Annotated in this window: 54 protein-coding genes and 2 pseudogenes (1 of these 56 only partly in view); 29 read left to right on the forward strand and 27 right to left on the reverse strand. The window is 59.1% G+C overall.

Annotated elements, in window-relative coordinates:
- The first annotated feature begins 366 nt into the window (after positions 1-366).
- The 3 genes from IH615_RS11235 to IH615_RS11245 all read left to right on the forward strand — a co-directional run bounded on the left by IH615_RS11235 (position 367) and on the right by IH615_RS11245 (position 2484).
- Positions 367-1104 (forward strand): autoinducer binding domain-containing protein, encoded by a 738-nt coding sequence (locus tag IH615_RS11235; protein WP_291361962.1) that lies wholly within the window; start codon positions 367-369, stop codon positions 1102-1104.
- A gap of 73 nt (positions 1105-1177) precedes the next feature.
- The gene (locus IH615_RS11240; protein ID WP_291361963.1) at positions 1178-1819 is read left to right on the forward strand and encodes an acyl-homoserine-lactone synthase; all 642 of its coding nucleotides are present in this window, start codon (positions 1178-1180) and stop codon (positions 1817-1819) included.
- Positions 1820-2208: 389 nt separating this feature from the next.
- Entirely contained in the window at positions 2209-2484 is a 276-nt protein-coding gene (locus IH615_RS11245) for a hypothetical protein (RefSeq protein ID WP_291361964.1), read from the forward strand.
- A 91-nt stretch (positions 2485-2575) separates the two neighbouring features.
- On the opposite strand, the gene IH615_RS11250 is transcribed toward IH615_RS11245, so the two are convergent.
- From IH615_RS11250 to IH615_RS11265, 4 genes are read right to left on the reverse strand one after another with little or no spacing between them, the layout of a single operon-like run.
- On the reverse strand, positions 2576-3007 hold the full coding sequence (locus IH615_RS11250; protein WP_291361965.1) for a hypothetical protein: 432 nt from the start codon (positions 3005-3007) through the stop codon (positions 2576-2578).
- A gap of 9 nt (positions 3008-3016) precedes the next feature.
- Entirely contained in the window at positions 3017-3679 is a 663-nt protein-coding gene (locus IH615_RS11255) for a thermonuclease family protein (RefSeq protein ID WP_366485012.1), read from the reverse strand.
- Positions 3660-4217 (reverse strand): thermonuclease family protein, encoded by a 558-nt coding sequence (locus IH615_RS11260; protein WP_291361966.1) that lies wholly within the window; start codon positions 4215-4217, stop codon positions 3660-3662. Before IH615_RS11260 ends, IH615_RS11255 begins: the two co-directional genes overlap by 20 nt.
- On the reverse strand, positions 4214-4792 hold the full coding sequence (locus IH615_RS11265; RefSeq protein WP_291362024.1) for a hypothetical protein: 579 nt from the start codon (positions 4790-4792) through the stop codon (positions 4214-4216). Before IH615_RS11265 ends, IH615_RS11260 begins: the two co-directional genes overlap by 4 nt.
- Before the next feature lie 184 nt (positions 4793-4976).
- On the opposite strand from IH615_RS11265, the gene IH615_RS11270 reads away from it, so the two are divergent.
- From IH615_RS11270 to IH615_RS11325, 12 genes are all read left to right on the forward strand, one after another.
- Positions 4977-5858, forward strand: a complete 882-nt coding sequence (locus IH615_RS11270) for a lytic transglycosylase domain-containing protein (RefSeq protein ID WP_291361967.1) — start codon at positions 4977-4979, stop codon at positions 5856-5858.
- A 4-nt stretch (positions 5859-5862) separates the two neighbouring features.
- Positions 5863-6222, forward strand: coding sequence for a TrbC/VirB2 family protein (locus IH615_RS11275; RefSeq protein WP_291361968.1), 360 nt, complete (start codon positions 5863-5865; stop codon positions 6220-6222).
- Positions 6219-6518, forward strand: coding sequence for a VirB3 family type IV secretion system protein (locus IH615_RS11280; protein WP_291362025.1), 300 nt, complete (start codon positions 6219-6221; stop codon positions 6516-6518). Before IH615_RS11275 ends, IH615_RS11280 begins: the two co-directional genes overlap by 4 nt.
- A gap of 3 nt (positions 6519-6521) precedes the next feature.
- Entirely contained in the window at positions 6522-8924 is a 2403-nt protein-coding gene (locus IH615_RS11285) for a VirB4 family type IV secretion/conjugal transfer ATPase (RefSeq protein WP_291361969.1), read from the forward strand.
- Positions 8924-10018 (forward strand): lytic transglycosylase domain-containing protein, encoded by a 1095-nt coding sequence (locus IH615_RS11290; protein ID WP_291361970.1) that lies wholly within the window; start codon positions 8924-8926, stop codon positions 10016-10018. The genes IH615_RS11285 and IH615_RS11290 overlap by 1 nt, the downstream gene beginning before the upstream one ends.
- Positions 10019-10020: 2 nt before the next feature.
- A complete protein-coding gene (locus IH615_RS11295; protein WP_291361971.1) occupies positions 10021-10743 on the forward strand; it encodes a type IV secretion system protein in 723 nt (240 codons plus the stop codon).
- Between the two features lie 208 nt (positions 10744-10951).
- A complete protein-coding gene (locus tag IH615_RS11300; protein ID WP_291361972.1) occupies positions 10952-11974 on the forward strand; it encodes a type IV secretion system protein in 1023 nt (340 codons plus the stop codon).
- An 18-nt stretch (positions 11975-11992) separates the two neighbouring features.
- Positions 11993-12682 (forward strand): virB8 family protein, encoded by a 690-nt coding sequence (locus IH615_RS11305; protein ID WP_291361973.1) that lies wholly within the window; start codon positions 11993-11995, stop codon positions 12680-12682.
- A gap of 2 nt (positions 12683-12684) precedes the next feature.
- Positions 12685-13488, forward strand: coding sequence for a TrbG/VirB9 family P-type conjugative transfer protein (locus tag IH615_RS11310; RefSeq protein WP_291361974.1), 804 nt, complete (start codon positions 12685-12687; stop codon positions 13486-13488).
- Positions 13488-14747 (forward strand): type IV secretion system protein VirB10, encoded by a 1260-nt coding sequence (virB10, locus tag IH615_RS11315; protein WP_291361975.1) that lies wholly within the window; start codon positions 13488-13490, stop codon positions 14745-14747. The genes IH615_RS11310 and virB10 overlap by 1 nt, the downstream gene beginning before the upstream one ends.
- Entirely contained in the window at positions 14747-15772 is a 1026-nt protein-coding gene (gene virB11, locus IH615_RS11320) for a P-type DNA transfer ATPase VirB11 (RefSeq protein WP_291361976.1), read from the forward strand. Before virB10 ends, virB11 begins: the two co-directional genes overlap by 1 nt.
- Positions 15756-17891 carry a type IV secretory system conjugative DNA transfer family protein gene (locus IH615_RS11325; protein WP_291361977.1) on the forward strand — a complete coding sequence of 712 codons (2136 nt, stop codon included), beginning with the start codon at positions 15756-15758 and terminating at the stop codon, positions 17889-17891. Before virB11 ends, IH615_RS11325 begins: the two co-directional genes overlap by 17 nt.
- A gap of 30 nt (positions 17892-17921) precedes the next feature.
- Here IH615_RS11325 and IH615_RS11330 read toward each other — a convergent pair whose 3' ends face one another.
- The 3 genes from IH615_RS11330 to mobC form a co-directional block, all read right to left on the reverse strand.
- A complete protein-coding gene (locus IH615_RS11330) occupies positions 17922-18149 on the reverse strand; it encodes a hypothetical protein (protein ID WP_291361978.1) in 228 nt (75 codons plus the stop codon).
- A 14-nt stretch (positions 18150-18163) separates the two neighbouring features.
- Positions 18164-20335 carry a hypothetical protein gene (locus IH615_RS11335; protein WP_291361979.1) on the reverse strand — a complete coding sequence of 724 codons (2172 nt, stop codon included), beginning with the start codon at positions 20333-20335 and terminating at the stop codon, positions 18164-18166.
- Positions 20336-20628: 293 nt separating this feature from the next.
- Positions 20629-21072 (reverse strand): plasmid mobilization relaxosome protein MobC, encoded by a 444-nt coding sequence (gene mobC / locus IH615_RS11340; RefSeq protein WP_291361980.1) that lies wholly within the window; start codon positions 21070-21072, stop codon positions 20629-20631.
- Between the two features lie 426 nt (positions 21073-21498).
- Here mobC and IH615_RS11345 point away from each other — a divergent pair, with 426 nt between their 5' ends.
- The 4 genes from IH615_RS11345 (at position 21499) to IH615_RS11360 (ending at position 23831) form a co-directional block, all read left to right on the forward strand.
- Positions 21499-22209, forward strand: a complete 711-nt coding sequence (locus IH615_RS11345) for a ParA family protein (RefSeq protein WP_291361981.1) — start codon at positions 21499-21501, stop codon at positions 22207-22209.
- A 12-nt stretch (positions 22210-22221) separates the two neighbouring features.
- Positions 22222-22587 carry a hypothetical protein gene (locus IH615_RS11350; RefSeq protein ID WP_291361982.1) on the forward strand — a complete coding sequence of 122 codons (366 nt, stop codon included), beginning with the start codon at positions 22222-22224 and terminating at the stop codon, positions 22585-22587.
- Positions 22588-22640: 53 nt separating this feature from the next.
- Positions 22641-22994 carry a hypothetical protein gene (locus tag IH615_RS11355; RefSeq protein WP_291361983.1) on the forward strand — a complete coding sequence of 118 codons (354 nt, stop codon included), beginning with the start codon at positions 22641-22643 and terminating at the stop codon, positions 22992-22994.
- Between the two features lie 123 nt (positions 22995-23117).
- Positions 23118-23831 (forward strand): helix-turn-helix domain-containing protein, encoded by a 714-nt coding sequence (locus IH615_RS11360; protein WP_291361984.1) that lies wholly within the window; start codon positions 23118-23120, stop codon positions 23829-23831.
- Between the two features lie 68 nt (positions 23832-23899).
- On the opposite strand, the gene IH615_RS11365 is transcribed toward IH615_RS11360, so the two are convergent.
- Both IH615_RS11365 and repC (IH615_RS11370) read right to left on the reverse strand, forming a co-directional pair.
- Positions 23900-24232, reverse strand: a complete 333-nt coding sequence (locus tag IH615_RS11365) for a DUF736 family protein (protein WP_291361985.1) — start codon at positions 24230-24232, stop codon at positions 23900-23902.
- A gap of 357 nt (positions 24233-24589) precedes the next feature.
- Positions 24590-25876, reverse strand: a complete 1287-nt coding sequence (gene repC / locus IH615_RS11370; protein WP_291361986.1) for a plasmid replication protein RepC — start codon at positions 25874-25876, stop codon at positions 24590-24592.
- Positions 25877-26323: 447 nt separating this feature from the next.
- Here repC (IH615_RS11370) and IH615_RS11375 point away from each other — a divergent pair, with 447 nt between their 5' ends.
- On the forward strand, positions 26324-26746 hold the full coding sequence (locus tag IH615_RS11375) for a thermonuclease family protein (RefSeq protein ID WP_291361987.1): 423 nt from the start codon (positions 26324-26326) through the stop codon (positions 26744-26746).
- A gap of 140 nt (positions 26747-26886) precedes the next feature.
- Here IH615_RS11375 and IH615_RS11380 read toward each other — a convergent pair whose 3' ends face one another.
- From IH615_RS11380 to IH615_RS11405, 6 genes are all read right to left on the reverse strand, one after another.
- Entirely contained in the window at positions 26887-27540 is a 654-nt protein-coding gene (locus IH615_RS11380; protein WP_291361988.1) for a hypothetical protein, read from the reverse strand.
- A complete protein-coding gene (locus tag IH615_RS11385; RefSeq protein ID WP_291361989.1) occupies positions 27540-30638 on the reverse strand; it encodes an N-6 DNA methylase in 3099 nt (1032 codons plus the stop codon). The genes IH615_RS11380 and IH615_RS11385 overlap by 1 nt, the downstream gene beginning before the upstream one ends.
- Positions 30635-31111: a hypothetical protein gene (locus IH615_RS11390; protein WP_291361990.1), complete on the reverse strand. Its 477-nt coding sequence runs from the start codon at positions 31109-31111 to the stop codon at positions 30635-30637. Before IH615_RS11390 ends, IH615_RS11385 begins: the two co-directional genes overlap by 4 nt.
- Positions 31112-31555: 444 nt before the next feature.
- A complete protein-coding gene (locus tag IH615_RS11395; protein ID WP_291361991.1) occupies positions 31556-31993 on the reverse strand; it encodes a hypothetical protein in 438 nt (145 codons plus the stop codon).
- A 109-nt stretch (positions 31994-32102) separates the two neighbouring features.
- Entirely contained in the window at positions 32103-32792 is a 690-nt protein-coding gene (locus IH615_RS11400; RefSeq protein ID WP_291361992.1) for an SMC-Scp complex subunit ScpB, read from the reverse strand.
- Between the two features lie 11 nt (positions 32793-32803).
- The gene (locus IH615_RS11405; RefSeq protein WP_291361993.1) at positions 32804-33760 is read right to left on the reverse strand and encodes a DUF1403 family protein; all 957 of its coding nucleotides are present in this window, start codon (positions 33758-33760) and stop codon (positions 32804-32806) included.
- A 124-nt stretch (positions 33761-33884) separates the two neighbouring features.
- Between IH615_RS11405 and IH615_RS11410 the strand changes: the two genes are divergently transcribed.
- Genes IH615_RS11410 through IH615_RS11420 form a run of 3 tightly spaced genes read left to right on the forward strand, consistent with a single transcriptional unit; the run spans position 33885 to position 37037 of the window.
- Positions 33885-35054: a tyrosine-type recombinase/integrase gene (locus tag IH615_RS11410; RefSeq protein WP_291362026.1), complete on the forward strand. Its 1170-nt coding sequence runs from the start codon at positions 33885-33887 to the stop codon at positions 35052-35054.
- Positions 35055-35058: 4 nt separating this feature from the next.
- Positions 35059-36534: a HEPN domain-containing protein gene (locus tag IH615_RS11415; RefSeq protein ID WP_291361994.1), complete on the forward strand. Its 1476-nt coding sequence runs from the start codon at positions 35059-35061 to the stop codon at positions 36532-36534.
- Positions 36535-36560: 26 nt separating this feature from the next.
- Complete coding sequence (locus IH615_RS11420) at positions 36561-37037, forward strand: hypothetical protein (RefSeq protein WP_291361995.1); 477 nt, start codon at positions 36561-36563, stop codon at positions 37035-37037.
- Between the two features lie 45 nt (positions 37038-37082).
- On the opposite strand, the gene IH615_RS11425 is transcribed toward IH615_RS11420, so the two are convergent.
- The 8 genes from IH615_RS11425 to IH615_RS11460 all read right to left on the reverse strand — a co-directional run bounded on the left by IH615_RS11425 (position 37083) and on the right by IH615_RS11460 (position 47571).
- Positions 37083-37790 carry a hypothetical protein gene (locus tag IH615_RS11425; RefSeq protein WP_291361996.1) on the reverse strand — a complete coding sequence of 236 codons (708 nt, stop codon included), beginning with the start codon at positions 37788-37790 and terminating at the stop codon, positions 37083-37085.
- Positions 37791-37798: 8 nt separating this feature from the next.
- Entirely contained in the window at positions 37799-39136 is a 1338-nt protein-coding gene (gene repC, locus IH615_RS11430) for a plasmid replication protein RepC (RefSeq protein WP_291361997.1), read from the reverse strand.
- A gap of 215 nt (positions 39137-39351) precedes the next feature.
- Positions 39352-40365, reverse strand: coding sequence for a plasmid partitioning protein RepB (gene repB / locus IH615_RS11435; RefSeq protein ID WP_291361998.1), 1014 nt, complete (start codon positions 40363-40365; stop codon positions 39352-39354).
- Complete coding sequence (repA, locus tag IH615_RS11440) at positions 40362-41579, reverse strand: plasmid partitioning protein RepA (RefSeq protein ID WP_291361999.1); 1218 nt, start codon at positions 41577-41579, stop codon at positions 40362-40364. The genes repB and repA overlap by 4 nt, the downstream gene beginning before the upstream one ends.
- Positions 41580-41955: 376 nt before the next feature.
- Positions 41956-43839 (reverse strand): ParB/RepB/Spo0J family partition protein, encoded by a 1884-nt coding sequence (locus IH615_RS11445; protein ID WP_291362000.1) that lies wholly within the window; start codon positions 43837-43839, stop codon positions 41956-41958.
- Between the two features lie 417 nt (positions 43840-44256).
- Positions 44257-45126: a hypothetical protein gene (locus tag IH615_RS11450; RefSeq protein WP_291362001.1), complete on the reverse strand. Its 870-nt coding sequence runs from the start codon at positions 45124-45126 to the stop codon at positions 44257-44259.
- Positions 45123-46847, reverse strand: a complete 1725-nt coding sequence (locus IH615_RS11455) for an ATP-binding protein (protein ID WP_291362002.1) — start codon at positions 46845-46847, stop codon at positions 45123-45125. The genes IH615_RS11450 and IH615_RS11455 overlap by 4 nt, the downstream gene beginning before the upstream one ends.
- A gap of 67 nt (positions 46848-46914) precedes the next feature.
- Complete coding sequence (locus IH615_RS11460; protein ID WP_291362003.1) at positions 46915-47571, reverse strand: hypothetical protein; 657 nt, start codon at positions 47569-47571, stop codon at positions 46915-46917.
- Positions 47572-47841: 270 nt separating this feature from the next.
- Between IH615_RS11460 and IH615_RS11465 the strand changes: the two genes are divergently transcribed.
- The 4 genes from IH615_RS11465 (at position 47842) to IH615_RS11480 (ending at position 49557) form a co-directional block, all read left to right on the forward strand.
- Positions 47842-48186 carry a hypothetical protein gene (locus tag IH615_RS11465; protein WP_291362004.1) on the forward strand — a complete coding sequence of 115 codons (345 nt, stop codon included), beginning with the start codon at positions 47842-47844 and terminating at the stop codon, positions 48184-48186.
- 239 nt (positions 48187-48425) lie between these two features.
- On the forward strand, positions 48426-48590 hold the full coding sequence (locus tag IH615_RS11470; protein WP_291362005.1) for a DUF3606 domain-containing protein: 165 nt from the start codon (positions 48426-48428) through the stop codon (positions 48588-48590).
- A gap of 44 nt (positions 48591-48634) precedes the next feature.
- A complete protein-coding gene (locus tag IH615_RS11475) occupies positions 48635-48865 on the forward strand; it encodes a hypothetical protein (RefSeq protein ID WP_291362006.1) in 231 nt (76 codons plus the stop codon).
- Positions 48865-49557 carry an SOS response-associated peptidase gene (locus tag IH615_RS11480; protein ID WP_291362007.1) on the forward strand — a complete coding sequence of 231 codons (693 nt, stop codon included), beginning with the start codon at positions 48865-48867 and terminating at the stop codon, positions 49555-49557. Before IH615_RS11475 ends, IH615_RS11480 begins: the two co-directional genes overlap by 1 nt.
- 7 nt (positions 49558-49564) lie before the next feature.
- Here the strand turns inward: IH615_RS11480 and IH615_RS11485 are convergent, their stop codons facing one another.
- The 4 genes and pseudogenes from IH615_RS11485 to IH615_RS11495 all read right to left on the reverse strand — a co-directional run.
- Positions 49565-49837 (reverse strand): DUF4113 domain-containing protein, encoded by a 273-nt coding sequence (locus IH615_RS11485; protein ID WP_291362008.1) that lies wholly within the window; start codon positions 49835-49837, stop codon positions 49565-49567.
- Positions 49838-49875: 38 nt separating this feature from the next.
- Positions 49876-50061, reverse strand: a pseudogene (locus IH615_RS22240) (hypothetical protein); the annotation flags it as partial.
- 188 nt (positions 50062-50249) lie between these two features.
- Positions 50250-50885 (reverse strand): hypothetical protein, encoded by a 636-nt coding sequence (locus IH615_RS11490; RefSeq protein ID WP_291362009.1) that lies wholly within the window; start codon positions 50883-50885, stop codon positions 50250-50252.
- A gap of 346 nt (positions 50886-51231) precedes the next feature.
- Positions 51232-51654 (reverse strand): annotated as a pseudogene (locus tag IH615_RS11495) (zincin-like metallopeptidase domain-containing protein); the annotation flags it as partial.
- A gap of 50 nt (positions 51655-51704) precedes the next feature.
- Between IH615_RS11495 and IH615_RS11500 the strand changes: the two are divergent.
- Both IH615_RS11500 and IH615_RS11505 read left to right on the forward strand, forming a co-directional pair.
- The gene (locus tag IH615_RS11500; protein WP_291362010.1) at positions 51705-52313 is read left to right on the forward strand and encodes a DUF2026 family protein; all 609 of its coding nucleotides are present in this window, start codon (positions 51705-51707) and stop codon (positions 52311-52313) included.
- 266 nt (positions 52314-52579) lie between these two features.
- On the forward strand, positions 52580-56775 hold the 5' portion of the coding sequence (locus tag IH615_RS11505; protein ID WP_291362011.1) for a hypothetical protein. Its footprint extends 208 nt past the window's final position; the window shows 4196 of its 4404 coding nt (coding positions 1-4196); its start codon is at positions 52580-52582; its stop codon lies off the right edge, out of view.

Below are 56775 nucleotides of genomic sequence, written 5' to 3' on the forward strand. Positions count from 1 at the left end.
CCGGGCTGCTATCGAAACTATACTTGGCGGCTATTGGGAATGAGTCCGGCAACCAGCGATACTTCGAAGCAGCAGAACGTGGGTGCCGCAAACATTCGTAGATGGCGACTATGTTGGGAGTTCGCCCGAGTTGCGCAACCTGGACTATGCCGGGGACTAGCCCCGTTGCTAAGCGGCATGAACCCGATCTTGCACTACGTCAGTTGATCGGGTCGGCCAACGGGGCCGCTCCACGGCGGAGGCCTGGAATATAGACCGATTTAGAATTTCGACTTCTACTCTCTTCGTGGCCGGGTGGTGCAAGCCAAGTGGTCCCCGATGAACAGGGCGGGAAGGCGAGACACGGACAAAAGCGGGCCTACGTGAATGAAATCAGCAGCTACGGATGACTTTTACGAGCTTACGGAAACCATCGATAAGGTTCGCGAGACGGAAAGCATCCCAAACCTGCTACAAAGCATATCCCATCTCTATGGTTTGAAAACGATCGCCTATCTCGGCGTTGGTGCGACCCGACTTGGTGACACAGAGCCCTATATTGCCGTCACCTATTCCCCCGATTGGGTAGCTCATTACAAAAACGAGAACTATCTCTTCATCGATCCGGTAATCCGAGAGGGCTTCAACCGGCTCATGCCGCTTGATTGGGGCGACTTCGACGTATCCGAAGGGCGGACGCGCCAGTTCCTAGGGGAGGCTGTTGAGTTTGGGCTTGGACGCCAGGGCCTAACATTTCCGGTAAGGGGGATGCGCGGGGATCGCGCACTCGTAACGATAACAAGTGAAGCTAATGATCGCGAGTGGCAAGGGGTTCGTCGGCACTACACGCGTGATTTTCAAGCTCTGTCTGGGCACCTTCATGAGATGGTCCTACGCACAGGAGGCATCGAGACCCCTCAAATCAACTTGTCAAAACGTCAGGTTGAATGCCTGTGGTGGACGTCGCAAGGCAAGAGAGTGCCCGAAATCGCCATAATCCTTGGGCTGTCCCATCATACTGTGAAGGATTATCTGGAGGAGGCGCGTGACAAGCTCAACGCTACGAGCAATTCCCATGCGGCGTTCAAAGCTGCACAGCAGGGATTGCTCTTTCCAGGGCTGTAAACCCCGCTAACTGACCGGGTTCGCTGCCTCAAAACGTGGCGCTAAAGAAGTCCCCGAAACAAAGGAGAGTTCCATGATCAAGATAGTTGAAGGCTGCGACCGTGCGCTCCATGGCGGCCTTATCGATCAGATGCACTTCATGCGCGCCCGGGTTTTTAGCGATCGACTGGGATGGGATGTTGAGGTGAAAGACGGTCGAGAAGTCGATCGTTTCGACACTGAAGACCCGCTTTATCTCCTGTCTATCGATGAGCATACCGGCCAGCTCCAAGGGTCCGTTCGGCTGCTGCCGACAACCGGTCCAAACATGCTGCGAGACGTCTTTCCGGTACTGCTCGATGGGGATACGGTACAAAGCTCGCTGATCTGGGAGAGCTCCAGATTTGCCATCAACCCTGACCTAAGCCAGACCCGGGACGACGCCAATAACGTCGTCAGCAGGACGACTATGGAGTTGCTCTGCGGGATTGTGGAAGTGTGTCAGTACGCTGGCATTGCCTATGTGGTGTCGGTCTACGACGCGCGCATGGCCAGGATTTTCAAAGCTGCAAATTGCCCGGCTACAATCTTGGGCACGCCTACCCGCATTGGAAAGGTCATCACCTATGCGGGAATGTTCGAAATCACCGATGAGATGCACGAGCGACTAGCTCACGCGGGAAATCTATCAGGCTCTGTTCTCGAAAAATCGGCCAGATCACTCAGCGCGGCATAGACGCGTGGCTATGACCTGCGTCCTCGAGGCGGAAAAGGTGGTTTGCTTCAATCTCGGTTTCTGCGATCCGCGAGCTTTCAACTTCTTCGCCAATTCGCCGGTCTGCCCGATTTAAGTCTCGGGGTTTTGCACCGCCCCTCCCCGTTGAATTGAGTTTTGCATCGGAGTGTGGGCGCAAGGTGCCGTCTTTACCGCCGTTGATGCCTGATCGTCAGGAGCAGTGGCTTAGGTCCCTGCCTTCGGCTTACGTCCGGCCGGTTCCGCCCAGTTTCCCCCTCGTCCCTGCAGCTGGTTCCCCGCGAACCGGTTGGATGCTTGCACGCTTGTTGCTCGCGGCGATGTAGGGAGCGTGTGGGCCAGCTTCCGGTGTGCCTAGTAGAGCGACAGGTATGAATTACGAACAGATCGAGACCGCGATAATCGCCCATATGGAAGCCTACCGTCGCCTCATGAGAGCTATCCTGCAAAAGTCGTGCGAGGCCGGAGAGTGCAGCGACAGAGAATTTGAACTGCGGCAAGCGCTCATTGACGGCCGCGGTGATGGCACTCAAACCGAGATCCGACGGGTGACTTACATCGCGGGGTTCTTGATTGTGAGCCAGACCAGAGAACGTGAGCAACTGGTGACCAAAATGGCCGACGTCGGGGGAGAGCGTATGAGCTGACAGGCAGCTTGCTGCTTCCGCAGCCCTCAACCAACGCCCCTAAGAGCCCCACGTCTGGCTCACAGCCCCAGACTCGATCACAGGTCTTCTTCTATCGGGCTAAACTGAACCAATGGCGTGTCGTCGTGCCATCGTCCAGTGCGATATCAAAGAACCAGGGCCTTTCGCGCTGCTCGAGAACGACAGTTTCTTGATTGGTGCGATTGATGCAACCGGGCGAGAGGTCAGACAGGGCAATAGAGTCTGAGCCTTCTGGGCATTCGGGATAATTCGATCGCTGTGGAACGGTAGCGTTTGCGCCTTCGCATGTAGGCCAGCGAAAAGGGTTGAAGAGCCACGCTGAGTTCATAGCATTGATGAGCCTGGTCATGGGCGCAATGCAGGACGGAACGCCCGGCCAGGTTGGATTATTCGACATCGAGCACATGAGAACCTCACAGCCCCAATCATCGGCGTATGCGGCGGAAGGTGCCGATGCGAGCCCTGTAGCAACGGTCGCGGCAATCAGTGTCAGTTTCAGCATAGACGTGCCCTACTTGCTCGTGGTTTTAGGCAGATGGCGGCTCTCGATCATCGGTGGCGTCACGTCGCGCTGTCGGTCGGCCAGAAGATTGTAGTCAGCGATCGGCTGGCGCGTGGGTGTTTGGTCAACGGCCCGCCGGCGCCATTCTTCCATATCGAGAACGAACGTGGCCCAGATGCCGTATCGCTTGGCAACGGCGTCGGCCTGGACTGCAAAATATTGAGCACGCACCGGTCTTGGCGTGTCGATCACAGCTAGACCAACGCGAAGCATTTCAAGCGCGACGTCCCTGCCCCCTACGGCGCAGTAGGCAAGCACCTGACCCGTCCGGGTGAATCCTGCACCCTGGCAGTCGACGGATTGTGTTCCTACCGTCCGCGTAAGCCATGCTTTTGCTCTGGCGCCGCAGGGGACCGGGGAAGGCCCGGAGGACGATTGCACGACAGCCCATTGTGCTACCTCACAAGTGTCGATGTTCATGAGCTGTACGGTTCGACCCTGGTCGGGGAATAGAAGGGTGCGGCCGTCGACGACACTCACGCGACCGGACAACAGTGAAGACGCGGTGTGCGCGTCGAATGCGGGGTACCGTTGACTAGGTGCGCAGCTTGCCATCGCGATTGACAAGCCGACGGCGGCCAGAATGGCGGCTCTAGCGATCATTGGGGGCATCTTCTGTGGTTTTATTGGCCTCCATTGCGAGGGCAATGGCCGGGTGCTGCACGTCGGAAAATTGCCAAAGGCCACGTTTTCCTTCGCGAGCGGTTTGCTCGGCGACCGCATAGCTGGCGCTATAGGGAAGCCCGTCCCTGTCGAGCGCGGCGAATGCAAATCCGCTCGATACAAGCAGGGTACCGAGATCCAGCTGATCACTGCCCACGGTTGCGTAGCACATGACATAGGTCAGCTCGTGCAGCACGATCACCGGTGCGCAAACCGGCTTGGTGTCCTTGATATAGGCAGCGAACATGGCAAGCGACGCTTCGCCACAATCGGCAACCTGGCCGGCGCCGTTGGTATAGGTGGTAGAGCGAATGCAGGATTGGATGCCGTAAAGGCGGAAGTTCTCAGCGCCATCGCTCCAGGATTCACCTGTCGTGAGCGTCACACCTGGCGAAAGATCGAAATAACCGGGAGGCGCCGCAGAACCGGCCGTTGAGCCGAACCCCATTGCGATCACGGCGAGAGTGATGAGTGGAAACCGGCTCATTGGGCTTGCACGCGTGGGTCAGCCCACATGCCATAGCCTTCCTTGCCGATGGCCGCACTTTCCTTGAGATCGGGACGCAACAGATTTCCCGCACGATCTTTTTCGAGCCTCAAGAAGCCGGTGGAAACAAGCTGTTCCTCCAGGTTGTAAACACTGTCCATTGCGCCGGGAAAGTAGACGTACACGTAGCAGCTAACGTCTTGCTCGGCCGCGTTCTGCTCGGAAACAAAGGCACGGCAATAGACAACCTTGGGGTTTTCCAGCTCCGTGCTCAGGCCGCTCAGGGCCCAGTCTGCGCAGCTCCCGGTAAAGCCTTCACTCTGGTTGACCATGTCACCATTACACGCCTCAAGCCCATAGAGCTTGACCACTGTGTTTGCATTCACACGAAACTGAGTGCCCGAAATCGCCTTGAAGCCGTCAGCCGACGCGTACCCTTTGCGCTCAACTACAGCACCGGTTGCGTCTGAATACTCCATGACCAGTACGGTTTTGCCTGGAGCGGCCAGTGAGCGGACATAGCTCTGGTCTACGGGCTCGATCGCATGCGCCCACGCAACCGTTCCCGCAAGCATGAGGACGGTCAGACCAACAGTGTTGCCCTTGTGCGTCATGATGGGTGTATCCTTATTTAGATATCTCTAAGTCACTTTTGGGGTTTCGAATTCGGAGCTATCGCGGTACTAGAAATCGTAACGAGAGCTTAATAAGCAGATTTTAGCCGCTTTGTAACCCCTTGGACAACGCGCGGAGCCAACCATGCGACGCAGTTCGCCCCTTCTAAGATTCTGCGGAACATTCGCGACTTTGGTTGCCATCGTGCCCAGTTCATCGGCCCAAGGACAGCCACTTGCTATTGATATAGTTACATTTTTTCCGCCTCAACAGACAGAACTGGATGCAGCAACCGTCCTGACATTATCGGATCAGCCCGCAGCGGACGATTTCGCATTTGGCGCTGATGGGGTGGTCTTAAGCGTTGATGAGGCACCCGTCCGGGAAAATCTTGCGAACGAAATCGGGTATGCCAAACCTATTCAAGCATCACCCGAGCTTTCGGTCGATCTTCCCGATACAGGTATCTATAACGTTGCTGAGTGCGGTCCATCGCCATTCACGGTCGATCAGATCCAGCAGATGGTGACCGAGGCTGCAGAACGCCACAATGTCGACATTTCGCTCGCCGTGGCGATTGCCCACGCGGAAAGCCGATTTGACCGGCAACGCAACTCGCCGGCAGGCGCGCGCGGTCCTATGCAGTTGATGCCAGACACAGCAGAACGCTTCGGCGTCAGCGACGCTTGCGATGCTGCAACCAACATTGATGGCGGCGTGCGCTATCTGGCTTGGCTCACAGCGAAATTCGGCAATCCCCTGCTCGTGGCTGCCGCCTACAATGCCGGCGAAGGCCGGGTCATGGAATATGGCGGGGTGCCGCCGATATTCGAGACGGTCGACTATCTTGCGACCGTCGTGAATTACCAGATGGGCATCGAGATCGAGCCTGGTGGAAAAACGACACCAGCAGTTGCGCCCGGCAGCCCGGCTTCGGGCATGGCTCCACTCTCTTCGGCGCCCATTGGCGGCATCATCCAAGCAACCAAGCCCGGCGAATTTGTCGCTGGGGTGATGGAATTTTAGCGCAGTGAAAGGACTATCCATGCTTAGAATCTGGCCGACCAAGACCCTCCGCAAGTATGGCCTGGCCGTCCCGGTGACGGTCGCGGTGCAGATGGCCTTACCGTCCCATGCCTATGCGCAGGGTCAGGGGGGTAGTGGTGGCGCGTTCGGTCCTTTGGAAGCAGCCGTCCAAATGATCGTGGATTTTGTGACCGGTCCTTTTGGCCGGTCGCTGGCGATCATCGCCGTCATCTCTCTTGGCTTCATGGCCTTTGCTGGCCGGCTGTCGTGGTTCACGGCGGGCGCGGTTGTGATCGGCATTGGTCTGGTGTTCGGCGCACCGGCCATGGTCGACGCGCTGATCGGCACCGTTGGCGGCAACTGATGGACCCACAAGATGTCGATCCAGACATCACCCCTTTGGTGATCGGGCTAACCCGATCCCCAACGCTTTGGGGCGTGCCCTACATGGCGATCGTTCTGGTGGTCGGGCTGGGCATTATCGCGTGGCTGGCGACAAACTCGCTTTGGTCGCTGCTCGTCGTTCCTGCCGCCTATCTGGTCCTTTTCAGCCTTTGCGCGCGCGACGCCCGCATCCTGGACGTCCTGCAGATCACTTCACGCCGTACTCCCCGTACTCGGAACAAGGGGTTTTGGGGCACAAACTCATATGGACCATAGGCCATGCTGAATGCGCTGCGCGACGAAATGGGATTTGGAGGTCCTTTGAAGGGCGAAGCCCTGATGAGCCGCCATATTCCCTATACGCGACACGTGGCGGATAGCGTTCTGCGGTTGCAGAATGGCGCGCTGATGAGCGTTATCAAGCTCAACGGTCTGTTTTTCCAGACTGAAGATCAGGCTGAAATCAACCTTCGGTCCGCGGTGCAAAACACGTTGATCCGCGCTCTCGGATCAAGCCGGTTCTCGGTCTGGTCCACCGTGGTGCGCCGGGAGCTCAAGCCATCGCTCCCGAGCGACTTTGACGATCCGTTCTGCCGGGAACTGGACGAGCGCTATCAGGCCCGCCTGGCCCAAAAGCGCATGTTCACAAACGATATTTTTCTCACCATCGTAAGCTCAGATCTGAAAGGCGCGCTTGGGCTCAGTGATCAGGTCAAACGCCTGTGGGACCGCTCCAACGGCAACGCCATAACCACCCAGCAGTTGCGCGAGTCCGCCTCCGATCTGGAAGAACATGTCGCCAATGTCGCGGGCGGCCTTGCCAAATATGGGGCGCGAGTTCTGGGCATCGTGCGTCGTGACGGCGATCCCTACTCGGAGCCGTGCGAATTCCTCGAGCTGATCCTGTCCGGTGGCGTGTCGCGGCAAATGCGACTGGCCCGCATGGCGATCAATGGCTATGTCGGGTCGGCGCGGCTGCACTTCGGCAAACGCGCCATGCAGGTTCAGGCGGCGGCCGAGGCCGATGATCGGTTCGGCGCCATGCTCTCCATCAAGGAGTATCCGCCCTTTACCGGGCCGGGGATGCTGGACGGCCTACTGCAGCTTCCGCACGAATTCATCCTGACCCAGTCGTTTTCAATCTCAGACAAGCCGATTGCTCAGGAACGCATCACGCGCCTCAAGCGCCAGATCGCGGCATCCGACGAGGCCGGCAGCGCCGTCGAGGAGAATATCGACCGGGCGCTCAACCAGCTTGCCAATCAAGAGGCGGTCTTTGGCGTCCATCATCTGAGCCTTTTGGCAATCGGCCGCTCGAATGAAAAACTGGGCAAGGTCGTATCGGACCTGGGCGCAAGCCTGACCGACATGAACATCAATTGGGTGCGTGAAGACCTAAATCTTGAAGCGGCATTTTGGGCGCAATTGCCGGGAAACCACGGCTATATCGCGCGTGGGGCGATGCTTTCGAGCTCCAATTTTACCGGCCTGTCCTCGATGCATAATTTTGCGCAGGGACGGGAAGAGGCTCCGCACTGGAATCTCCCGATTTCGATCCTCGAAACCACATCGCAAACGCCTTATTGGTTCAACTTCCACCAACGCGACATCGGTCATTTTCTTGTCACCGGACCAACCGGCTCAGGCAAGACAGTAGCAATGACCTTCCTCTTGGCGCAGAGCTTCCGCGTCTCGCCACGGCCCCGCGCCGTGTTCTTTGACAAGGATCGCGGCGCGGAAATTTTCATCCGTGCCATGGGCGGCTCCTATGAAGTGCTGACGCCCGGGACGCCGACGGGTTTCAACCCGCTCCAGCTGCCCGACAATGCCGAAAACCGAGATTTCTTGAACCGGCTGGTCAAAGTGATGGTAGGCGGTGAGCTGAGCCTGTCGCAGTCGGACAATGATCTGATCGAGCAGGGCATTACCCAGACCATGCAGCAGGGGCTGGAACGTCGCAATCTGGCGACGCTGGCCGCTTTGATGGCGGGGCGAAACCGAGCCGATAGCAATGATCTGGCCGCACGGCTGCGCCCCTGGTTTGATGGCGACAAGGCTTGGCTGTTCAATGCACCAACCGACGCTCTGAGCCTGGGTGGCACTCGCTGCTTTGGCTTCGATATGACCAATATCCTGAGCAATACCGAAGTTCGGACCCCGGCGTTGATGTATATCTATCATCGCCTGGACGAGTTGCTGAACGGCGAGCCGGTCATGTTCTTCATGGACGAAGGCTGGCAGCTTTTGTCCGATCCGACCTTTAGCCACTTCATCATGGATAAGATGAAAACGATCCGTAAGCTCAACGGCATCGTGGGTTTTGGCACGCAGTCGGCTGCCGACATCGCCAAATCGTCCGTGTCCCATACCTTGATCGAGCAGTCATCGACCAACATCCATTTCCCCAATCCGCGCGCGGACGAGGAAAGCTACATCAAGCGCTTTGGCCTTACGGCCAAGGAATTTGGCTTCATCAAAACCACGGCGCCGGAGTCGCGCACGTTTCTGATCAAGCATGGCAATGACTCGGTGATCGCCAAGCTCGATCTCTCCACCATGCCGGAAATGGTCAAGGTTCTCTCTGGCAGACGCGAGACAATTGCCGAGTGCGAAGTGCTGCGCAGGGAACATGGCAACGACCCTGCGGACTGGCTCGAGCTGTTCATGAAGGGGAGTAACTGATGAAGCGAACCCTTTTTGTGATGGCGATCTGTGCGGCTGCAATGATGGCTGCGGTCCCGGTAGTGGCGCAAGTGCCTGTCAGTGATGAGGCGATCGAGGGCGAACGATCAGAACGGGACAGCACCACGACCGAAATTGGTACGACGGACAGCAGTCGCGCGGTCGTTTCGACCAACATAACCTGCTCCATGTATCGCCCCTCCACGCGAGACGATCCGAACGATGCAATGGTCCGCAACCCAGAAATTGCGGGCCTGGTTCGCCGGGTAGCGCGCGAGGAAGGCATCGATGAAGAGATCTTCATGGCCTTGGTCTACCAGGAAAGCCGGCTGAACCCCTGCATTGGTTCCTCGGCCGGCGCCTACGGATTGGCTCAGCTTATGCCGGGAACGGCAGAGGATTTGGGTGTCAATCGGCATAACATCGAGCAGAACTTACGCGGCGGCGCACGCTATTTTCGCCGTCAGCTCAACGCCCATGGTGGCAATGTATCCCTCGCCTTGGCTGCCTATAATGCCGGCCCAGGCAACGTTTCCAAATACGGCGGCATCCCGCCGTTCAAGGAAACCCAGGACTATGTTCGCAACATCACGACCCGCTGGATTCCTGCTCTGGGCGGCTTCGACATGTCAAGCATTCCGCTCAATTACGGCGGCGGATCTTCGGGTTACACCAACATGCGCGATGCCACGGTGAATGCCATGGGAGCAAGTCAGGGTGCTTCCGCCAACCTCGGCAATGTCACGACATGGCTGACACAGCTCGGCCAGCAACAGCCGGGTACCATGATTGAATCGTTCGATCACAATTCGACGGCGCGCAATGCCAACCTCGAATTGTTCAACCAGGCAATTGGCATGGCAGCGGTCTTTGCGGAATTGCTCAACAGCAAGAACGCGATGCAGCTCACCGATCAGTCGAGCACCGCGCAATCTCTCAATTCGACGCCCGGGCCTATCGAACCCGACCCAACCGAGCCGGTCGAAAATATCTGCGACGAGCCCGGCACGGCCTGGGACGACGAGACCGAGTCCTGTGTGGCGGAGCTTGAGCCCGCGGGGCGCGTAACCCTGCAACTGACCCCGGAGTTATAGCAATGACGATCAAGAAAGTTGGCTTTATCAGCATCGCGGCAATGATGGGGCTCTCCTTTCCCGCAACCGCCCAAGTGCCAGTGATTGACCGCGAAAATCTCAGCATTGCGCGGGACACTGCCAGCACGACAAACGAAATCCTCGATACCAATAAGGAAATCCTGACGACCGTCGAGGACACGCTAAAGGCGGTTATCGGCGACCGCTCAAGCGTCCAGCAGCCCATGCAAGACCTCGCCGTTGGCAGCGGTTTTTCCGTCGGCTCGATGCCCGACTTTTCGAGCATAATGTCGGGCGGGGTTCCAAATTTTGGGTCGGGCAATGACGACATTGCCACATTCGCGAGCCTCTTCATCAACGGCATGAAACTCGTCAAATCGCTGTCGGGAGAAGACAATTCCGACTTTGCCGGGGACAAATCCTACGAGCAGCTGATGAACACCGTTATGGGCGTTTCCGCGCTTGTGAAGGGTACCCAAGAGGGTGTCACGAACCGCCGGGATTCCTTTGAGCAGGCCAGCCAACAGATCGGTCAAGCCGAGGACATCAAGGGTTCGATCGACCAAAACACTCAGTTGCAGGTGCAAGCGGGCCTCACCATCAACGAGTTGATCGGCGTGATGAACGGGGCCGTGTCGTCGCTGCAGGCGGACAACGTTCGCACGCTGACCGACATTTCCAACACCACCAAAGGACTTGAGTATGACCGCGGCAGCGAAAACTAAGATGCTTTCGAAAGGTGTCACGCTCGCTGTTGTGGCAGGGCTGCTGGCGGGGTGCGCAACGACGCCCCCGCCCTCAAAGTCCGCGCCATGCAAGCGCCCCGCCAACCTATCGGCATATGCAGCGATCGAGCCGCAGGACTGCGGGCCGATGTCACCAGTCAACTCGGCTGAAACCGCGGCTGCAATTCTGGCTCTCTAGGGGCGTCGAATGGATTTTCTGAGCCAACTGCTACAACGCATCGACGATACGGGCACGAATTTTAGCGAGACAGCCTTTGGCGTTCTGGGCAGCGAGGTCGTGCCCCTGCTGACGATCGCATTCTATCTCTACGTTGGCTATTACGGCTTGCAGATCATGATGGGCACGGCTTCCGCCAGCTTTGCCAACATTGTCGGCCGGGTTTGCCGGATGCTCCTGATCCTGCTGCTGGTGAGCAATTGGGGCAACTTCAACACCCTCTTTTATGAATGGATGACGACCGTTCCTGAAAATGCGGGACGCGCTGTCCTAACCGTCTCGGGCACGGGCGTAAGCGAACCGACGAGCGGACTTTCCGATATTTGGCATAGCGCAAATGAGGTCGCCGGTGCCTATTCCGCGCAAACCTCGATTTGGGCGATTTTACCCGGAGTGATGGCAGCGATCATCTGGATTGCCGCTGGCATATTCATAGCCATTGCCCTGGCACTGCTCATCCTCGCCAAACTCGCCATGTGGGTATTGCTGGGCACTGCGCCGATCTTCATCGCCTGCTTTTTGTTTCCGGAGACCCGGAAATATGGCTCGGGCTGGCTCGATCAGGTGATCCTCTACGCCATCATGCCTCTGTTCATCTACACGGTCGCGGCCTTCATGATTGCCGCCGCAACCCCCGAACTTGGGAAGATGAAAGCGGCCATGGAGGCCAACAGCCTCCAAATGTCGGACTTTGCCTCTTTCATTCTCATCGTCATCGCCGGGTCTTTCGTGTTGCTCAACGTGCAGTCGATTGCAGCGAGCATCGCGGGTGGGCAGGCGATGAACCTGGCCGGCGCCACTGGGGGCCTCTTGAAGGGGACTGCCAGGAGAGGGACGGCCACGGGCACAATGGCGGGTAAGCTTGGATATCGGGGCGTCTCGGCCGGCGTGAATGCCAACGTCAATGCACTCGACAGAATGTCCAGCTCGATGCCAGCGGCTCGGCACATGGCCCAATCCATTAAACAGAACAGCACACCCCGCATCGGGTGATAAATCAGGGTTTTGCCAATGCCTAAAGCCGATTCAGGGCTCGTGACCTACTATCAGGACGGCCAACGCTGGGAAGAGGACATTTCGCGCCGCGATCGGCGTTCGCGCGTCGTCGCCTGGCTTATCGCAATGATCCTCGGTCTCGTCGCGGTGTGCAGCCTCTTGGTGTTGGCAATGCTGATGCCGCTCAAGACCTTTGAGCCCTACTTCGTGGAAGTCGATAAAACCACTGGCTACATGGAAGTCACTTCGGGGCTGACCCGCACCACGACCTTGACCGAACAGCAGGCCGTTACCCAAGCCAATGTCGTACGCTATATCCGCGCCCGGGAAAAATACGATCCATATGCCGTATCGGAGAATTTCGGTCTGGCGCAATTGCTATCGACAGGTCGTGCCTCTGACGATTTGACCCGGCTTTACAGCAATACCAATCCGACCAATCCGACGAAGGTGTACGGCACCAATCGGACTGTGGCCGTCGAAATCAAATCGGTGACCTTCCCCAATACGTCCACTGCATTGGTCCGTTTCTCGACCACGGAAACCGGCCCCGCCCAGTTGACTGTCAAACACTACATCTCCGTGGTTCGCTTCCGCTACACCGACACCCCCCTCCGCATGGAATGGCGCTTCGATAATCCGCTAGGATTCCAAGTCTATGAGTACCAGCGCGACCAAGAAACCGTAACGGCCGGGAGCCAATAGCAATGAAGCGTATCATCCTCATCCTGAGCGCCCTGACCGGCATGCTGACACAGGGATTTGCGGCGCAGACCCCGCAATCAGGCCGTCTAGACCAGCGCGTCACGCATGTGACCTACCAGGCCAACAATGTGGTCAAGGTCCGCGCGGCATATGGCATTTCGACCATGATCATTTTTGACGAGTCTGAAAAATTCCAGACGCTGTCGTTAGGTGATACGGAGAGTTGGCAAATCGTCCCAGCAGCTGCGGGCAACATCCTTTTCGTCAAGCCGATCGCGCGCGACGTGCCCACCAACCTGAACATCGTCACCGATAAGCGCATCTATTTTCTAGAGCTGATCGACCAGGCGCCCGGCAACGGCGACGTGTTCGGGATCCAGTTCAATTACCCTGAAAATGCGCTCAACGATGTGCTTCGCGAGGAAGCCACGATCCGTGCAGCCAACCCTGCGATCAGCAACATCGACAAGGCCAATCTCAACATCAACTACTCCTTCTCGGGCCAGGATGCGCTCAAGCCCGTCGAAGTTTTTGACGATGGCAAGATGACCTTTTTCCGCTTCGCCGGCCGCATGCCGGCAATCTTCAAGGTGAACCTCGACTTCACGGAATCGCTGGTGAATTTTCGGCGTGAAGGGGAGTACATCGTGGTCGATGGCACTGCGGCCCAATTTACCCTGCGCGAAGGGGATCTATGGACCTGCATCTTTAATCTTCGCGTGCCCGATATCGCCGCGCCCGATCCCTACATCAATGCGCCCGTTCTCGACACCAAAGCGACGACGCGCAGTGGGAGCAATAACTGATGGAACGCGCGCCTGAACTGCAGGCTCTCCAGGGCAGCGGCGAAAGCGTCGTTGCTGACCGGGGCGTCAAAGGCAAGCAGCTCCTGGGCTTCGGCCTGCTGGGTCTGGTGGGGATTGGCGCTCTCTATCTCAACTTTGCGGCGGGGAACACCGCACCACGCGACATGCTCCAATCGGAAGAAGCCTTCAATACCGAGACATTCTCCCCACCTGGGTTCGTACGAGAATCAGAAGAAGCTACTCTTGAGCCGGAAGTCGAATCGAATATCGTTGTCATACCGCCACCCCCTCCACCGGTTGAGGCTGTCGAGCCTGAGCCAGATGTAGCCGAATTTACCGTACCCCCGCCCCCTCCCATGGTTCCGCCGCCACCAATGGTTGAGCCTACGCTGATCGTGCAAGAGCCGGCACCAGTGGTCGAAGAGGAATTTCCAGAGCGCTACCTGTCCGGCCTTGTCGTGATGGACGTTTCGGCGCCCGATAAGGGCCTGTCCGAACCTGCAGCCTTCGATGGCAATGCCACGCCGCCTGCGATTGTATCGGGCACAGATTCAGCAAGCCAATATCTCGCAAGCTCAATTTCTCAAGAGGATCGTAGCGCAAACGCACGCTCTCTTGAGCGGATTGACGCCCTTGTGCCCGAAGGCACGATGATTTCGGGCCTGCTCGAAACTGCCATCAATAGCGACCTGCCGGGGCAAATCCGGGCTATGGTCAATGAAGACGTCTATTCGTTCGATGGCCGCCGCATTCTGATCCCGATCGGCTCTCGCCTGATTGGGGAATACCAGTCCGAAGTCACCCGCGGCCAAAGTCGGGTATTCGTGGTCTGGTCCCGCATGATCCGCTCCGATGGAGTGTCCGTACGGCTTAATTCTATGGGCTCAGACAGCCTGGGCCGCGCCGGCATGACCGGGTTTGTCGATACCAAGTTCAAGGAACGTTTCACCTCGGCATTGATGCTGTCGGTTCTGGGCGGCGGCATCAACTACCTGACCGATTCCAGCGGCGAGCCTGAATTTGAAGACGGCGCCGATGACGAGCGTAGCGCCAGGCAAAAGGCGGCCGATGGTGTCGCTCAAACCATGGCAGATTTCATTTCGAGCGAAATCCAGGCCAATGCAAACCTCAAGCCGACGATCAGCATAGATCAAGGCGAGCGGGTTTTCGTCTATGTGCGCCAGGACCTCTCGTTCGCGGCGATGTACGAGGACCCTATAACGGAGGCAATGCGCCAAATCGTTAGTGAGCGGAGATAATGTCCTCAGCCACATCGATGTTGCCAACCCTGCTCTATGTTGTCGAACAGGCATTGGAGCCCATTCGAGGCCTGCTCGACGACCCGGCCGTCGTTGAAATTTCCGTCAACAAGCCAGGTCAGGTTTTCGTCGAGCGCATAGGTCAAGCCCATATGGAGTTTCACTCCATTCCGGCGATGACGGCAGAGGCGATCAGCCAGATAGCGCAGCGGGTCGCTGCCTATACCAACCAGTTCGTCAACGGTGAAAGGCCTTTGTTGAGCGCCGCCCTGCCAACTGGGGAGCGCATTCAAGTCGTCTTGCCGCCGGCCGCCCCCGATGGCGGAACGCTCTCGATCCGAAAGCAAGTGACCCAGCATTTTACCCTGGAGGAATACCGGGACAATGGCTCGCTCGACAAGGTTGCCGTTTCGCTTGGCGGGCTCTCACAGCTCGATCACGACTTAATCGGCCATCTTCAGGCGCAGCGGATTTATGAGTTTCTTGATACCGCCATCCGCAATCGCGTCTCCATCCTGATCAGTGGCGGTACGTCGACCGGGAAAACTACATTTCTCAATGCGTGCCTCAAGAGTGTCGATCCCAACGAGCGAATTTTGACGCTCGAGGATACGCGCGAGCTGTTCCCAACCCAAAAAAACGTCGTTCACTTGATCGCCTCAAAGGGCGATCAGGGAACCGCCAATGTCACGATTCAAAGCCTGCTCGAATCTTCTCTGCGTATGCGACCAGACCGGCTTTTCGTCGGCGAAATTCGTGGTGCAGAGGCGTTCACCTTCTTGCGCGCCATCAACACCGGGCACCCTGGCTCGATGTCGACAGTCCACGCGGATACCCCCCAGGGCGCTTATGAGCAGCTGGTGATGATGATCATGCAGGGCGGCATGGCAGGCTCGTTCAGTAAAGCCGATTTGCTGTCATACCTGCACATGGTTATCCCGGTCGTGATCCAGCTTCGGCGCGACGGCGGCAAGCGCGGCGTTTCCGAGATCTTCTTCGCGCGGCAGCATGACCATGCTGTATAAGGTCTTCCTGGGGCTGCTTTGTCTCGTCATCGCGTTTGCCGTCTGGTTGCTGGCCTATGGCGCAATCATGTGGGGTGTCTACGATGATCCCAATATTCTCATGCTTACACTGGCTGAGCGGCCATTGATCGCCGCTGAACAGTTCTATGCGTTCCGCACCAACACCGCTTTGCAGGGTGTTGCTGGAATGGCGGCCCTCCCTGCCCTGTTCGTCGCCGGCATCGTCGGCGCCGTCGGCTTGCGCAGACCTAAGAACCCATTGGGTGATGCATCCTTCCAGACCATGCCAGACCTTCGGATGGGCAAATGGTTTGGTAAAAAGGGCCATGTGTTCGGCGTCGTCGCTGGCAAGTACCTTCGTCGTGATGACGATCGGCACCATTTGGTGATCGGCCCTACCCGATCTGGCAAAGGCGCCGGCTATGTGATCCCGAACGCGCTGCAACATCAGGGATCGATGATCGTCACCGATCTAAAGGGTGAAGTGTATTCCGCAACGGCCGGCTATCGCCGGAAGCAAGGCAACCAGGTCTTCCTGTTCTCTCCTGGCGCCGCCGAAACGCATCGCTACAACCCACTCGATTTTGTGCGGCAAGACCGGGGAACGCGCACCACCGACATTCAGAATATCGCCTCGATCCTCATTCCTGAGCAATCCGATTCCAACAACGCGGTTTGGCAAGGGCTGGCGCAACAGGTCATCGGCGGGATTATCAGCTATATGCTGGAAAGCCCGCTTTACGAGAGCCGGCGCAATTTTGGCGAGGTCAATTCCCTGCTCAATTGCGGCGTGAACCTGCAGGAGCTGCTACGGGCGATAATCGCGGCAGAGCCTTATTTATCGCGCTTCACAATCGAGAGCTTCAATGCGTACCTCGCCCTCTCCGATCGCGCGGCCGCGTCGGCGCTGATCGACATCCAGAAGGCAATGAAGCCGTTCATGAACGAACGCATCGTGGCCGCTACCTCGGTGACCGACATAAACTTGGCTGGGCTTCAACAAAGGCCGGTGAGCATCTATCTGGCTCCTTCAATCACCGACATTTCCCTGCTCAAGCCCCTCCTGACGCTGTTCATCCAGCAGACGATGGATCTGTTGACGCGGGAACTGCGGCCCAACCCGATCCCGATGCTGTTTCTGCTCGATGAATTTCGCCAGCTCCGTCGCGTCGACGAGGTGATGAACAAGCTGCCATATGTGGCTGGCTATAAGATCAAGATGGCCTTCGTCATCCAGGATTTGAAAAACTTGGATGAAATCTACGGTGAGACAGCCCGGCATTCTTTGCTGGGCAATTGCGGCTATCAGCTCGTCCTCGGCGCCAACGACCAGGCCACGGCCGACTATGTTTCAAGGGCGCTTGGAAAGCAGACAATCCGCTACCAAACAGAATCCCGTCAGATTGAGGTTATGGGCCTCAACCGGCGGACTCGCATTGAGCAGATGCGTGATCGCGATCTGATGATGCCCCAAGAGGTCCGCCAACTACCTGAGACAGATTTGGTGCTGCTCGTGGAAGGCCAAAAACCTGTCCGCGCCAAGAAGGTCCGCTTTTTTAAGATGGAGCCTTTCCAGACAGCGGCCGCTTATGGGGAAGCGCATCGACCGGAAGTCCCCCACGTGGAAATTCGCGAGCGGCTTCCTGTTCCGGCCCTAGCTGAAGGGTATGGCAAGAGTCAGGTTGAGCCCGAACCTATCGTTTCCCCGCCGTCAACTGCACCAGCGGAACAGCCTGCTCAATCTGAGCCGCCCGAGGCGCCAGATGTTGCTGTCCTTCCAGCCGTAGAACCGGCTGCAGAGAGCAATGTGGCCGATATCGGTGCGACGGAGACAACCCCGAAGACAGTCAAGCGATCGCCCCGCCTAAAAAAGCCTGCCGCCAAAATTGTCCCGTCGCGACAGGTAAAGGTGCGGGCAGCAAAGAAAATTCGTGACGTGACCGATGAGGGCCTTGAGCGCAAGGTCGCGACTGTCGAGATCGTAAAAGCCAAGGTTAGGGCAACTGGCGACGTGGCCGTCACCAAAATCGGAAAACCTCGTCGCCGCCCTGTTGAGGATCTGTTTCGGCTATCACTTGAGGAAACAAGCGCCACCGAAGCGACCAGTGCTCCCGCTTAAGAAAGGGGCCCGTTGGCTCCTCTTCCTTTGCTACGCGCCGTAGATCGCGTCTCGAATGATGGGGCCGTAGTGCGCCCAAAGCATGATTAGCGCGCCCACTACAATTGCAATAAGGGCGAACCACCCCTTCAAATTCGCCTCTTCTGGATGAGCCTTATCCCAGGCGGCGCTTTCACGGCGAGCTCGCCGATTGCGGGCAGCAATATCCGCATTTTGTTGCTCTTGGGCCGCCCAATTATGCTGCTGCTGATCGCTCATGAAATGCGAACCCCCTATCGATCTAAGTCATCGTCACGATCACGCTGGCGCTGCTGCTCACTCTGGCGCGGAACCTGTTGACGAGCTGGGTCGCTGTTCGTCTGCTCTTTGCGAGCTTCTTGCTCGATCTTGCTCTTGTCAGCGGATTGTTTTGCTCGATCGACGCGCATCTGCTGCTCGTGCAACTGACGGGTATTGTCGTTAGCCTCGCGGTCGTCGTGATGTTCCCCGGACTGATAGCCCGGTTCTGCAACCTGCCGATCAGTCGTGGTTACAGACTGGCTATCCCCACTCGTCTTCGCATTCCCCTCTGGGGCTTGAAGTGGATCGGATTTGCCCTCCCTGCCATCGCTTTCGGCCGGCTCGTCCCCGCGCTCATTTTCCTGCTCGAGCTCGCGTAGGGCCTCTGTTTCTTGCACGACTTCAGCCAGATATGTGTTTCCGTCGCGCGCTGCGTTGATGACGGCCGACAGCTCGGCAGAGAAAATGGCGGTTGTCGGGTGATCTGGGTCCTTCGGCTCTCCCGCCTCTATCCAGGCATCCTGCGCGCGATCCATATTCTTCAATAGCGCAATGCCGGCATCGACGTCGTCGGCACCATGCTTTTCGACGGCCTCACGATATTGCCTGCGACCCTCGTCTACATCGACGCCTTGAGCCCGTAGTTCCGCATGTTCGACCAGCTCGGCCGCAGTTTCGACAACGGCGCGCTTAGCTTCGACAACCTCGCGCACCGACTGAGTGAGATCATCAAGCGCCTTGCGCTCCTCGGGGTCGGTTATCTCGCGCTCTGCCTTGAAGATCGCGGCCCCAACGGCCTTCTCATATTGCTCAAATTCTGGCCTGGTTCTGATATCCTGCTGTGCGCCGTCGGCCATGCTGGATTCCTCCGAAATGAGTGCCATCAACGATACCATATGCTTGGTAAATGCGGGAGAAGCTTGGCGACGCTCATCAAGGTTGATGACCTGCGCGCGCTGGATCTCAATGCCCCGGATTTGTTCGACTTGAGCACGGGCGAACTTTGCAATTTGGTTATCGGCAGATAGCGCCAAAGCGCCCCAGGTGCTGACTGCCTCGGTGCGATATTGCTGGCTCTGCGGACTGCTCGCATAGACACGCGCCCCTTCGCGTTTGGCGATATAGCGGGCATGAGCCGGTCGGCTCGTCCCTTCGTGTTCCGTGCGTCCTTTCCGGCTGACCGGGCGGACTTGGTTCTTCGTATATGCCGGCGCACTGGCGATATCGCGCCGATCCGTCATTTCCATCTGAATGCCGTTTTGCCGCGCATGCTCCGCCAGATTTTCCCGCCAATCCCGGAAGGTCGCGGGCCCAATCCGCGGACGCTCCCCATGCTCGTTTTTGGTGGTGATGATCGCATGGGCGTGAACGTGGGGCCGTTTACCGCCGTCGTCAGCAGCTTTCGGATCGGTCGCGGGGTCGTGCATGGCAAAAACATACCTGTGTCCCTGCTCCCCGAAAGTCCGCGCCATAAAGCTCCGCACGGCGCCTTCGAACGCTTCTGGATCGGTCCCCGCCCTGGCAGACATGATGACATGCATCACATCGCGCGGGGCCCGACTATGCAGCTCCTTGCGCCACTCGCGCTGCACCAAGTCACCAGCCTGCTTCTGATCCGCTATGGCGCGCCCACGATCAGTTGTGACGCCGCCGTCAAACTGCTTGACCAGATCGCGCAGTTTATGGGTGCCGTATTCAACACCGTTCCCGTAGCCGCCGAACCGAAAATTGCTGGGCTGCGCCGGCAGGTCGAGCTTGTTTTGACTAATGGCGCGGGCAATCATTCCCTCGCCCTTTGCATCGGGCGTGCGTCGGACACCGCTGGTACTGCGCAACACCATCAGGCCGGTCATGACCGCCGCACCGTCGCCCTGCCGCTCGATACCGAACGCGAAGCTGTGACGATCCTCGCCCTCTTCAGTGCGCGACGACACAAGGCCATGAAGTGTTGACCGTCCGACCTCACGCAACTCCAAATCCGATAATCCAGCGAAGTCGCCCCGGAGCTTTAGGGAGAGGCTGGCCATGTCCTTGCTATGGGCGCGATTATCCATAAGCGGCTCCCATTCTTCGAGGACCTTGGCCCTGTCCCCGGCCAGAGCCAGCTTTTCACCCCGCTCGTTTTCGACGCGCAAACTACCTTGGCGCGACACGTAATCCAGCATGGCCCCTGCTCTCGCGCCGCCAGCATAGGATGCCAGCTTCACTACGGCGGACTGACTCCCCTTCGCTATGCCCGCGTATCGCAGGGCCGTGGGCCTGCTAGGCGCGCTCTGCGCCATCGGCTTGCTTGGAGATCGTCCGCCGCCGCTGTACCCACTGCTAACCCCGCCAGACCTCTTTGGGGCAGCCTGATCCTGGAGTTGCATCAAGCGTTTGCGCCGGCGCTCGTCCTCTACCTCGGCGCGCAACCGTTCCCGGAGCTGGCTTGCCGCAGTTCCGAAGCCTGCCAAGTCCATCACACGGTCTCCCGGCGTCGGCTTGGACCGCGCTTAGCAAGCTCTCGAACCTCAAAACCCACGACCCCCATCATGGTCAGGACGTTGCCTAAGGCCATCAAGACCTCGTCTGGATGGACCTCGCGCTTGGCATTGATCGCCCGCGCAATCTGATTGAGGTTGACCCCAACGGCGCGAAATTCCTCTGCCAATGCTGCGAAAACCAGCCTGTCCTCATAGGACAGGAAGGGTTTCACCCCTGCGCCCTCGAGGCTCAGGGACCGGATAAAACTCGAAACGGTCAAGTCTGCCGCTTCCGCCGCCGCCTCGATCTGCTGCAATTCGTTACCGCTAACGCGAACCCGCACCACTTGCGACTTGGATTTCTCGCGAATCGGGTCGCGCCGGACGCTTGCCTTTGCCGCTCGATCGCTCTCGCTCGCAGATCCTTTGCGTCGGACCATTTACTGCTCTGCCTTGCCTACAACGGCCCGCCAGCGGGCTAAATCGAGGGCAGGTCCCTCGATCGTCAGCAGGTTGTACCACAAACATGCGTATCCTGCCAAAAAAAACGTAGACCTTAATCCTCCAAATAACTTCAAGGCGCTCTGTGAAAACCACATCGCCAGACGTCATAAGGAGGGGGCCCAAAGACGCCCTGGCGTGAACCTCAAGCCTTCGTGGTTTTCTGGTGAACTGGTTCGATACAAGCTGGTGAAATGCAAAGCACCAATTCACCAGCAAACCAGACATGCAGATTTGCCCAACTGGTTAAATGGCATTATCATGATCACCATGCTCGCAGACCTGCAGGATTTGGATCTACCAGGTCACCATTGGATCAAAGGGTATTGCGAGCGGTTTTGTGCGGCACGACGCGAGGAAGAGCGATGGCGAAGGTAATTTCGTTTGTCAGTGGCAAGGGCGGGGTCGGGAAAACCCTCGGCGCGATCCTGATCTCTGGCGAATACGCGCTTCGAGAGAACCATGTGCTCGTCATTGATGCCGACCCGACACAGCGGTTCTCTGACTGGTTTTCCGAGTCCGTACGCCGTGGCAATGGTCCAGAATTTATGACAGTCACCACGGCGTTGACCAAAGCTGCGGTTGCCCGTGAGGTACAACTCGCTCAGACCAAATTCGACTACGTGATTATCGACGCCCCAGGCACCGAGGGCGCCGTGAACCAAGAAGTGCTGCGCCAATCCGATATTGTAGCGACCCCGGTCAAAATTGGCCGCGATGAAGTCAAGGCAATGGCGACTGTTGCGGCAGAAGTGGCTCAGGTGAGCGACGAACTTGGACTAGAAATCCCTCACGTCACCTATGTCACCGAGCTGGCGGAAGTCCAAAAGTCGCTGTCGGCCTATGCCACCCTGCACAACTTTATCGTCAAACTCCAAGCAGATGGCTACTCGACACGGATTTTGAAAACCGAACTCTATTCGCGCAACATCTACAAGGAACTGCGAAACGGTTTAGGTCCGCTTCAAATCATCGACCCCAATCCGACGATCAAAAAAGCCCGACTTGAGGTCCAAAGGTTCGTCAAAGAATTCGACGAAATCCTTGCCGTCGACAAAATCAAGATCAATGCCTAGTGGAGCCAAAAAATGGCAGGTAAAGACGAACTGCTCGATAGCGTTCCCACCATGCGCCGCAGGCCGGCTACCAGTATGCGCCCTCAAGGCCAGCCGGCGTCTCCGCCCCGCGAGGCGGCGCAGTCATCCGAGCCCAATGCTGGCGATGTCATCGAAGAGGCCCCTCCGACGAGAACCTACCCCGCAGCAAACATAAAGAAGGGTTCGCTGTTTGATCTGAAGGCTGCTGAACGACCGAACTCAAAAGGGGCGGTCAACCTCCTCCTGGCGCCTGAGTTGAAGGCACGGCTCGATGCCGCCAATTATGCATCAAAGGTGCCGCGCGTTCAGATCGTCATTGCAGCGCTCGATGAGTATCTCGAAAAGAATGGCTTCTAGCCGTTATGAAATCGGGACGCCTATTCTTCACCGGGCTTGCTGTCGGATTTTTAATGGGTGTCTTCCTGTCCCCCATCATGACCAACTCGAATTTTGCCGGCGGGGCCCTCGCACAAGCCGTCAACGGGATGGCAGCGCAAATGGCGCCAAGGCCGCCGGCAACTACCTGGCCAACCGGCCCGGAAGCCCTAGCCGCACTCTTTCAGTTTTCCGACTGGCCTGAACCCGAGGCTGGCGACTCGTCGAGCATTAGCGTTGACGACTGCCTGTTGAATGGCGGCGATTTTATCTGCCGAATGACTATGCATCTGTCATGGGTGGAAACGCCGCGCATTGTGGAAGCCACTCTGAGAAAGTCATTGGATCATTGGTCCATGCTCGGCTTGAAGGAAATTAAGGCAACGTGAGTCAAACGCTCCGGCCGTCTCTACAGCGCTATTTGGTTAGCGCGTTCCGGCCTTCGCGAGGCCAACCTGTGAGCAGGGCGTTTTTTGCACGATTCAGCAAAGAATCTGGGTCACAATGGCCAAATGCTGAGCTTTGGCCTATTGGGCACCGGCAGCCTAAAATTCAGAAGAACCAGAAGACTTACGCCCCATGATGATGACGTTTTGCTGGACATTGATGTGAAAGAGATTGAGCGGCACATCAAATTGCTCGGCTTGATCCCCGTGTTGGACGAGGAATCGGGCAAGACGATCTATCGTCGTAAAACCAGTCTCCCAGTCCCCTCTCCTGAAGAACTCGAAAACAGGATTTCGGACCACCTCGCCGCAACGCGCGAGAACGCCAACATCACCAAAGAGGAAATGGCGGAATTGTTGGGACTATCCCAACAATTCTACGGTCGTGCCGAACGACGCGAAGCCCATTTGCGAGTGACCCGGCTGATCCTCATGATTGAGATTCTCGGTCCGGAGATGTTCGACGTTCTGGCCGAAGTTGCACCGCAGATTTTTGGGACGGATGAGGCCGAAGCAAAGGCCCGCGGCAAGCTGGTCAGCACTGTCATGAGGCTGCCCGCCAAGAACGTGCACGAAATCCTCACTTATGTTTCGCTGATCGCTGACCTCGTCCAGCGTGAACGAGACGAGGCCGACCATGCCGTTGTTCGCGATGTCAAAGAGCTGATGGACAAGAATGGTTTGACCAGTGAGGACGTGAAAGGGCTGATCCTCGCTGAAAAGGCCAAACGGGGACCTCGTAAACCTCGCAAGCTCAAGGCTTCGGAAACGGATAACTGAAACGGCCGCGCCTGCAAGGGCGCAACAATTAGGTTGGCCCCGGCGCCAAGCGCCAGGGCCGGGTCACATTAGTCCTGTGGGTCCCACGGGATGATCGCCTGCACCAACTCGTCGTCCTGACCGGGAAAGCGACCGAGATTGGCGTTGAGCTTTAGGCCCTTGATGCTGAGGGTGTAGTAGGGCTTCTTGTCGTTGTTGAGCTTCTTCCAAATGCCGCCAACTTCGATGTCGAGGCCACGGGGAGATTTGGCGAATACCCTGTGCGTCGGGGCCTTGGGGTTATCGGAGGTGAATGGTACAACCTTGATATCGAGATCACGATCGAGGGTGGACACGAGGCCGGTGCCGGTGGCTTTGGTGAATTCGTCGCTGTCGAACTTGATATAGTTGGTGATGGTCATTTTTGCTCTCCTATTGGGCGGTTGCAATGTCGCCGTTAACGCAGGGCGGATAAGGCAAAAAGCGCTCGACGGAGCGAAGCGGAGAAGCCCAAAAGGCCTCTAAAATTGTTGCGCGAGGAAGCCGCAGGCGGGGAATATTAAGGCCTGCCGGGCTCGATTTTTGACGACGCCATGCGAACAAGTTCAAATTGCAGATGCCCCTTTCGAAGCGAAATCTCACCACCTCATCCAGCTCGGACGACGTCTCTAGCCACAACCTATTGTGAACCAAATAAGGTATCACTACCAAGGAAAATCCCTGCCCTGGATTCCCCTAAGCATCGATTGGGCGCCATTTCCAGAACTCTGGCCTGAGTTTTAGGCTGTTGAAGTTCCGGAATCCGGAACCTTGCGCGCTACCTCCAACCTCATTCTGGCGCGGGCATAAATCGACTTTTCTAGGTGTAGGTCGCCAGTCATGGCGCGTTCAATCAGCGCCCGCATGAAACCGCCGGCAGATTTGATTTCGCCCGCCTCTCGGCGCTCAATGATTAGGGCCGCGGCCATAGCCGCTCCGGTTTGTCCCAATACGCTGGCCGCCTGATCGCGCCCATCGGCAGATATGCCCACCAGCACGCACAGCAGCGGGTATTTGTCGATTAGGGCGGGCCAACTCGTCGGGGCTTTACCGAGCCACGACTTCAAGGCGGGGCAGGCCGCTGTCAAGGTCTCTATCTGCATCGCACGGCCGGGCTCGGGCCGCGTTCTCAGGCTGGAATTTGCTTCGCCCCTTCTTTCATCCCAAGCCCCGCGAGCGAAGCTCGCTCCATTCAGGACAACTGGTCCGGCGCTGGCCGGACGCCATGCCCCTTCACTACGAGATACTAATTGGTTGAGATTTGTAGTCTGTATGTGGTCACGAATTTTGGGCGTCCTGCTCATGATTTTACCCGATGCCAGGCTGTCTTCACGACCTTTGTTAAGGCCATAGGCCCGCTCGGCAAGCCGACGACAAAGTCGCGCTGCTCGACCAATCTGGGCTGTCGTCGATTTCTTGCTCACATTGGCCAAGATGATGTTGAACCGGCGCTCAACCGTCGCAAGGATACGGCTCGCCAGGTCTTTCACGCTGCTCAGCACCAGGTGCAACTGCCGGACGGCGCCGCGGTACTCGCTCCAGGCAGCCTCCCTCGCGTTGCGGTCGCTACGCGCCTTTACGACCAACGCATTGAGTTCTCCATAACGCGCGATCAGCACGCGAAGGTCGATGCCAGAGACAGCGGCCAAATTCCCCGCATCATCGCGGCGGGCGAACCGCTTATAGTTTCCGCTATCCCGCATCGCGATCAACCCAGCATCAAATAGCCGGGACAGCAGCGCTCCTGTGTGGTTGGGCGACTTTCCGATCTCGAAGCCCAATGTGGCGTTTGACTTGAAGACGATCGGCAGGCCACCCGCCTCGAACTGTGGGCCAGGCGCGCTGTGGACAAGGGTGACGAGCAACATGGCTTCGGTCGAATTGACCAAACCCGTTTGCGGCAGGTCCTTTGCCAGCACTTGTAACTGCGATCGGGTAACGGCGCCTAGCTCGGCCTCTTCCGCCATTTTCCGGTAAAAAGCCCGAGCGTCTGTCTGTCGACGTCCTCTTGAATAAGTCGTCACCATTGCTCTCCAACAGTTGTGACCAGGGCGTGCGAAATCACTCGCCGAAATGACGCCAAACTCTTGACGAGGAATGGGGGAGGGCCTAAAAACGAACTACCACATTCGAGTTTCTAGACGATCTCCCCGCTTCGGTTCATTCCGAGGCGGTTTTCGTTTTTGCCGTCTGGTCAGCTCCAAATCTTAGTACGGGATATGAAAACCCATCACTGTGAGTGAGGATTCGCGCGTGTTGAAATTACATGCAAACGGACAAATCGCAACATTTTCACGTTAGAACTACCCACATCAGGCTAATTCCGATCGAGGGAAGACGAAGAAATCCCCTATATTCCGGGCGCCTTTGGATAGAACGACGGGTCTGGCTATTTGGCGATCCCGCTTTAGGGATATTTTGGTTTAGTCAGTCAAGCTCGTGAGAAGCGCAGGCATTTATGGTACGCACACTCCATGATCAGCACCCGCATCACCGCCGCCATCGTCCTGTTCGCTGCCACCCTTGGGACCTGGCCGGCACAGGCACAGGAATGGAATGTCCACTTCTCTATGTGCGGCCGAGATCGGGTCACATGCGTCGTTGATGGGGACACGATCTGGTTGCAGGGCGTCAACCTTCGGCTCGAGAGCTATGACACCCCAGAGCCGTACAATGACATCTGTGGCGGCCAAGCCGAGATTGCTCTAGCGAAGCGGGCCAGCGCACGCCTGCTTCAGCTTTTGAACGGCAATACCTTCACTGTCGAGACCGGCGGCAAGGATCGATACGACCGCATGCTCGCCACGATCCGTATCGGTGGCACGGATGTTGGCGACATCCTCATCGCCGAAGGGCTGGCTCGAAGGTGGCCGAACGGCGAGGAATTCTGGTGCTAGGTCGCAGCTAATGGCGGGATTGCGGCTGTGGGCTCGGTCGGAGGCGGCCTTTTTCTAGGGCGCTTTGCCGCGTCCCAGGAACAGATAGCGATACCAGCGCATCAATTCGTCCTGATCGGCGAGGTACAAACACGCCTTCCTCAAGCATTCGTCGCGACCGCTGACGGCTTCGAAAACAGCGCGTGGCGAAGTTCGATCTGTGATCCGGTTTGGCGGGTGTGCCTTGTTCGGAAACGCTCGATCGTTTCAATCGCGGCAAGTGGTGTAGGCCCCTCAGCGAGCGCGAGAGGAACATGGATGCCGATGGCGTCGGCAATCCGTGAATTGGCAAAGGGCACGTCGCCATCGAGCACGTAACCGAGCATGCACCCCACAGGCAGTTGCTCAGCATACTGCTCGGTGAGAAAACGCATCATGCCCTGTGTGACGTATACGGTGGCCAGGGAACTGCGGCTTCCGCCGTTGATCACGTTCAGCCGCTTGCACTCGTAAGCCAGGTATCGCTCTCGATCCCAGTCGAAGAGTACGGCAATGTCGATGATGCCCTTGCTGTATTTCGACCCGTCAGCCGCTAGGCCAAACGGCTCGAACTGATACTCGACCCAATGGCATAACCGACGCACCACAACGTCCTTGGCGAGGCGATCGACGAGGTTGATGGTGATGTCATCTTCCCCTGGCTGTTCGGGAAGAACCGCCATGCACTCTGGCCACGCTGCCGCGATCCGTTCGAGGAAGCGATCGTCAAACGAAACGAAGTTGTCGACCCATCCCTGCGCATCACCGATCAGCATCAATCCGCGTCCCGCTGCTGGGGCGCGGCGGCGGCTTGCTGGAGGTCGAGCGCTATCCCATCGGCATCAGCGAGCGCCGTGGAGCGCAGCCAGAAGCGCATCTGCATAGGCTTGATGAGGTAGAGGCAGTCACCGACGAAAACGCGCAAATCCGGCATGAGCTGGAAGTTACCGTCGAGGGGCCTGTGGATGTGGGCTGCAAGCTGCTCGAGTACCTCGCTGAGTTCGCCGGCCGCATCTTCGGCATAGTCTTCATGGCCGCCCAGATGCAGACGCAGGATCGCCAAATCAGCGCCGCGCGCGACAAGGCGCGCATCGATCTTTTTGCCTTTGAACCAGTCCGCGAGGCTCGCCGACAATGTGTGCGCGTATTGAGCGCGCTGCGGTTGGTCAGGCGCGCCCCAGAGTTTCGGGAAGTGGCCTTCATGGGGCTGAAGCGCAGGAAGGATCGCCTCGACAGTGTCGTCGATTAGCGCGATCTCATCGGGAGACAGGCAAAAATATTGGTACGCGAGCCGGTCGATCGTCCGAAGGATATTGCTGTCATCGACCTGCATCGAAAACGGCTCGCTAGAGCGTTCGCGTGCGTCGTCCACAATCGCGATCAGCTCAAGGGCCGCTTGGGCTGCTTCGGCCTGATCCGGGACATCGTCGGGTGATGGAAACGGCAATCGCAACAGGTCGGCTTGCTTGACTTCCGGGCGATCCGAACCGAACGACGCGGTGCCATGAAAGGCATACCAGACCGCGATGCGACTATTGAGGATCGCCGTGAGAACCTTTGCGCGGTCGCTTTGGCCGTCCGGCACCACGATCGCTTGCAAGATATCCTGGAAGGTCAGCGGCTGATCGCAGTATGCCGCCCGAAGGCGGTTTTGCGACGTCTCCACCCCACGCGGGATAAGGATGCGCGAGCCATCGAACCCGGGCTCGAACCCGCGGCGGCGAACCGTTGATGACGGGGCCGGGAGCAAGCCTTCCGCAGCCTGAGCCAGGCGCGAATAGGCTGCGATCGGCAGGTCTGGCAGTCGACCGACATACTCGCTTGCCAGAGGAGGCGCATCGCTATCGCTGTCTTCATTGAAGGGCTGATAGCCTTGCCCGATTACCCATCGATCGCCCGGTTTTTCGCGGCGACGGCTCAGGCTGCCGTAATCGCTGATGAAGGCTCCAAGTTTGGGAAGCCTCGCAAGGTAGGCGAAGAGTTTCGCGTCCGGCTCGCGCATCCAGAGGCGCTGCTTGAAGATGAGCGGGTTATCCAGGACCGCGCCCACCCCGAGTGCGGCCTTGTCGGAGCTACTCAGCGTGATGACACGCTTGATGCGCAAATTAAGGTCGGCCTTCGGCGCCCAGTAGTCGAAGCGATACGGGAAATTCTCCGGATTGGCGCCGCCGTAGATGATCAGAGCGGTAGGGCGATGGGCTTTCTCGAAAAGCTGGAATCGAAGATCTGCGAAGTTAATGACGCGACGGACCTGGGATTTTCGGAAGAACGCATCACGCGCTTCGACCGTGTTTTGAGCGTGATTGTGCAGGAACCCCATCGCCGGTAGCAGGAAGGCGATCAGTCCACCGTCGGCGAGATGAGACAGGGCCTTCCAGCTGAATGCCCAGGCATCCTCGCCACCAGGCATGGGATAACCGGCCTTCTTGCTCCACTGCACAGACGAACGCGCCGGGCCGCGGCGGCTGGTCCATGGCGGATTGCCAATGATGACCTCGTATCGGGCGCCATCAGGTGACACTTCGAAAAAGTCGCGGCAGACGAGGGTCTTGCCCCAAAGTTCCGGGAGGAGTTTCCCCCGGGTAATGAGCTTGCGGATGTCGCGTGGCGACACCTCTTCGAGCAAAGCGACGTAGAGCGAAAACACGGCGACCCGAACGGCGCCGCCATTCAAATCCCAGCCATGAATCTGGCTCAGTAAGGACAGCAGCGTTTTCCAGGAAATCGTCTGTGTCTTGTGCTTGGCGCGCCAGTGTTCGCACAGCCGCTGGAACGAGCGGACGAGGAAAACGCCTGACCCGCAGGCGGGGTCGAGGAAGTTTCCTGTCGTCCTTGTCGCATCCGGCAACATTTCCCAAGCTTGGGAAACGACCGTGTCGGCGAGGAACATGGGCGTGTAGTAGGCGCCGTTGGCGCGGCGTTCGGCCTCGCGTTCACCCAGGAACCGATCATATACGGCGCTGACGAGCTCGATCGGGATATAGCGGAAGTCATAGCCCCAGAACCGCTGCTGTCCGGAACGCGCCATTTCTTCACGGCCTGACCGGAACCGCGCCAAGATCGTCAGATGGGCAGGCAGGACTTCTGGCGCCTCGCCCGTGGCCTCGAAGGAGCACGGCGCAACGAACAGATCGCCGTTGAAATCCGCGTGGAGGGTCCGGAAAAAGGACCGGAAGAGAGTGACGTCGCCGGTTTCCAGCAGTGCTGAAAAACTCTCCGCGCTCTTCGCAGAGACGGCGGCAAAGTATGTGGGCGTTACGATCTCCCGGTCTTCAAGGTAGGCGATAAACATCGCCTGTATGAGCAGGGCCTGGGCCGCATCAGGAGCGAGCGCGGCCTTCTGCAGGAGGTCATGGGACGCATTCAAATTGTCGAGGAGTACCTGATCGATGCGTTCTTTTGGGGGGAAATACTCGCCGTAGTCCTTCCAGAGGCGGCCGGATTCCGCGCCATAGATCAGATTTTGAAAACGCAGCGCTTCGGTCGTCAGGGTGAGGCTGTCTATGAGACAGCGGGCCTCGAAGGCGTCGCCCGGATCGCTCAGCGGAGTACGGGCGAGCGAAAACGCTCTGAGCGTATCGTCGGCGATAACCAGCAACAGGCTGGCTAGGCCCTGATTCCAGAGCGCGCCATGAAGATCGATAATAGCGGCGCGATCGTAGTGATCAGCTTCTAGGATCGCGACGGTCGGGACGCCTTGGACGCAGAAGATCGCCGATACACCCATTTCGGTGAGGGCGGCTCGGATAGCCGGCGCGTGCGGTACGTCGCTGACGGCCTCGGCTGACTCGTAGAGTTCAGGCGAGCGCCGATGTGTGAGCCCCAAGCGGTCTTTCCACTCCGGCGCCAATGCGGATGCCAGGGTGGTGATCATGCTCGTTTACCGCGCAAATTTGGTTGGGTAGCGGCTGAAGTAGGCAGGAAGGGTAGATGGCCTTGCATTTGGTCAGCCGCCGCTTCCGCAAGCGCCGAGCGGAGGCGAACAATTATTGGAGCGCACGACACGCGAAGAGTAGGTTCGCTTGGCCAGTGCTCTTTCGCGACGCTTGCTTCTAATATCCGAAAGTTGCTTGCAGTAATCAACACGACACAATTTTCAAGTAAGGGCCAGGACTTCCCGTGGCATGCCTCGAACAACTGTTCGAACTGACTGCTTAGTGTTCCTATACGCACGCCGAAGCCGTTGACCAGCTCGGCGACTATCGCCAGGGCAACGACGTCACCTGGCATGAAGCTAGGGGCATGACCTCTGTGCCCAGATAGCGCAGGGATGGCGTCACGCCAGGTGCGAAAAGTATCCACCGAAATGGAAAGAAGTTCGCGAATCTGGCTTTGGGTGTAGCGCATGCGCGCCACATTAACCTACGGCGGTTACCTCATCAATCCGGGGTGCACCCCAAGTTAGTACTTTCTTTGTTCTTTAGTTTCAATCCAAGCGACCACTGCAAAAGAGCTTAGGCCAAAAAGGCCCCTTTCGATAAACCCACGGCCGATCGCAAACGGGCCGCAATCTGCCCCAAACGGCCGTCCGGCATCCAATATTAAACAAGGTCAACGACGGTGGGCTGGACCGTAGCTCCGTTCCTCCTGCTAAGTCGGCCTTTGGCCGTTGTGGGATTGACGGGGGCGTCGGTAGCGCCCACTTGGCCGCGTCATCCGGCTTGATGCGCAAGCCGATCCGCTCGGCCTGGCAGACCTTCACGACCGCCCCAACGTCCCACGGGTTCTCGCCACCGTCGCCGGGCAGTGGCGGAGGACCTACCCTAAGTCGTGGCTTTACCGAACATTAGTTCATGCTCCGGCACCGCTACTGCCGCCACCGGCGAAGCCGCGTGCAGCGGCACCGATGAACAGGCCCACGGTCTCCGCGATTACAGCCCGCCCGACCTCGGAACCGGCGCCCGCAGCGATATCTTTGAGCTGCTTACCGACCGCGCCCTTATCAGTCGGCAGGGCGTGCCCGATCGCTTCCATGGCCTTGCTCGTCAGCTGGACGTCTGCGGCCCACCCCGCACCGTCCTGCGTGAACGAGACGAACCCCTCGTGGCGGAGCCAGCGGAACAGGTCGTCGAATATGTCCTCGGCTTCGTCCTCGCTCTCCGGGCGCACGCTGGTCTGCGTGCCCAAATCGAGGGAGTTGAAATCCACCCGCCGCGGCCACGCGTCCGAAAGCTGCGCCAGAGTGTGAAGCGTCCAGGTCTTCCCGATGTCGTTGTTGCTCAGTGCCATATCAGTCCCCTCAATTCGGGGAGGACTATCGGTATGCGGCGTCGGTTCTTCAATCGCGAAAACGCGTTAACCACGATCGTCGCACAGCTGTCGGCCCAAACGCCTGGCCTCAGTCATCATCGGCCCGAAACGTTCCGGTGCCGGGGACATACGCTGGCTGGTTATGAAGCCGCCCCGACCTCTCCCCGTCGCCTCGGCCAGTCAACAGTCCTGCATCCTGCAGTCCCTCCAGATCGGGCAACTCTCGTAGAGTATCGAGCCCGAAATGCTCCAAAACTCCCTTTGTCGTCACATAGGTGAACGGCGCCCCAGCTGTTGGGCTACGCGGCCCCGCCGTGATCATGTTCTTATCCCGCAGCGCCCCGATGACATCGCGTGACACCTCACGGCCCAGGATTTCGGTGACCCCGGCCCGCGTCACCGGCTGATGATAGGCAATCGAAACGAGGACCATGACCTCATTCTGGGTCAGGTCCATCGCCCGTTCCCGCAAGGCCTTAGACGCATGGATCGCATCAGCATAGGCCACACGGGTCTGCATTCGCCAACCGCCGGCGATACGGGCAATGTCATATGGCTTGCCGACCAGCCCCGCCTGAATGTCATCGATCAACAGGTCGATGCTGGCATCGCGTCCGACGATCCTCGCCAGAGCCTCACGCTCCACCGGACGAGGGGAAGCGAACAACACGGCCTCAATGCGGTTCATCCATTCGCGCCAGCGCAGGTCGGCTGGCATATCGGTCAGCTCGGTATCGAAGATAGTTGGTTCAGCATCTGCTCGTTTGCGCCTGGCCATCTATTGCGCCCTCATAAGCCGTAGAGCCGAAACGTCGGACGACCACTAAGCTCGCGCACCGCCCCCAGCTCACCCAGCCGATCAAACAGCCGCCTGGCCCCGCGCGCCGACAGTTTTGAACTGGACCAGGACCCCGGCACCGCGTCATCCGACAGCAGCAGTTTGATGACGTCGCCCGATCCTTTGGCGCGGAGTTTTGGCGCCACCCCCGCCAATCTTCCGGCTCGTTGCGCCAAATCGGCGCCGAGCTCGCACGCCTCCGCCGCCGCGGTCGCATAGGCCAAAAACACCGCCCTGCCCCAGCCTTCTCCTCCCGGCCGGATGCGCTTGCGGTTCTCGCCGGACCTGAAGAAGGACGACGACACCTGCCCCATCAACAGCGGCACCGGAATGGGCCACCGGAGTTTTTGGGCCAGCAGGGCGTCGGCGAGCCAGAACCCCAACAATTCGCCGTCAGGCCGGGCCCGATAGACGGCACTGGCGATCTCGGCAGCCAGCACGGGCGCCGGCCGGGACGACACCGCCATCTCTTCGGCATTGGCGACGACGTCGGCGAGAGAGTCATCCCATCGCAGAGCAAAACACTGTTCGGCGACCGACCGCACCATTTCCTCGTCGCATCCGGCGGTCCGGCTGGCCAATCGGCGCCAGGCCATCAGCAGGTGCCCAGCGGGGCCAGGATCGTCGCCGGCACTGCGCAAATAGTGGGTGTCGCGCAGTGCTGATTCATCCTCGCGCCGGTCGGTCAAATTCACTGCCGCGGCAGCATTCCGCAGCGCCAGCCGTTGCCGCCAAGCGCCGGCCCAGGAAAAATCCTGACGCACCAGATTATCCAACGAATTCAAAGCCGCGCCGGTCGCATATGCCGCATCGGAGTCGTGCAAAACAAGACCACGTGGTCGCGCCCAAACCGGCACTTTGGGCACCGGTAGAGGATCGAAAATCAGCAAATCAGCGCGTGATTTCATGCCTGGATGCTAACACGCCACGGCGCTTATCGCCATAGAATATGCTGTTATGCGCCCCACATGGTGGCAATTAATAATGACTGATAATCTTGCATTATCGTTCATTTTGCTCATTATAGAGGGAATGGCCCGAAATCTCGACGCGAGCACCGAAAACGACCCTCAGCACGGCTCTGCTCGACCGCTGCGCACGCCTATAGCCGTCGGAATTTCGTCAGCATTAGACGGCGACGTCGAAATGGTCGAAAAAAACGACGACCCCTCGGCCGAGGCGCCCTCCCCTGCCCCGCAGATCGCTGCTGCTGTACCGGCGCATCTGGAAGCACTCGCCGATCGCGCCCGGGAATATGTCGAGGCGGCCAGCGCGCCGAACACGCGCCGCGCTTACGACTCGGACTGGAAGCATTTCGCTTCCTGGTGCAGGCGCCAGGGTCTTGATCAACTGCCGCCTGACCCGCAGATTGTCGGCCTTTACATCACGGCCTGCGCCTCCGGTGCCGCGACGAACAATCGGAAGCCGGCCGCTGTCTCAAGCATCGAACGGCGCCTGTCTGCGCTCTCCTGGCACTATCGCCAGCTCGGTGAGCGGCTCGACCGTGGTGACCGCCATATTGCAACTGTGCTCGAAGGCATTCGCAATACCCAGGGCCGCCCTCCGGTGCAGAAAGAGGCCGTGTTGCCGGAGGATCTCATCGCCATGCTCGAAACTCTCGATCGCGGCAGCCTGCGTGGCCTACGCGATCGAGCGATCCTGCTGATGGGCTTTGCCGGGGGCCTGCGGCGTTCGGAAGTGGTGGGGCTCGACCTCGCCGAGGATCAAACAAAGGACGGGCGCGGCTGGATAGAAGTTCTCGAGCGCGGGGTGGTTTTGACCCTGCGCGGCAAGACCGGCTGGCGCGAGGTCGAGATCGGGCGTGGCTCTTCTGACCGCACCTGCCCCGTGATCGCCCTCGAAACCTGGCTCAAGCTGGGCCGTATCGCGCATGGCCCCCTGTTTCGCCGGGTGACTGGTGGCGGCAAGGCCGTCGGGCCGGAACGGCTGCGAGACCAGGAGGTCGCTCGGCTGGTCAAACGCGCTGCAATCGCAGCCGGGATCCGGGGTGATCTTCCGGAAGGCGAGCGAGCAACGAAGTTTGCCGGGCATTCGCTAAGGGCGGGCCTGGCCAGCTCAGCGGAGGTCGACGAACGCTATGTGCAAAAGCAACTCGGCCATGCTTCGGCTGAGATGACCCGGCGCTATCAGCGGCGTCGCGATCGGTTTCGTGTCAATCTCACCAAAGCGGCAGGTTTGTAGTTCAATGGCAACCAATCACCAACTGGTCGAAACCATTCTAGTGGAAACGCTCGCCTGCCAAGATCCCAATAGCGCGGCGTCCAAGACCAGGCTGCTGGGCCGCTATCAGCCGCTGGGGCCGTATATCCCGGGCGATCATGGAAGCTATCCAACAACCGACCTAGCGATGAATGCCTTGGCAGAGCTCGCCGACATCACCAGAGAGAATGCCGCGGATATAAACATCGCTGTAAGTCGAGATCGTATGCGCATGATCACTTCCGAGGTGTTCGGTGCGTCGCTGCAAGAACTCTCCAGGGAGCGCGATACGAGCCAACACTGGCCGATGGTAAAGGTCCGCCTATTGGAGCGCGCTCGATCGTCAACAAAGAGCATCGTGCACTACGTTCCGGTATGGCTGTTCGTTGGTCAAGAATGCGGCCCCTTCAGCATTGGAGGTGTGAAGTTCATCAAACGCCGCGATTGGCTTGAGGAAATTGCGAGCCGACGCGGCAAGCAGTCGTCATGGATGCCGGACGTTGAGAGCCTTTGGGCTGGAACCAAGCTTAAGGGCGGGTCGGGGTTGGCTGGAGCTAAGGGGGCTTTGGCAGCGCTGCGGCGGGGAGAGCACAATTTCAAGTCGCTGCGACTTGCATTTCACAATGCGAAAAGGTTCTCGGAACCGAAGGACCTATCTAACGCTCGAACAGTTGCCCGACTTGTGCACCCTGACCAATGGGTGGCGTGCAGTCTCGTTGAAGGCTTCGAACCCGAAGAGTCGAGACGTCGAGGCGTTTTGGCAGTCCAGGTTGCGCTGGATACCTTGCGTTTGGCAATGGTTAGGCCGGCTCGGTCCTTGATTTCGACTGCAGTCGACAGTGTTCAACCTTTGTCCGTCGATCGTCTGAATCAGGTGGCAGGTGAGGATCTTGCCCATGGGTTTAGGATCAATCGGCCTGGGATGAGCGGTGCACCAGGGCTGGCCCAAGCTATAGTGGATGGGTCGAAGGATCTGTTCGAGGCTGCGGGGGCCGCTCTTTTGCCGGCGACGAATGTGTCAGCGCATCATCAATGCCCAAAGCTGGCGGACAGATGGTTTAACGCGGTTCACTGGTATGGTCGAGCGTGCCTGGCAGATGTAGATTTCGTCGCCGTCGTCATGCTGGTCATCGCACTCGATATATTGTCCGGAGGCCGGGAACAGAAGGGGATTCTAGAACTTGTGGCCAGGCTCACCGGCATCGCAATGTCGCAGCAAGTGCTGGGAGATGGCACTACACTGAAAAAGCTCGTGGAGCGAACCTACAAATTGCGTTCTGAAGTCGCCCATGGATCGGTCTTGGCGGTGCATGCTCAGCTTGATGTCGAACGCGGCCAGTTGGAAGATTTGGCGACCGCAGCACTCGATCAATATGCCGTCCAACTCCACCACTATGCCGGTGTAGGGGGCATTGATGACAGGGATGCATTTCTCAAGAGCCTACAAGCTGCTAAACTTTAACCACGCTTCGCACTGGCGGGATGAACATGGCACCGATACTTCCAAGCTTGCACAAAACACTTAAGCTGAAAACGGACGAGGCTCGTCCTCTTGTTCGCCCGGCGATTGCTGATGAGATTTCAGTCTATGAAAAAGCTGAGAGTCGCGCCAAAGCAAGTAAAGGTCGAATTGCATTCACTCTTTCGCGACTAGACTTCGACCTCTTAGTAACCCGCGCCAACGGCAGGTGTGAGGACACCGATATGGAGTTCGAGCAGCTTACAAATTCAACGGGTCGATACCGAGATAATTGGATAAGCATCGACCGCATTGAAAACGACGGTCCATATTCCCTTGAGAATTGCCGACTGGTGACCGCCGCCGCCAACTACGCAAGAGGCGACCGTTCTATCCAAGATTACCACGTCCAGAGGCTCCTGTATTTCGCGTTTCTGGGAATGGCCATCGATGATAAATTTCTGCTCTCGAGAGGGGGCGTGGACCCCAATCGTTGGCTATTCTAAGGCGGTGGCGGTATGCCACGTCGCCGTTGCCTTAGGCCCCCTGCCCTAGCGCCGGTGAAATAGCGGATTGGGGCACAAGGCCCGAAGCTGGTCGATGACTTCGACAACGTCAGTTGGGTCAAGATCCACAACTGCGAAAAACTTACGCCCAAACCCGCCCAGGGATGTCCCGAGTACCTTTCCTTCGGTCCCGTTCTTCAAAAGAAAGCGGTCATGTAACTGATCCGAGCTGAAATGGCGAACGTTTCGGCCCTCCTTCAGCCCTTGTAGCACCGCCGGGCGCACCTTCTGGCTGTAGCTGTTGCTATAAAGGTCGACCTTTTTCGCGGACTTAGGGATTAGGTCGGCGATTGCCTTTGCGTAGGCCTCTACGTCCGAGAACATTCCGGTCGGTTTGTACTGGAGTAGATATGGGTCACAAAGGATCACCTCCTCCGCCCCTTTCAACCAATGTCGCAAGGTACGCAGCCCGTCCTTAGCGTCGCGGAAATTGGCCGCCACGATGAACTGCATGGTCACGAGTTCGTCCTCGGTCGGCGCTTGCATCCCTCGCCCGTCCGCCGTCAGTCGCTCACAAAGAGACATCAGGGCGAATTCCCATTCACGGGACATCAGAAGACTTGGACCGGGAGGCAGCCCGCTGCGGATCTGCGCTAGGCATGCTTCAAACAACCTGAGGCAATCCCGCCGAAGAGACGGGTCAATTGGTGATGAAGCATCATCGTTGATTTTCAATTCATCGCCGCCAGTCATTGTTCATCCTATTTCTCGGAGCGCCTTGAAAGCGAGCGCTTGAGAGTGTCGCTGATTTCGAGCCGCTTTTCGGTCCGATCAAGTCGTTTTGCGGCGCCCAGTTCGCTCTCGGCTTCAGCAATTCCCGCCCCAGTTACCTTCGCGGCGTCGAGCTTGGCCCGCAGCAGCGCCATGATCATCGGCCAGGGCGAGAATTTCCCTTCCTTGGCCTTTTCCGTGAGGTTTCGGAGATATCCGCCAGGGGATTTGATCTGATCGGACTTTTGATAGATCGCCGCCAGCGTAATCGCGGCCGGCTGCTCGCCCATTGCGACCTGGGCATCCTCCCAGGCACTTGGGCTGATGCCCAAAACCGGCCGGGCCAGGTCTGCGGCCGCCAGGAATTCACGCCATTGGCTGATATCGCCACCTTTCGTCAACCAGCGGACGTTAGGGCATGCGTCCAGCACGATGCCAAGGGGCAGTTCGCGCTTCGGCAAGCGCCGCAGGTTGTCCGTTTCGCCGGTGGTGCCGCCTTCTTCTCTTTTTGATCCTAAGCCGCTTTCAGATTCAGTTTTAGATTCGGTATTTGAATTCTGTATGTGGCGGTCAATTTGGGACTCATTGGCGTTCATATTCTGTGTTTTTACGAATGATTCCAACACATCACGGATCTGCGTCCATAGATCGTCGAGCTCCGCCGCCACAGCCTCAAGAACCTGTCGTGGCGCGGTCCGGGGAAGCCGTCCGATGATCGCCTGATATTCGAGATGCACGCTGCCCCAATTGCCGGGCACACCTTCCTCGATAGCCGCTTCGATCATCTTGACGATGTCGCGCCGGCAGATCGTCAGCTTTTCTTTGACGACCTTATAGGCCTTCTTCTCAGCGCGAACTGCCTCTGCGAGCTCCTTGAACTCTATAGCGCGGGCAACGATCGGCGACAGGTCAAAGCCATAGGCCTGCTCGACGTCGCCGCCCTGCCCCTTGCGGGCGTAGCGCTTGCCGTTGGGGCTGTCCCGACGAACGACCAAGCCGCAGTCGACCAGGTTGGCCAGATGCCGGCGTAGCGTCGTCGGAGACATCCCGTTCGCGCGGCCGATGAGCTGCTCGTTGGATGGCCAAACGATGAGTGCGCTGTCGCCGTAGAACGCCGTCTCGGGATGGAACGACAGCAGGGCATCGAGGATGGCCAGCGCCCGATCGGTGGCGCCCAGGGCAATCCGGGCTTCCTTGATATTCCTGAAGACGTGCCATTTATGCACGGTCGCGCCTTCCGGCGCAGTCTGAGCCGTGACCTGGCTGGCAATCATGCCAAGCGTCATCGGTCGCCGCCCAAAGGGCGTCGTTACAGTATGGGTCTGCATCCTTCTTCACCTATCTCTAGGCAATAGAAATCCGCTCGCCGAATCGACGCTCAGTGCCCGAAGGCCTTGACTGTGATTCCTGGAAGTGCGATTCTCTTGATACCACTCTTGAGAAGGGCTTCCGGAATGTCGTTTCGGGGGCCTTTTTCTTTGCCCGGTTTCATGTGCTCCGAGTGCTAATTGTCAGCTGACAATTCACCAAAAGCGTTTGATATTCAGCGGGTTGATCCTTTCGACTGTTTCTCTGTTTTGGCTTCGGCGCTGCCCGCAAACTCTTCAAGGAGTGCGGGAAGGCGTTGTTGGATAAAGCTCGCGAAGGCAGGATTGTCTGAGACAAGGCGGACTTGGCGCCCCTTCTTTTCGACCCACGCAACTCGGTCGGGAGAGGCAAGCCTACGCTTGGCCGTGCGCTGCTTTGACCCGACGGCCTGCAACGCCATGGCGAAACGCTGATCGCTGTCCCCGCTTTGAAAGTCAGATGACCCCAACACTTCGTCGAGCGCCTCGCGGGCGCCGGCGGGCTCGAGACCTTTGACAAGCTGGAGCCATCGAGGGCGACCAATCTTGGGCGCCGGGCCAATGGCGACGATCAGGTCCTCGCCGAGAGCCTGGGCAACGGTGAGCAGGCGTGAAATCTCTGGCTTATCGACGCTGAGGGCGGCCGACAGCGTGTCGCGATCGAAACCGTGGGTTTCCATCTGCATGGCGAAGCGCGCACGCTCGACAAAGGTGAGGTCCTCGCGCGGCCCGTTCTCCTGCCCCTGCAGGATGACCATTTCCTGATCGGACAGTTTGCGGACAATGGCTTTGAGCTTGAGCCCAAGCTCTTGAGCCACCCGCCAGCGCCGATGGCCAGCGGCGATCTGGAAGCGCCCTTCGTCGGTCGGGTGCGGACGGGCAATGACAGGAATCTGCTGCCCATTTTCGGCAATAGCTGCCTTGAGCTGCTGCAGGCGTCCATCGCTCGCCGAAGAAATACGGTCAGAAACGATCGAGGCAGTAAACAGCGCCGGGTCAAGCTCCTGGGTCGTTTCGCGACTGGCCAGCTCTTCGCGCAAAACCTTGGCTTGAGCGGCCTCGGCCGACAGGCGATCGAGGCCAAGGCTCATGGCCTTGACGGCGCCCGAAGGCCGCGCCTGCGACGGCGATCCGTCCTCTGGACGTCCCGGCTTGCCGGCGGCGACCAGACTTTGCAGAATGTCCCTGCCCCGCCCGTCGGGTTTCTTCATTTGACCGCCCTCCCCCAGGCCTGGTGGACCAGCTTCTCAATGTCGCCGTTGACGGCATCCATCGATTCAAGCGCCCGGTCGTAGGTCTGGCGGTTCATGGATTCACGAGGGGCTTCGTAGACGGTCTGCTTGGAAAGGCCGGCGTCAGAAATGGCAGTCGACTTGACCATCATCGGCGTCAGCACGCGCTCTCCGAAAAGATTGCGCAGGAAGGCAACAATCTGGTTCTGCGGGCCATCATTGGGTTCATGCCGGGTGACCAGATATCGCATCCAGTCATAATTGAGGTTGCCGCCGTTATCGCGCACGACAGCCAGCAATTGCGAGGTCATGGCCAGGAACTGGTTCATCGAGGCAACGTCGAGCATTTGCGGGTGAACCGTGATCAGGACGGCCGTCGCGGCGCACAGCGCCGACATGGTGAGAAAGCCAAGCTGGGGCGGGCAGTCGATGACGACGACGTCGTAGTCGTCAGCCACGCTCTGCAAGGCACTGGCGACCCGCATGAAAAACAGGCCATCGTCGTCCTGCGTGCCGCTCGACAATACGCGCGGCGTGTCATGCTCGAACTCGTGCAATTCGAGATTGCCGGGCACCAGGTCGAGGCCCGCGAAATAGGTCTTGCGAACAATCTCCGAAAGCGGCCGGCGCTGCTCGTCGTAGCGGATGGCGCCGTAGAGCGTCATGTTATCAGCCACGTCGAATTCAGGCTGATAGCCGAACAGAGCTGACATTGATGCCTGCGGGTCGAGATCGACGGCAAGGACACGATGACCATGGAGCGCTAGATATTGCGCCAAATGGGTCGCCGTCGTGGTCTTGCCCGAGCCACCCTTGAAGTTGGTCACGGCAATGACTTGGAGATGCTCGCCTTCCTTCCGCCAAGGAACGTAGGAGGTCTTGCCCTTGGTCAGGTGCTGCCGAAGAGCATGGACCTGCTCCAGAGAATAGCGGCGTCGCCCGGTGGTGGCCTTTTCGGGGATCGGTCCGGCTTCGTCCGTCGCCAGGTTCCTGATATAGCTTTCGGTGACGCCGATCAGTTTTGCGGTTTCGGCCGTTGAGAACGTGCGGAGCTCTTTTTGCGCTTCAGGCGGAAACAGACGTTCCCGCAGGACTTGGAGCTGCGAGCCCAAAGCCTGAGAATCTTCCCAGATCGTTTCATCAAACGCTGGGCCGCCCTGGGGTCGGGAATTTGCAGCTACAACTGGCTTCATCGTGAAAGTCGCAAAATAGAGCCACTCTGGTTATTTTCCGCAAATTGACCCGACTCTCACGGGGCGGTCAAGGAATATTGGGTTAACAGACTCCTAATGCGCCCTTGCAGAATCAGAACCACGTTGATTTTGCAGCATTTTTTGCGAAATTGTCAGCTGACAATTCGGCATACCGCCGGCTTCATACGAACACCCTGAGTGGCACCAGGTTTCGCTCTGAGCCGACTCGGCCCGGATGACCCCGCTTTTGGCGCGCGTGAAGCGGGCGACAAAGCCGCGATCCCGGTTCGATGCCGGGATCGCGGCTACCGCGATTTTTGGGGGTATTTGGAAGACCGGTCGCGCGGCGCGCGACCGGTTCGGCTTGGGAGAGCAGTCAGCAAGCCGGTTCCTGTGGGACGTATGCCCGCAGCTGCGGGGGCAGCCAACGTCGATCTTTAAAGAGCGTTTCGGCATAGGTTGCGGCGTCGCCCTTCTTCATTTTCACCGCCTTCGCCGCTTCATCATCACCAATGGCTTCTTTGATGGCCGTAGCGATCTGGTCTTTGCTGACGCGCTTGAAGAAGTTTTCAGCGGTTGGCGTGAACCAGTCGGCCATATCGAGGGCGAGTGCTTGGCTCAGCACCTTGCCATGTTCGAACGCCCGCCCTCGGTCGGAGAACTTCTTCTCGACCACGTTGACGCCTTTGGCAGCGGCAGCCGCGAGAAGGGACAGCAATTCGTCGGTGGTCTTGTCCGTCAGCCAGTCCCAAAGATCGCTTGGGTTGCCTGGAATGGCGTGGCCAAGGTTCTCCCACATGCTGGCGAACTCGACGACCGGAGCGTAATCCTCGTAATCAGAAATGGAGCCTTTGAGATATTCGGGGGTGACGCTGACCTGCACGGCGCTCTGTTCCCGCGCGTAGCTGTACCCCACACGCAGCAGCAGGGCATGAACGACCGTCACAAGGGCAACGTCCGGGTTATTGGCAAGGGCAACACGCAGCGCTGCGGTTTTGCGAGCGCTCAAGTCCTCGACCAGTGAGAACGACAGATCGTCCAACCCGGCGCTCTTTGCTGGTTTCGCCACGACACTCCGGTCTGTTCCTTCGTCCTCATCCTTGCGCTCGTCCTGCTCGGCCTCGGCGCTATCGTCCTTGGGCCCGCGCGACATCATTCCGCGCTCGATACGGAATTTCCCAAAGTTGCTGATGCTGAGGAATGCGCCAGCGGCCAGATAATCGGCTTCGGAGTAGACGCGGGTCTTGCGGTCAAGCTGCTCGATTTGCTCGTGCAGCGCGGCCTGTCGCTGCTCCCGTTCCTGCGGCTCCAGCGTCGCCCCCTCGAAATCGAGGCTTTCCAAATCCGCTTCCAGCCCATCAAGCACGGCCTGATCTTCCGGCGATAGTTCGGTGTCGGTGGGGTAGACGCGGACAGAACCGTAATACCAGTCGGGCAGGGTCTCGAAGAACTCAACCCATGCCCAACCTTCGGCCAAAAGCTTGGTCTTGGCAGCGTCCACCTCTTTGTTAAACAGGGCTTCCAGTATGTCCGGGCTTTCGATGACCCCGCTGCCACTCTCATCAAACAGGTCTTTGTGCAGGACACCGCCTGCCTCTAGATAAGCGGCCTCTCCGACGACGGCAAAGCGCGGCGTATCGGTTGTGGTCTGCTCGGCCAGCAGCGTGCGCCGAATTGTTGCACTGTGGCGGCTCCACTGGCCAAGATTGTTCCAGACTTCCAACTGGCGCGCGTGATCGTCCACCACGGTGAAGGCTGCCAACTGAGACAGTTCCATCTCGCCGGATCGGAAAAGCTCACGCAATTCCGGGGCGGTCTTGGCGAGGGCAAGGCGGCGCTTCACAAGGTTTTCAGTAACACCAAAGCGCGACGCGATCTGATCGGGGGACTTGCCCTGATCGCTGAGGGCGTTAAAGGCTTCAAATTCGTCGAGCGGGTGCATGGCTTCGCGCATGACATTTTCGGCCAAGCTCACTTCGACCGCGCTGTCCTCGTCGCGCATCTGGCAATTGACGGGGTGATCGGCCGGGATCGCGCCACGCTCCTGCAGCAGTTTCAGTGCAGCCAGTCTGCGACCACCAGCAGAGACGAAGAACCGCCCCTTCTTGCCGGGGCGGACAACAAGGTTTTGCAGGATTCCAACGCTGCCAATGGAGGCGGCAAGGCTCTCGACACTGTCGGGCGCATAGGTCTTGCGGACATTTTTGGGATCGGCGTCTAGCTTGTTCAACATGATTGGCTGGATATCGGTGGGGGTCATGTTTGCTCTCCTTGGTCCCGCGAAGCGGTCTAGCCTTTGCCCATCGGGCAGGGGCCCCGCCTCTGCCCTCTAGGCGTCGCCAATGAGACGGTGAGAGGGGGGCAAGTGCGTAGACGGGGAGGGGGCTCACCCACCCGAAGGGGCTAGCTCCTGCAACGGACGGCCGCAGGCCGGGAGTGAAGGATGGGGATACCCCGTCGGAGCTCTTGCAGGGGAGAGAGGCGACGCCTTTCTCCCCTCGATCTAACAAACTGGTGGTATGGCCTTTGGCGCGGACCTGTCCGCGCCCATGCGCAAGGGATCGTGACCCGAATGGGCCGAAACCCATCATGGGGTTCGGTGGAGCGTAGCGAAATAGAGCCTGGTCCCCCCGGGGGATGCGCCCTGGGCAGTGGACCGCTAAGCTAAGCGGAGCCTTTAGTCATCGTCGTCGCTGTCCGGCAGCGTGTCGATAAACTCCGGTAGTTGGCCATTTAGGAGCCAATCCAGCAGGGGCTCGTCCTTCAGCACAGAAGCAAAGTAGATGTGTCGCCATCCGTTCTTTCCACGGCGCGCCTCTAGCTTGCGGAATGACTGGATCTGGTGAACGACGTTCTGGTCGAGCTCGCGCATGTTCGCCACGATACGTACCAGGTGACCGTGCATTTCTTTTACAAAATGAACGAAGCGAGGCTGTAATTTCAGCCCGGCCACATGTCGTAAGAGGAGCGCCTCAAGGTCGGCCTCTAAACCGTCTATTGGCACCAGCTCGAAACTGTGCGGAGCCTCATAGGGCTGTCCAACGACAATTCGCAGCACCCGATTTTCCACGAACTGGTCGAAGTAGGGGTGGATGAAAATCCGAAGATCGTCTTTGTCCAAGGTCTCGGTCAGCTTGTGCCCCTGGCAAATGTCGCACATCGGCGACAGGTTCGCCGGTATGACCGAAAAATGCGGAAAGTCCGTTTTAGGAAGGTAGTGGTCCAGGGTGAATGGCGTTCCGTCCTCGCCGCAGGACGGGCAAATCTGGAGTTTCTTCTCGCGCATAGCGCTAAGGACGAGCTGATGGGCGTGCCCCTCGGCCGGTGAATTGTACAGCGTCAGAAACGGCGTGGGGTTAGCTAGGCTTTCGTCCCACTTTTTGATCACTTCCGGATTGCCGGCGGCATCGATGAACGCCTGTACACGCTCAGTCCAATCATCACCTATTTTGGCGAAGAACTTCGCGTTCACACCCTTGGACCGTTCAGCGATGATCTCCTTGAGGAGTTCGACACTGCCTTTTTCAGGCAGATCGAGCTTGGTCACCACTTGCCAGCCTCCATGGCGGTGATCTGCACAATGAGCTCTTCATTGATGTCATCGCCTAAGGCCTCAATGAGGGCCTCTGCAGTTCCGAATTTTTTCAATTCCGCGCGCAGCCACGCTTCGTGCGGTTTTGCTACACGCTTGTCCTCAAAGACGTATGATGTGATGCGCTGCACGTCGCCGCCAAAGGTCTCAAAAGGCGGGTTGGAAATGTGAATCTCATCCTTGCCCCGACTGAAGACATGGACGCAATCAGCGGGGGTTTCACGCACCGTGACAACGGAGTGGGTGGCCAAGAGAGCTTTGGATGAATATGCCGCGAGGATTTCCTTGAGCATGCCGACAAACCTGATCTCCAGTGTTGGATGGAGGAAAAGCTCTGGCTCATCGACCAGGATAAGGCTGTTTTGCCGTATCGCGCCCAGGATGTTTATGACGATGTAGGAGAAGAGACGTTGGCCTGAACTTAGACCAACTGGCTCCCCATCCTTGAAGAACGAGACCCCCTCGGCCAAATCCACTCCGGACCGGATGGACTCCGGCACGAGGTTTTGGACACGGTCGGCTGATATGCGAATATAGCGACGAATGAGCTTGCCATCCTCGACTTCTATGATCGTACCACGTCGGCCGAACCGACCAGTGGTCATGGCATCCGTATCTGCGTCATCTTTCAACGCGAGGGCAGCGAATTCGAAATCGATCGCCGAACCCATGACGGATTCCATGGTTTCAATCTTGGCCGACCATTCCTGAATGCGGCCGAAACGTTGGTCATGAGATAGGGCGTCGATCAACGAACTTGCCGCGTTAACCTTGGGAATGGCCCGGGACAATTGGACAGGCCGCGGGGAGTCGGTTTCGGTGCCACCAGCGCGACCTCTGAGGCCGAAATACCGATAGAAACCCAAATCCTGGCGATCGGCCTGCTCCCCATCTGTCGCATCGACCGGGAACAGTTCGAATGGACTATACGACACCACGACGAACTGGCTGGCACCGGGCGGAGTGGTAAAGCCGGGTTCGTCTGCCGGCGTGTCGCCGTCGTCGAGCCAGGAATCCACCATTTGCCGGAGGAGCTGGGACTTGCCGACCCCGTTAGGCCCGATGACGACGTTGATGTCGCGCGGAAGCAACGTGTTGGACTCAAACGGCAAAGTCATGTCGCGCAAGACACCGTCGACGTCTCGATACCGAAAGCCAATGTCGACCAGCGCGGTTTTTCTGCCGGCCAAAATATGCCAATTGTTTGAGAAGGCCTGCTGAGCACCACGCTCGCGGAGCAATGACGCATCAAATGCCGGGTCTGCGATGAGGTTGATGGCTCGATCATCTTCCAGATTGCGCACGAGGTAGCTCGCATCGCGAAGCTTTTCCGCCACTCCTTGAGCAACTTCACTACCGGCAATGCCGATGAGCTGCTCATAGAACACAGTAGAGGTGGTGACCGAGATATAGTCGGCGTCTTCAATTGGAAAACTGCCGTTCCACCCGTTTTGCCGTCGCTCGACAAGGTAGGAGTGGGAATAGGAGTGGCCGGCGAACATGATCTTGACCGGGCCGAGCTCCACCTCCTCGCCGCCAATCACACACAGCGTCGGAAAGCTGGTGCGATTCCCATAGTCATCCCAGTTATTATAAAGCAGGACGATCCCGTCCTTGCCAGATGCGGTGAATGCCGAAACCGCTGCATCATCCGACCCAGCATACAATATCTTCATCGTCCCCCCTGATCAGCCAATAGCAATTGGCCGAAACTCGTCCCGGTCTATCGGCGTAAAAACGGCGCTAAGCGATTTTCGTCGGCGGCAGCAATCCACCTGGGGGGAATGCTTTTGGCTTCGGTATTGCCGGAGGCGAAGCGAGTAGGGTGCCTATGACCGGTGCTGCATCGGGATATTCGGGCCTGATAGCAGGTCGATAGTCACCTGTGCCCAATTGCCAGAGCGAGTCAATGTTCGCCAGATAGAGCCCAACACGGTGTTCGCTATCACTGATGATGCCCTCGTAAATGCTCTGGTGGGGGTTTCCGGGTGAGCGATCGAAGCTGCCAAGGTGAGCCGTCCAGGGGTCGGGCAGCTCCTGAGCAATTGCTGCAATTGCTGATCGATATTTCTCCGTGTCCGCCTCTGAGCCCTGAAAGTAGAAACGGGCAGCAACTATAGCGGTTAGCGTTCCTTTTCTCTCGCCAATGAACTGAACGGGGGACAACAGTCCGGCCATGTAAATTTGCTCAATCGCATCGATAACTCGGGTGTCGTGATCTTCGTCCCATATAACCGCAAAGTCGTGAACTTGGGGGAGGGCTAGGGGGCGACGCGTCACATCGAGCCATTCAACGCATCTGAAGATCGAGTAGTGCGTCCCGCGGCCGATCGAGCCGATAGGATTGGGCTCATCGTACAAACACGTGAAAAGGTTGGAATATTGCGGCACAGCAGTCATGGCCAAACACCTGGGTCTGAGGGTTGATGTGAATTCCTTCACGGCCGCCCCAATTTCGTCAGGGCCACCAATCGCCGGTGAATATATGCCGCTCCGGGGCGTTATGCGAGCCCTTAGATACAGCAAGGCGGAGCACGCAAGCTCCTGCAACGGACGGTCCATGGCCAAAATTGGCGGATTCCGTGACGGCTGCTTGGGCTGGTTATTCGCCTGACCGGCAACGAAGGTGTTCGCACGCAGTTCGAGCACATCGGCAAGGACACGCTCGAGGTGGTCTACGTTACAGTTGCCGAACACACGCTCGAACAGCTGCGCACGGCAATCGATGAGGGCCCAAGTGTCACGGGCGGCATGAACGGTGTGCTGGGGCGATACATCGATGAACGCAACGGCGAGATCGTGGTCGAGTTTGAAGCGGACAAGATGGCCGCGAAATCGGCCGATCGCCAGGCGAGTGAGCGGATGGTCGCCGCGACGCTCGGAGTGCCTGTGTGCTTTGAGGCGGGCGAAGCGGCGGTTTTGAACACGGTATATGCCAGCGGCACGCTGACCAATGCCGGCTGCACCACCGGCTTTACTGTTATCACTCCGCAAGCAATCAGAACGGTGTGCTGACGGCGGGCCACTGCCAATTGTCGAGTGGCTTCGGAAGCGCAGTAACCCATCGGTTCCCCCGGGACCTCCGATACTCGGGGTCTCCGGTCCCGGGGCCGCGCACTGCGCGGGCCGTGGATAACAGCGGATCTTGGGTGCAATCGCTAGATGCGACTGCGGGCGCCGCGCTGCCAGCCGATTGAACCTTCGATTCCGGTGTGCGTTGAGCAGGATCGCGAAATTAGCCAATGGAGAGTGTCGTGCCCAACACCAAGCAAGATCGTGCCCGGGTTGCCGGGCAGCAGGACCATGAAGTGCAATACGAAGCCGATAAGACCGGCGCGTCAAAGTCCGAAGTCAAAGACGCTGTGAAATCGGAAGGCAACAGCCGAAAGGCGGTCGAGAAGAATCTCGAGGACAAGTGACTCCTGTACAGCTCCGGTTGATTTCCGATGACCAGGCAGCGGAGTTGACCGACAGCATTCTCGTCTCGGTGGGCGCCGAAGATCCAACAGAGGTGACGTCAGGTGTGATCTGGATGGCAGAGGGCAACATCGGCGCTGACCAAGGCCCTTTGTCGGTGCCTGACGCGCTTGCCCTTGCGCAGACACTTGCGGATGAGCAGGGCAGGGACACCGTTTACATCACGCTCCAACCCGATACGTTCGAGTGGCTAGACGAATGGGGCAAGCTTGACTGATGTGCGGTCGATTCACGAACGAAATGACTTGGGCCGAGATCCACGCGCTTTACAGCTTGAGCAATGAACTGTTCCCGTTGGGGCCGCCGTCCAACTTGCAGCCGCGCTACAACATCGCACCGACCCAGACCATCGATTTCGTGCAGCTGGATAAGGGTGGCAACCGTGAATTTCACCGTGGCCGCTGGGGCCTTGTTCCTTTCTTTGCAAAGGAGGTGGGGAAGCTGACCACCTTCAACGCCAGGATAGAGACGGTCGATACCAGCGGCGTGTTCCGTGAGTCCTTCAAGCGTCGGCGGGCACTCATTCCTGCAGACGGGTATTTCGAGTGGACCACTAATGCCGAAGACGGAAAAAAGGACCCGTGGCACCTTCAACTCCCAGGCGGCGAGGGCTTTAGCTTCGCAGGCCTTGCGGCGCACAACGACAATCTAGAGCTGTCCAGTTGCACGATCATCACCGCGCCGGCACTGCCGCATATCGAACACATCCATACCCGCATGCCACTGATCATTCCGCAGTGGGCTTATGACAGATGGTTGTCGGCTCAAGACCAGGGCGATGAAGCCAAAGGCTTCTTGCTGAGCAGCCAGATCGATAGCCAGCTGGTGTTCCATCGTGTCGACCGCGCGGTTGGGAATAGCCGCTACGAGGGCACCGATACCAAAAAGCCGATCCTCAACTCTCTATGACGACCGACTACCAGACCTTCGGCAATTCGTTCCATCGCGTGGCGTACCGGGGCGAGCGCATGTCGAATTTCGTGGTGAACTGCGATTTCGCTGCAATAGCGACCGCCGCCGGGACCACTGTCGCCCGGCCCCAACGCTTTTTCGCCGCGTCCATGGCCGCCACGGCTCGAGCTGCCCGATCGTGGTTGATGTGATCGAACAGGGCGCGTTGCCGTTCAGCGGGCCGCACCAGGTCCTGCGTGATGATCCCCGCCTGCTGCAGCGGTAACCCGAGATCCAAAGCTGATCGACGGCGCGGCGGGCCGCCCGGAACAGCTCGAGGCTATCGTTGGTGGCTTCTGCAATATCGACAGTCAGGGACACAGAACGGCGAGGACCGTCCTCATCGAAAGGCGAGGTATGCATGAAGACAGTGACGTGATCGGTCGCCAGATCGGGCCGACGTAGCTTTTCCCCCAGCCTGTTGGCGTAGGCGGACGGCTTGTTTCGGTCACGCTTTGAGATTTCAACACGGTTTTGCTATAGAGCGCTTGCGAGGCAAAGGTTAGCTGCCAGCCTCGCAAGCGCGGTCGTCGTAGCCGCCACGCCCGATCCCGAAAGGGATCGGGCTTTAGGTTTCGGGTCCCAGGTGGGCGTGCGTGCACACAGGACCTAGTGCTCTTCTCCTGGTCATTTTGATCTCCATATCTCGACTAGCCGGCGACCGGCGGCGCCGGAATTTCTTTGGGGGCGGCGGGTTCCGCTGCAGCAGCGGCGACAGCCGCCGCAATCGAATTCGCTTCCGCCTGCGCTTTCCAAACCTCGTGAACGGCCTCGATCTCGCCGAAAGCACCGACCTCCATGAGGCGGTCGATAAAGCGCGAGTAGATGCCGTCCTGAACCATCTTCTGACCGCGCATCCACTCCATGGCGGCATTGGGGTTCAGCAGGAGGACGTAGTGGAATTCACCGGTAGGACCTGGCTTTGTCTGGATCATCCACAGATCGCGCAAGGTGCGCATTCGCTTCCGCCAAGTATCAACGGCGCGTTCACCCAAAAAACCAGCCTCGGCCGCAAACGTCGCAGGGTTCTCGATGACGACTACCGGATTGTCCGGCGATCGAGCCCACAGACAGAGTAGCGTGTGCCCCGCAGGCTGCCCCTTCGACTGAGCATCGATTGCCTGCATGACAATCGGCATCGTCCGCGGAACAGTGGTAAAGCCGTCGTTCGTTTTCCGATGCCAGATCCAGCTCGAATGAAATCCAGGGAAGTGGAGCTCCATCTGCTGCTTTGATCGCTCTGCCATATTGAGGCGCTTGGCGGTCGCCTGTCGTCCGTTTGCCATTTTGATCTTGCTTCCTTGCAACCTCGGTGTGAGCTGAAAATGGCCGTGTGTGCGGCAAAAAACAACGAGGGGTTGCGCCCATCAGAACGCGCTATTGAAACAGCTATATTAGGGGTTCAATGTTGGCAATCCCCATCACATGAGGTGCATAGAATCGCCTGTACTGCGCGAAACCGCGCACCCAAATCCAAATTAAGAAGGTTTTACAACGCCTTGAAGTTGCGCCCGTGTGCTCGCGTGTTCCGGTGCTTCGGGTATTCCCCTGTGCTCCGTGATGCTCCCGGGGTTGGAGGGGGCGCGGGGGAGGGTTGGAACAGCACGAAATCGCGAGAAATAGGAGGGGCCGCTAGGCCGCCTCCTTGAGCTCTTCACGGTTGACGAGCAGGTACGCGCTCGCTTCGGCTGCCTTGCTGGCGGCGGTGACGAACGCTTTGTGGTCGTTCTTGAGCACTTCGATCCAGTTTGCGAGGTACTTAGCGTGATCGGCCCTGGGCTCAATGGTGGAGCCGGTCCTGGCGCTGAGGAACGCAGAGCCAAGCTCGGCAACCAGCTCCTCGAATGCGTAGGCAGCATTGCAGAAGCGCTTTCCGAATTCGCGGTCGCAGCGGCTTGCGTGGCCGGTCCAGTGCATCAGCTCGTGGAGGGCGACACCGTATTATGCCTCGGTCGGCGTGCTAGTGGAGGTCTCGGTGAAAAGCTCGCGGGGCGGCAGGACAATCTCGTCGGTTGACCGCTGGTAGAACGCCTGGTCTCCCTCGTGGAGGATGCTTGTCTCGCTTGGGGCGAGCCGCTAACTGTCGGTGTGGGGGAGCGCCGAAGATGTTAATTACGCGCAGCAACTACGAGCGCGTCTATCGCGTGATTAATTCGATCCTTCTGAACGAAGGCGCCAATCCTGCAGTGGCTTGTGTTTTCTTCGCTGGGTTCGGCTCTTACATCCTGCAGCGGCATTTCGGAATCCACGCGACACCGCGCGGCGGGCTGGCCGCGTATCGGTTCGAGGGTGATGACCTAGTGATGTTCGGCGAGATGGTCGATGGCGGATTCACTGGCGACGAGGACAGCTTTCATTGCTGGCTCGAGGCAGACGGCTGGGCAATCGACTTCATGGCTCCAGCGTTCGCGACGCTCAATCCAAGCAAGGCCATACCGGCTAAGATGTTCCAGCGGCCGCTTTCTGCAATGGCTCGAACGCTGGATGATCTTAAACGGCCTGGTGATTTCTTTCTGCGCTCGAGCGACTTTTCCACGGCCAAGCATATGTCTGTGCTCACGACACGCCAGGCATATGAGGACATGGCCGAAATCGCCGTGCAGTGGTTCCGGAAAGACCCAAAGAAGATGTCGGCGACGATCGCCATCGGCGATCAGAGCAGGCGCGTAAAGCTAGTTCCCCTGGTCGGCGAACCACTACGCGGAACTTGGTAAGGAATCGGTTTCCTGACCGGCAACTTTGGGGTGGATTGCGAACGGTCTGCTTATAGATCAGAAGTCGGGGAAAGCAGACATAGCCTGGCGGGAAACGCGAGGCCGTTTTTCGCCAGACCGCCTTGCAGGCAGCGAAGGCACGAGCGAACAGTAAGAAGGTCTGTTTTGCTATGTAGATATAATCTGTCTAGTAAACCGTGAATAGTTCTCAGCAATATTGTGCCATCCACATGTCCCTGCCAGATATCGATTTTAGTGATATACGCTTGCATAGCAATCAGGCCGATGCATTCGAGGAGCTGTGCTGCCAACTCGCCTCGGACGAGGCATCGTCGAATAGAGTGGGGTTCGACCGCAAGGGACGGGGCGGCGATGCTGGCGTAGAATGCTTCGAGACTCTCGCCGACGGCTCGGAGATCGGCTGGCAGGTCAAGTTCTACTGGGACATCGACTCGATGCTGCGCTCGCTCGGCAAGTCGCTCGACACCGCGCTAGTCAAGCATCCCAAGATGCGCAAGTTCATCGCTTGCTTCCCCTTCGACCTTGCCGACGCCCGCAAGGACAGCACGACGACCGCGCTCGAAAAATGGAACGCCTGGCGCGAAGAGCGGATCAAGCAGGCCGGCAACACTGGCCGGGCGATCGAGATTGACCGCTGGGACGCACACGCCCTGCGGAAGCGGCTGACCAGCAGCAATCCGCGCGCCGCGGGCCGCATCGCCTTCTGGTTTGATCGGCAGCTCTTCACAACTGACTGGTTCGAGGGGAAGTTCGCGCGCGCCAGGACCGGACTCGGCGAGCGTTATGATCCCGAAGGCCATATCGATCTCCCAATCGGCCGCGCAATCCGCGCCGTCACCGGCGACCCCACCTTCTTTGTTGAGCTGGGCGAGCTCGGCGATGCGGTTCGTCGCGCTGCGGACGAGGCGTTCCCAATTGTCGGGACGCCGGTTGCAGACGCCTGCGACACCGCCGTCGCGGCGCTCCATGCCGCCGCCCAGTCCCGCATTGTGCCGGCCGCTTCGCTTTGCGAGGCGGTGCGCGCCGCCGCCGATGGGGCCTTCGCGCTTCATGGCGAGCTGGATGCCGCCAATGGCGAGCGCGATCCGAGCACGGCGATGGGGGCGATGTCAGACCTGGCGGCGCGGCTTCGCGGCATCCTGGCTGAGCTTCGCATGCCGCATTGGGCATTGCTCGACCGGCGGTCGTTGCTCATCCACGGCGCCGCCGGCAGCGGCAAGTCGCACCTCCTCGCCGACGCCTGCGCACATCAGCTGGCGGCGGGCTGCCCGGCATTGATGATCTTGGGCGGCACCCTCGCCGACGACGAGCCCTGGAGCCAGATCCTCAAAGGGCTCGACCTTCCCCGCCATCTCGAAGTCAGCCAGTTCCTCGGCGCGCTCAATGCCGCGGGCGAAGCGGCCGGGGTGCGCACCCTGATCGCAATCGACGCGCTCAACGAGAAGAACGGACAGGCGATCTGGCCCGAGCGGCTGGCGGGCCTGCTTCACGACATCGAGCAATTTCCCTGGATCGCCGTCGTCCTGTCATGCCGCACCACCTATCTCGAGCTGGTGATCCCCGACACGCTCGACGCCGCGAAACTACCGCAAATCGAGCACCGCGGCTTTTCGGTCGAGGAAGTGCGCGCCTATCTGCGGCAGCGCGGGATGACCTTGCCCGAGACGCCCCTCCAAGTTGCCGAGTTCCGCACCCCCTTGTTCCTGCGGCTGTATTGCGACGCGCTCGACGTCGAGGGCGAGACGCTGCTGGCACGCGGGCTGGGCGGCGTCACCGACATCTTCCGCGCCTACACCGACGCGGTGGCGCGCCGCGTGCAACGCCAACTGAAGGTTCCGCCCGGCCGCAGTCCGGCCGTGCAGGCGCTCGCCGAGCTGACGCGCGAGATGGCCGACACCGGCAGCGCCGACATCCCGCTCGACCGCGCCGAGGCGATCGTCCGCGCGGTCCATCCGGGCCGTTCGGCACATGAGGATCTGCTCTTCCAGCTCGAGAATGAAGGGATGCTTGCGGTCGATCCGATGTTCACCGCCGCGGGCGGGACCGTCCAGGCGGTACGGTTCACCTTCGAGCGGATGGGCGACCATGCAGTCGCGGCCGACCTTCTCGCGCGTAGCAGTGGGAGTGGCGCGGCCGACCTCTGCGCGGCCGGAACGCCCTTGCGCGCAGCGCTCGACGACGACGACAGCTGGATCGTGCCCGGCCTGCTCGAAGCGCTGGCAGTACAGTTGCCCGAGGGTTTCGGGATCGAGCTGCCAGACCTCCCCGGCCTGCCGTACGCATCTATGCCCGACCATGCGTTCGTGCAGAGCCTCCAGGCGCGCCGGCTCGACGCGCTCACCGCACGGACCTGGGAATTGGTCGATGCAGTCGGCGGTAATACCTTGCGCTATAATACGCTGATCGCCCTCGCCACCGAGCCCGGCCACCCTAACAACGTGTGGCATCTCGACGCCGAGCTTCGCGAGCTGTCGATGGGCGGACGCGATGCGCGCTGGACGATTCACCTCGCCCAATCACCCGATGCAGCGTTTCATCTGATCGACTGGGTCCGCGCGGCCGACCCTGACGTCATCGCCACCGAACGTGCGGAGCTCACCGCGACGCAGCTCGCCTGGTTCCTCACTGCGACGCACCGGGCGTTGCGCGATAAGGCGACCAAGGCGCTGGTCGTGCTGTTCGCCGACCGCGCCGCGCTGGCGACGCAGGTTTGGCGGGCCTTCGCCGGGCTCGACGACCTCTACGTCGTCGAGCGGCTCGGCGCCGCGCTGTTCGGCGCAGCGATGCAGGGGCGCTGGAGCATGGAGGAGCTGCGCTCCGTCGCCGGGATGTTGCACGCAGACCTGTTCGCCGGCGGCAGTCCCCTCGCCAACAAGCTGCTCCGCGACCATGCCTCGGGCCTGATCGGCTATGCCGCGGCACAGGGCGCGCTGCCGGCGGAATTCGACTTGGCTTCGACCAGCCCGCCCTTCTCGAGCGCCTGGCCGATCGAGAAAATCTCCGAGGAGCAGATGGAGGCGTTTAAGGTCGCTTACGGCGAGGGTGGCGGGCGCCATCGCGACACGATCGTCGCTTCGCTCAAGGACGGTGACTTCGCGCGCTATATCCTCGATTCGGTCGCTCGTCGCTTCAGCCCAGCACCACGCGGCACCGACCCGCTGCCCACCGCGAATGATTTGAGGGACCAGTGGCTCGCCGAGTTCACTGCCGGCGCGAGCGAGGCGGAGCTTGCCGCCTACGACACGCTCCAGGCCGCGTTCGCCGCGATCAAGGGGGAGCGGAACGGGCCGGTCCATGCGGATCGGCGCGACGACCTCCGCGCCGCGAAGCGCGCCTTTCGCGACGCCATCGGTCCCAAACGGTTTGAGGACTGGCGCGCGCGCGCCGAGAGCTGGCGCGACGAAGGAATGTACCAGGGTTTTGCGGCGCGCGGGCCGGCCGAGTTCAACCTGGCCTGGGCGCGCCGCTGGGTGACGTGGCGCGCGCACGACCTGGGCTGGTCCGAGGTGCTGCACCAGGAATTCGACCGGCTCATCGGCACCGGCCGCAACAGCCATGAGGTCGAGCGGATCGGCAAGAAGTACCAATGGCTCGCGACCTATGAACTCGCGGCGCGGATGGAAGACAATCTCGCGGTGCTGCCCGGCGAGGAGGAGGATGGACCAAGCGGGTTGCGCGACATCGACCCGTCGATGCTGCGCGAGCGCACCGAAGACGATGGCTGGCGCCGTCCGCGCGAGGCAAGCTTCTGGGCGCCTTATGCTCCGACCATCGACGCCGCCACGCCCGGCGAGGCGCTGGCCTGGCTCAATTCTAGCGCGGCGATGCTCGACGGCGCGGAAAATGTCGAGGTCGTCGACCGGGATGGCCGTCAATGGCTCGTGCTCACCGGGTTTGAGCTATGGGAGGAGGATCGCGACCAGGTTCGCTCGGAATCCTGGCGCAGGATCGGCTGCACGATTGTCCGCGCCGCCGACCTCGGGCAGCTGCTCGCCCGCCTCGATGACGTTCACATGACCGGGCATCGCGACATGCCGGTCGGGGGTGCCGACGGCTATCATCTGCATCTGGGCGAGCATCCCTGGGCGTGGTCCGACCGAAGCGACCATGGCTGGATCGAGTGGCGGCCCAATGGCGGCGACTGGCAGGCGCCTGCCTTGGCGGTGCGGCCGCCCACCGCCGAGTATACTGCAGAGAGCACTGGCTACGACTATTCGATCACACAGAACATCACCCTCAACCTGCCCGCGGGCTGGCTGATGGACGCGCTTGGCCTGCGCCTCTCCGACGGCCAGTCGATCGAATACCGCAATACGGAAGGCGAAGTAGTGTTCATGGATCCGTCTGTGCACCGCGTCGGACGAAGCGCGGCCCTAATCGACCGAGCCGCATTCCTCAACTTGCTCGCGCGCGAGGAGCTGGTTGCGGTATGGGCGGTGGC

It is taken from the genome of Devosia sp. (genome assembly GCF_014860165.1).
GTDB lineage: Bacteria > Pseudomonadota > Alphaproteobacteria > Rhizobiales > Devosiaceae > Devosia.

Excerpts from the sequence above, each read along its gene's own strand:
- IH615_RS11500 (WP_291362010.1), top strand. The coding sequence starts at position 51,705 with ATGTTAATTACGCGCAGCAACTACGAGCGCGTCTATCGCGTGATTAAT.
- repB (WP_291361998.1), bottom strand. The coding sequence starts at position 40,365 with ATGAAGAAACCCGACGGGCGGGGCAGGGACATTCTGCAAAGTCTGGTC.
- IH615_RS11265 (WP_291362024.1), bottom strand. The coding sequence starts at position 4,792 with ATGCTTGCGGGAACGGTTGCGTGGGCGCATGCGATCGAGCCCGTAGAC.
- IH615_RS11325 (WP_291361977.1), top strand. The coding sequence starts at position 15,756 with ATGACCATGCTGTATAAGGTCTTCCTGGGGCTGCTTTGTCTCGTCATC.
- IH615_RS11395 (WP_291361991.1), bottom strand. The coding sequence starts at position 31,993 with ATGGCACTGAGCAACAACGACATCGGGAAGACCTGGACGCTTCACACT.
- repA (WP_291361999.1), bottom strand. The coding sequence starts at position 41,579 with ATGAAGCCAGTTGTAGCTGCAAATTCCCGACCCCAGGGCGGCCCAGCG.
- IH615_RS11310 (WP_291361974.1), top strand. The coding sequence starts at position 12,685 with ATGAAGCGTATCATCCTCATCCTGAGCGCCCTGACCGGCATGCTGACA.
- IH615_RS11350 (WP_291361982.1), top strand. The coding sequence starts at position 22,222 with ATGGCAGGTAAAGACGAACTGCTCGATAGCGTTCCCACCATGCGCCGC.
- IH615_RS11490 (WP_291362009.1), bottom strand. The coding sequence starts at position 50,885 with ATGGCAAACGGACGACAGGCGACCGCCAAGCGCCTCAATATGGCAGAG.
- IH615_RS11460 (WP_291362003.1), bottom strand. The coding sequence starts at position 47,571 with ATGACTGCTGTGCCGCAATATTCCAACCTTTTCACGTGTTTGTACGAT.
- IH615_RS11305 (WP_291361973.1), top strand. The coding sequence starts at position 11,993 with ATGCCTAAAGCCGATTCAGGGCTCGTGACCTACTATCAGGACGGCCAA.
- IH615_RS11240 (WP_291361963.1), top strand. The coding sequence starts at position 1,178 with ATGATCAAGATAGTTGAAGGCTGCGACCGTGCGCTCCATGGCGGCCTT.
- IH615_RS11300 (WP_291361972.1), top strand. The coding sequence starts at position 10,952 with ATGGATTTTCTGAGCCAACTGCTACAACGCATCGACGATACGGGCACG.
- repC (WP_291361997.1), bottom strand. The coding sequence starts at position 39,136 with ATGCAGACCCATACTGTAACGACGCCCTTTGGGCGGCGACCGATGACG.
- IH615_RS11270 (WP_291361967.1), top strand. The coding sequence starts at position 4,977 with ATGCGACGCAGTTCGCCCCTTCTAAGATTCTGCGGAACATTCGCGACT.
- IH615_RS11425 (WP_291361996.1), bottom strand. The coding sequence starts at position 37,790 with ATGACTGGCGGCGATGAATTGAAAATCAACGATGATGCTTCATCACCA.
- IH615_RS11235 (WP_291361962.1), top strand. The coding sequence starts at position 367 with ATGAAATCAGCAGCTACGGATGACTTTTACGAGCTTACGGAAACCATC.
- IH615_RS11380 (WP_291361988.1), bottom strand. The coding sequence starts at position 27,540 with ATGCTGATCGGTGATGCGCAGGGATGGGTCGACAACTTCGTTTCGTTT.
- IH615_RS11445 (WP_291362000.1), bottom strand. The coding sequence starts at position 43,839 with ATGACCCCCACCGATATCCAGCCAATCATGTTGAACAAGCTAGACGCC.
- IH615_RS11250 (WP_291361965.1), bottom strand. The coding sequence starts at position 3,007 with ATGCTGAAACTGACACTGATTGCCGCGACCGTTGCTACAGGGCTCGCA.
- IH615_RS11245 (WP_291361964.1), top strand. The coding sequence starts at position 2,209 with ATGAATTACGAACAGATCGAGACCGCGATAATCGCCCATATGGAAGCC.
- IH615_RS11415 (WP_291361994.1), top strand. The coding sequence starts at position 35,059 with ATGGCAACCAATCACCAACTGGTCGAAACCATTCTAGTGGAAACGCTC.
- IH615_RS11295 (WP_291361971.1), top strand. The coding sequence starts at position 10,021 with ATGACGATCAAGAAAGTTGGCTTTATCAGCATCGCGGCAATGATGGGG.
- IH615_RS11410 (WP_291362026.1), top strand. The coding sequence starts at position 33,885 with ATGGCCCGAAATCTCGACGCGAGCACCGAAAACGACCCTCAGCACGGC.
- IH615_RS11480 (WP_291362007.1), top strand. The coding sequence starts at position 48,865 with ATGTGCGGTCGATTCACGAACGAAATGACTTGGGCCGAGATCCACGCG.
- IH615_RS11400 (WP_291361992.1), bottom strand. The coding sequence starts at position 32,792 with ATGGCCAGGCGCAAACGAGCAGATGCTGAACCAACTATCTTCGATACC.
- IH615_RS11390 (WP_291361990.1), bottom strand. The coding sequence starts at position 31,111 with ATGCGCTACACCCAAAGCCAGATTCGCGAACTTCTTTCCATTTCGGTG.
- IH615_RS11365 (WP_291361985.1), bottom strand. The coding sequence starts at position 24,232 with ATGACCATCACCAACTATATCAAGTTCGACAGCGACGAATTCACCAAA.
- IH615_RS11255 (WP_366485012.1), bottom strand. The coding sequence starts at position 3,679 with ATGCCCCCAATGATCGCTAGAGCCGCCATTCTGGCCGCCGTCGGCTTG.
- IH615_RS11335 (WP_291361979.1), bottom strand. The coding sequence starts at position 20,335 with ATGCTGGATTACGTGTCGCGCCAAGGTAGTTTGCGCGTCGAAAACGAG.
- repC (WP_291361986.1), bottom strand. The coding sequence starts at position 25,876 with ATGGTGACGACTTATTCAAGAGGACGTCGACAGACAGACGCTCGGGCT.
- IH615_RS11455 (WP_291362002.1), bottom strand. The coding sequence starts at position 46,847 with ATGAAGATATTGTATGCTGGGTCGGATGATGCAGCGGTTTCGGCATTC.
- IH615_RS11290 (WP_291361970.1), top strand. The coding sequence starts at position 8,924 with ATGAAGCGAACCCTTTTTGTGATGGCGATCTGTGCGGCTGCAATGATG.
- IH615_RS11355 (WP_291361983.1), top strand. The coding sequence starts at position 22,641 with ATGGGTGTCTTCCTGTCCCCCATCATGACCAACTCGAATTTTGCCGGC.
- IH615_RS11360 (WP_291361984.1), top strand. The coding sequence starts at position 23,118 with ATGCTGAGCTTTGGCCTATTGGGCACCGGCAGCCTAAAATTCAGAAGA.
- IH615_RS11420 (WP_291361995.1), top strand. The coding sequence starts at position 36,561 with ATGGCACCGATACTTCCAAGCTTGCACAAAACACTTAAGCTGAAAACG.
- virB10 (WP_291361975.1), top strand. The coding sequence starts at position 13,488 with ATGGAACGCGCGCCTGAACTGCAGGCTCTCCAGGGCAGCGGCGAAAGC.
- IH615_RS11375 (WP_291361987.1), top strand. The coding sequence starts at position 26,324 with ATGATCAGCACCCGCATCACCGCCGCCATCGTCCTGTTCGCTGCCACC.
- IH615_RS11385 (WP_291361989.1), bottom strand. The coding sequence starts at position 30,638 with ATGATCACCACCCTGGCATCCGCATTGGCGCCGGAGTGGAAAGACCGC.
- IH615_RS11345 (WP_291361981.1), top strand. The coding sequence starts at position 21,499 with ATGGCGAAGGTAATTTCGTTTGTCAGTGGCAAGGGCGGGGTCGGGAAA.
- IH615_RS11260 (WP_291361966.1), bottom strand. The coding sequence starts at position 4,217 with ATGAGCCGGTTTCCACTCATCACTCTCGCCGTGATCGCAATGGGGTTC.
- IH615_RS11285 (WP_291361969.1), top strand. The coding sequence starts at position 6,522 with ATGCTGAATGCGCTGCGCGACGAAATGGGATTTGGAGGTCCTTTGAAG.
- IH615_RS11330 (WP_291361978.1), bottom strand. The coding sequence starts at position 18,149 with ATGAGCGATCAGCAGCAGCATAATTGGGCGGCCCAAGAGCAACAAAAT.
- mobC (WP_291361980.1), bottom strand. The coding sequence starts at position 21,072 with ATGGTCCGACGCAAAGGATCTGCGAGCGAGAGCGATCGAGCGGCAAAG.
- virB11 (WP_291361976.1), top strand. The coding sequence starts at position 14,747 with ATGTCCTCAGCCACATCGATGTTGCCAACCCTGCTCTATGTTGTCGAA.
- IH615_RS11405 (WP_291361993.1), bottom strand. The coding sequence starts at position 33,760 with ATGAAATCACGCGCTGATTTGCTGATTTTCGATCCTCTACCGGTGCCC.